This window comes from Salinisphaera orenii subsp. halophila YIM 95161 (genome assembly GCF_003732545.1).
Classification (GTDB): domain Bacteria; phylum Pseudomonadota; class Gammaproteobacteria; order Nevskiales; family Salinisphaeraceae; genus Salinisphaera; species Salinisphaera orenii_A.
Genome location: NZ_AYKF01000066.1, coordinates 1 through 57,671 on the forward strand (window position 1 = coordinate 1; position 57,671 = coordinate 57,671).

General features: G+C 59.1%; 48 protein-coding genes and 2 pseudogenes (1 of these 50 running past the window's edge). 19 read left to right on the forward strand and 31 right to left on the reverse strand.

Annotated elements, in window-relative coordinates; genetic code table 11:
- From SAHL_RS04765 to SAHL_RS04790, 6 genes are all read left to right on the forward strand, one after another.
- Positions 1-1,070: GNAT family N-acetyltransferase (locus tag SAHL_RS04765; RefSeq protein ID WP_123590262.1), on the forward strand; the 1,070-nt coding region annotated here is incomplete at its 5' end.
- Positions 1,067-1,807: a leucyl/phenylalanyl-tRNA--protein transferase gene (gene aat / locus SAHL_RS04770; protein WP_123590263.1), complete on the forward strand. Its 741-nt coding sequence runs from the start codon at positions 1,067-1,069 to the stop codon at positions 1,805-1,807. The genes SAHL_RS04765 and aat, both read left to right, overlap by 4 nt.
- An 81-nt stretch (positions 1,808-1,888) precedes the next feature.
- Positions 1,889-2,107, forward strand: coding sequence for a translation initiation factor IF-1 (infA, locus tag SAHL_RS04775; RefSeq protein WP_123590264.1), 219 nt, complete (start codon positions 1,889-1,891; stop codon positions 2,105-2,107).
- A 180-nt stretch (positions 2,108-2,287) separates the two neighbouring features.
- Complete coding sequence (locus SAHL_RS18160) at positions 2,288-2,749, forward strand: pilin (protein WP_123590265.1); 462 nt, start codon at positions 2,288-2,290, stop codon at positions 2,747-2,749.
- Between the two features lie 73 nt (positions 2,750-2,822).
- On the forward strand, positions 2,823-4,739 hold the full coding sequence (locus SAHL_RS04785) for a sulfatase-like hydrolase/transferase (RefSeq protein ID WP_123590429.1): 1,917 nt from the start codon (positions 2,823-2,825) through the stop codon (positions 4,737-4,739).
- Positions 4,740-4,812: 73 nt separating this feature from the next.
- Positions 4,813-5,046, forward strand: coding sequence for a transposase (locus tag SAHL_RS04790; RefSeq protein ID WP_221177832.1), 234 nt, complete (start codon positions 4,813-4,815; stop codon positions 5,044-5,046).
- A gap of 127 nt (positions 5,047-5,173) precedes the next feature.
- Here the strand turns inward: SAHL_RS04790 and SAHL_RS04795 are convergent.
- Both SAHL_RS04795 and SAHL_RS04800 read right to left on the reverse strand, forming a co-directional pair.
- Positions 5,174-6,067: pseudogene (locus SAHL_RS04795) on the reverse strand (IS3 family transposase); the annotation flags it as partial.
- The gene (locus SAHL_RS04800; protein ID WP_123590267.1) at positions 6,037-6,360 is read right to left on the reverse strand and encodes a transposase; all 324 of its coding nucleotides are present in this window, start codon (positions 6,358-6,360) and stop codon (positions 6,037-6,039) included. The gene SAHL_RS04800 and the pseudogene SAHL_RS04795, both read right to left, overlap by 31 nt.
- Positions 6,361-6,648: 288 nt before the next feature.
- On the opposite strand from SAHL_RS04800, the pseudogene SAHL_RS04805 reads away from it, so the two are divergent.
- The 6 genes and pseudogenes from SAHL_RS04805 to SAHL_RS04825 all read left to right on the forward strand — a co-directional run.
- Positions 6,649-7,115 (forward strand): annotated as a pseudogene (locus tag SAHL_RS04805) (transposase); the annotation flags it as partial.
- A gap of 174 nt (positions 7,116-7,289) precedes the next feature.
- Complete coding sequence (locus tag SAHL_RS17485; protein ID WP_148045487.1) at positions 7,290-8,564, forward strand: glycosyltransferase family 39 protein; 1,275 nt, start codon at positions 7,290-7,292, stop codon at positions 8,562-8,564.
- Between the two features lie 428 nt (positions 8,565-8,992).
- Entirely contained in the window at positions 8,993-9,706 is a 714-nt protein-coding gene (locus SAHL_RS18165; protein ID WP_123590268.1) for a transposase, read from the forward strand.
- A 133-nt stretch (positions 9,707-9,839) separates the two neighbouring features.
- Positions 9,840-10,025, forward strand: a complete 186-nt coding sequence (locus SAHL_RS18170) for a type II toxin-antitoxin system RelE/ParE family toxin (protein WP_245968386.1) — start codon at positions 9,840-9,842, stop codon at positions 10,023-10,025.
- A gap of 24 nt (positions 10,026-10,049) precedes the next feature.
- On the forward strand, positions 10,050-10,442 hold the full coding sequence (locus SAHL_RS04820) for an addiction module antidote protein (protein ID WP_245968401.1): 393 nt from the start codon (positions 10,050-10,052) through the stop codon (positions 10,440-10,442).
- A gap of 506 nt (positions 10,443-10,948) precedes the next feature.
- Positions 10,949-11,719 (forward strand): hypothetical protein, encoded by a 771-nt coding sequence (locus tag SAHL_RS04825; protein WP_148045488.1) that lies wholly within the window; start codon positions 10,949-10,951, stop codon positions 11,717-11,719.
- A gap of 694 nt (positions 11,720-12,413) precedes the next feature.
- On the opposite strand, the gene SAHL_RS04830 is transcribed toward SAHL_RS04825, so the two are convergent.
- On the reverse strand, positions 12,414-13,487 hold the full coding sequence (locus SAHL_RS04830) for an MraY family glycosyltransferase (protein WP_123590270.1): 1,074 nt from the start codon (positions 13,485-13,487) through the stop codon (positions 12,414-12,416).
- 272 nt (positions 13,488-13,759) lie between these two features.
- Between SAHL_RS04830 and rfbB the strand changes: the two genes are divergently transcribed.
- Together rfbB and SAHL_RS04840 are read left to right on the forward strand one after the other, a co-directional pair.
- Positions 13,760-14,803 (forward strand): dTDP-glucose 4,6-dehydratase, encoded by a 1,044-nt coding sequence (gene rfbB, locus SAHL_RS04835; protein WP_123590271.1) that lies wholly within the window; start codon positions 13,760-13,762, stop codon positions 14,801-14,803.
- Positions 14,804-15,240: 437 nt separating this feature from the next.
- The gene (locus tag SAHL_RS04840) at positions 15,241-16,407 is read left to right on the forward strand and encodes a glycosyltransferase family 4 protein (RefSeq protein ID WP_221177834.1); all 1,167 of its coding nucleotides are present in this window, start codon (positions 15,241-15,243) and stop codon (positions 16,405-16,407) included.
- Between the two features lie 388 nt (positions 16,408-16,795).
- Here the strand turns inward: SAHL_RS04840 and SAHL_RS04845 are convergent, their stop codons facing one another.
- The 9 genes from SAHL_RS04845 to SAHL_RS04885 all read right to left on the reverse strand — a co-directional run bounded on the left by SAHL_RS04845 (position 16,796) and on the right by SAHL_RS04885 (position 28,058).
- Positions 16,796-17,803, reverse strand: a complete 1,008-nt coding sequence (locus SAHL_RS04845; RefSeq protein WP_123590273.1) for an NAD-dependent epimerase — start codon at positions 17,801-17,803, stop codon at positions 16,796-16,798.
- A gap of 114 nt (positions 17,804-17,917) precedes the next feature.
- Complete coding sequence (locus SAHL_RS04850; protein ID WP_123590274.1) at positions 17,918-19,192, reverse strand: nucleotide sugar dehydrogenase; 1,275 nt, start codon at positions 19,190-19,192, stop codon at positions 17,918-17,920.
- 156 nt (positions 19,193-19,348) lie between these two features.
- Positions 19,349-21,334, reverse strand: coding sequence for an asparagine synthase (glutamine-hydrolyzing) (gene asnB, locus SAHL_RS04855; protein ID WP_123590275.1), 1,986 nt, complete (start codon positions 21,332-21,334; stop codon positions 19,349-19,351).
- A gap of 3 nt (positions 21,335-21,337) precedes the next feature.
- Positions 21,338-22,462, reverse strand: a complete 1,125-nt coding sequence (locus SAHL_RS04860; RefSeq protein WP_123590276.1) for a glycosyltransferase — start codon at positions 22,460-22,462, stop codon at positions 21,338-21,340.
- A complete protein-coding gene (locus SAHL_RS04865; RefSeq protein WP_123590277.1) occupies positions 22,459-23,721 on the reverse strand; it encodes an O-antigen ligase family protein in 1,263 nt (420 codons plus the stop codon). The genes SAHL_RS04860 and SAHL_RS04865 overlap by 4 nt, the downstream gene beginning before the upstream one ends.
- On the reverse strand, positions 23,718-24,869 hold the full coding sequence (locus SAHL_RS04870; protein WP_221177835.1) for a glycosyltransferase: 1,152 nt from the start codon (positions 24,867-24,869) through the stop codon (positions 23,718-23,720). The genes SAHL_RS04865 and SAHL_RS04870 overlap by 4 nt, the downstream gene beginning before the upstream one ends.
- Before the next feature lie 91 nt (positions 24,870-24,960).
- Positions 24,961-25,815, reverse strand: a complete 855-nt coding sequence (locus tag SAHL_RS04875) for a hypothetical protein (protein ID WP_123590279.1) — start codon at positions 25,813-25,815, stop codon at positions 24,961-24,963.
- A 62-nt stretch (positions 25,816-25,877) separates the two neighbouring features.
- Positions 25,878-26,597: an O-methyltransferase gene (locus SAHL_RS04880; protein ID WP_184947383.1), complete on the reverse strand. Its 720-nt coding sequence runs from the start codon at positions 26,595-26,597 to the stop codon at positions 25,878-25,880.
- Between the two features lie 288 nt (positions 26,598-26,885).
- Positions 26,886-28,058 carry a glycosyltransferase family 4 protein gene (locus SAHL_RS04885; protein WP_123590281.1) on the reverse strand — a complete coding sequence of 391 codons (1,173 nt, stop codon included), beginning with the start codon at positions 28,056-28,058 and terminating at the stop codon, positions 26,886-26,888.
- Positions 28,059-28,385: 327 nt separating this feature from the next.
- On the opposite strand from SAHL_RS04885, the gene SAHL_RS04890 reads away from it, so the two are divergent.
- The 3 genes from SAHL_RS04890 to SAHL_RS04900 all read left to right on the forward strand — a co-directional run bounded on the left by SAHL_RS04890 (position 28,386) and on the right by SAHL_RS04900 (position 31,607).
- A complete protein-coding gene (locus SAHL_RS04890) occupies positions 28,386-29,252 on the forward strand; it encodes a hypothetical protein (protein ID WP_123590282.1) in 867 nt (288 codons plus the stop codon).
- A 60-nt stretch (positions 29,253-29,312) separates the two neighbouring features.
- A complete protein-coding gene (locus SAHL_RS04895) occupies positions 29,313-30,512 on the forward strand; it encodes a glycosyltransferase (protein WP_148045490.1) in 1,200 nt (399 codons plus the stop codon).
- Positions 30,513-30,587: 75 nt separating this feature from the next.
- Entirely contained in the window at positions 30,588-31,607 is a 1,020-nt protein-coding gene (locus tag SAHL_RS04900; protein ID WP_123590284.1) for a glycosyltransferase family 2 protein, read from the forward strand.
- Between the two features lie 38 nt (positions 31,608-31,645).
- On the opposite strand, the gene SAHL_RS04905 is transcribed toward SAHL_RS04900, so the two are convergent.
- From SAHL_RS04905 to SAHL_RS17490, 3 genes are all read right to left on the reverse strand, one after another.
- A complete protein-coding gene (locus SAHL_RS04905; RefSeq protein ID WP_123590285.1) occupies positions 31,646-32,854 on the reverse strand; it encodes a PLP-dependent transferase in 1,209 nt (402 codons plus the stop codon).
- Entirely contained in the window at positions 32,841-34,358 is a 1,518-nt protein-coding gene (locus tag SAHL_RS04910) for an asparagine synthase-related protein (protein WP_184947385.1), read from the reverse strand. The genes SAHL_RS04905 and SAHL_RS04910 overlap by 14 nt, the downstream gene beginning before the upstream one ends.
- A 584-nt stretch (positions 34,359-34,942) precedes the next feature.
- Positions 34,943-35,716 carry a sulfotransferase gene (locus tag SAHL_RS17490; protein ID WP_148045491.1) on the reverse strand — a complete coding sequence of 258 codons (774 nt, stop codon included), beginning with the start codon at positions 35,714-35,716 and terminating at the stop codon, positions 34,943-34,945.
- An 87-nt stretch (positions 35,717-35,803) separates the two neighbouring features.
- Here SAHL_RS17490 and SAHL_RS04915 point away from each other — a divergent pair, with 87 nt between their 5' ends.
- Complete coding sequence (locus tag SAHL_RS04915; protein ID WP_123590287.1) at positions 35,804-36,688, forward strand: sulfotransferase family 2 domain-containing protein; 885 nt, start codon at positions 35,804-35,806, stop codon at positions 36,686-36,688.
- 28 nt (positions 36,689-36,716) lie between these two features.
- On the opposite strand, the gene SAHL_RS04920 is transcribed toward SAHL_RS04915, so the two are convergent.
- From SAHL_RS04920 to SAHL_RS04955, 8 genes are all read right to left on the reverse strand, one after another.
- The gene (locus tag SAHL_RS04920) at positions 36,717-38,561 is read right to left on the reverse strand and encodes an ABC transporter ATP-binding protein (protein WP_123590288.1); all 1,845 of its coding nucleotides are present in this window, start codon (positions 38,559-38,561) and stop codon (positions 36,717-36,719) included.
- Positions 38,562-38,730: 169 nt separating this feature from the next.
- Complete coding sequence (locus SAHL_RS04925; RefSeq protein ID WP_123590289.1) at positions 38,731-41,019, reverse strand: polysaccharide biosynthesis tyrosine autokinase; 2,289 nt, start codon at positions 41,017-41,019, stop codon at positions 38,731-38,733.
- 21 nt (positions 41,020-41,040) lie between these two features.
- Positions 41,041-42,468, reverse strand: coding sequence for a polysaccharide biosynthesis/export family protein (locus SAHL_RS04930; RefSeq protein WP_184947387.1), 1,428 nt, complete (start codon positions 42,466-42,468; stop codon positions 41,041-41,043).
- 355 nt (positions 42,469-42,823) lie between these two features.
- Positions 42,824-44,092 (reverse strand): polysaccharide biosynthesis/export family protein, encoded by a 1,269-nt coding sequence (locus SAHL_RS04935; protein WP_148045492.1) that lies wholly within the window; start codon positions 44,090-44,092, stop codon positions 42,824-42,826.
- 130 nt (positions 44,093-44,222) lie between these two features.
- The gene (locus tag SAHL_RS04940) at positions 44,223-44,663 is read right to left on the reverse strand and encodes a low molecular weight protein-tyrosine-phosphatase (RefSeq protein ID WP_123590292.1); all 441 of its coding nucleotides are present in this window, start codon (positions 44,661-44,663) and stop codon (positions 44,223-44,225) included.
- A gap of 109 nt (positions 44,664-44,772) precedes the next feature.
- Positions 44,773-45,249 (reverse strand): protease complex subunit PrcB family protein, encoded by a 477-nt coding sequence (locus SAHL_RS04945; RefSeq protein WP_184947389.1) that lies wholly within the window; start codon positions 45,247-45,249, stop codon positions 44,773-44,775.
- A gap of 119 nt (positions 45,250-45,368) precedes the next feature.
- Complete coding sequence (gene cysC / locus SAHL_RS04950) at positions 45,369-46,007, reverse strand: adenylyl-sulfate kinase (RefSeq protein ID WP_123590294.1); 639 nt, start codon at positions 46,005-46,007, stop codon at positions 45,369-45,371.
- A 58-nt stretch (positions 46,008-46,065) separates the two neighbouring features.
- Positions 46,066-46,914 (reverse strand): SIR2 family NAD-dependent protein deacylase, encoded by an 849-nt coding sequence (locus SAHL_RS04955; RefSeq protein ID WP_245968387.1) that lies wholly within the window; start codon positions 46,912-46,914, stop codon positions 46,066-46,068.
- Between the two features lie 158 nt (positions 46,915-47,072).
- Between SAHL_RS04955 and SAHL_RS04960 the strand changes: the two genes are divergently transcribed.
- The gene (locus SAHL_RS04960) at positions 47,073-48,641 is read left to right on the forward strand and encodes a cryptochrome/photolyase family protein (RefSeq protein ID WP_123590296.1); all 1,569 of its coding nucleotides are present in this window, start codon (positions 47,073-47,075) and stop codon (positions 48,639-48,641) included.
- A gap of 450 nt (positions 48,642-49,091) precedes the next feature.
- Here SAHL_RS04960 and SAHL_RS04965 read toward each other — a convergent pair whose 3' ends face one another.
- The 8 genes from SAHL_RS04965 to SAHL_RS05005 form a co-directional block, all read right to left on the reverse strand.
- On the reverse strand, positions 49,092-51,044 hold the full coding sequence (locus SAHL_RS04965; protein ID WP_148045493.1) for a polysaccharide biosynthesis protein: 1,953 nt from the start codon (positions 51,042-51,044) through the stop codon (positions 49,092-49,094).
- 213 nt (positions 51,045-51,257) lie between these two features.
- On the reverse strand, positions 51,258-52,433 hold the full coding sequence (locus SAHL_RS04970; RefSeq protein WP_123590298.1) for a DegT/DnrJ/EryC1/StrS family aminotransferase: 1,176 nt from the start codon (positions 52,431-52,433) through the stop codon (positions 51,258-51,260).
- A 250-nt stretch (positions 52,434-52,683) separates the two neighbouring features.
- On the reverse strand, positions 52,684-53,106 hold the full coding sequence (locus SAHL_RS04975) for a type II toxin-antitoxin system VapC family toxin (RefSeq protein ID WP_123590299.1): 423 nt from the start codon (positions 53,104-53,106) through the stop codon (positions 52,684-52,686).
- Entirely contained in the window at positions 53,106-53,357 is a 252-nt protein-coding gene (locus SAHL_RS04980) for a type II toxin-antitoxin system Phd/YefM family antitoxin (protein ID WP_221177837.1), read from the reverse strand. The genes SAHL_RS04975 and SAHL_RS04980 overlap by 1 nt, the downstream gene beginning before the upstream one ends.
- Positions 53,358-53,669: 312 nt before the next feature.
- Positions 53,670-54,299: a sugar transferase gene (locus SAHL_RS04985; RefSeq protein WP_123590431.1), complete on the reverse strand. Its 630-nt coding sequence runs from the start codon at positions 54,297-54,299 to the stop codon at positions 53,670-53,672.
- A 323-nt stretch (positions 54,300-54,622) separates the two neighbouring features.
- The gene (locus SAHL_RS04995; RefSeq protein WP_221177838.1) at positions 54,623-55,252 is read right to left on the reverse strand and encodes a GNAT family N-acetyltransferase; all 630 of its coding nucleotides are present in this window, start codon (positions 55,250-55,252) and stop codon (positions 54,623-54,625) included.
- 250 nt (positions 55,253-55,502) lie between these two features.
- Positions 55,503-56,627, reverse strand: a complete 1,125-nt coding sequence (locus SAHL_RS05000) for a glycosyltransferase family 4 protein (RefSeq protein ID WP_123590301.1) — start codon at positions 56,625-56,627, stop codon at positions 55,503-55,505.
- Between the two features lie 330 nt (positions 56,628-56,957).
- Positions 56,958-57,671 carry the 3' portion of a glycosyltransferase family 4 protein gene (locus tag SAHL_RS05005; RefSeq protein ID WP_148045494.1) on the reverse strand. 468 nt of this gene lie beyond the right edge of the window, so only the last 714 of its 1,182 coding nucleotides appear in the window; its start codon lies beyond the right edge, outside the window — the gene reads right to left on this strand; the stop codon is at positions 56,958-56,960.

The window sequence follows — 57,671 nt, forward strand, 5'->3', positions numbered from 1 at the left end:
CGCAGCCGTTCGTCCGCCACGGCTTTCTCGCCGCGCTCGAGGCCAGCGGCAGCGTCGGCCCGGACAACGGCTGGCAGCCCGCGCATCTGCTGCTCGAGGCCGACGACGGCCGCCTGATCGGCGCCGCCCCGCTCTACGAGAAGGACCACTCCTACGGCGAATTCGTCTTCGACTTCGCCTGGGCGAACGCCTACAACCAGCTCGGGCTCGACTACTATCCCAAGTACGTCTGCGCGGTGCCGTTTACGCCGGTGGTGGGCCCGCGCCTGCTCGCGGCCAGCCACGCCGACCGCCGGGCGCTGGCGCATGCGCTCGCCGCACTGCCGGGGGAGACCGGGCGCTCCTCGCTGCACCTGCTGTTCGGCGACGACACCAGCACCGCCGGGATGGCCGAAGCAGGGGCCTCGACGCGACGCGGCTGCCAGTACCGCTGGTACAACCGCGGCTACGCCGACTTCGAGGATTTTCTCTCGCACCTGTCGTCCAAGCGCCGCAAGGAGATCCGCCGCGAGCGCCGGCGGATGCGCGAGGCCGGCGTCACCGTCACCGCCCTCGCCCCGGACGAGATCGACGAGGAGCTCTGGCAGCTGCTCTACGCCTTCTACGGCCGTACCTACGCCATCCGCGGCCAGGCGCCCTACCTCACGCCGGAATTCTTCGCGGAGCTGAGCGCGCGTCTGGGCGACCGGGTGCGCTTCTTCGTCGCCTGGCACCAGGGCACGCCGGTGGGCATGGCCTTCATGATGCTCGGCGGCGACACGCTCTACGGCCGCCACTGGGGCTGTGCGACCGACTATCACAGCCTGCACTTCGAGACCTGCTACTACGCCGGCATGGAATACTGCATCGAGCAAGGCCTGGCCTGCTTCGATGCCGGCGCGCAGGGCGAGCACAAGATCCGGCGCGGCTTCGAACCCGCGCCCACCTGGTCGAGCCACGTCATCGCCGACCCGCGTCTGGCCGGCGCGGTCGAGGACTTCGTCAACCGCGAGGCCGAGATGATGGCCGCCTACGAGCACCAGCAACGCACCCGCAGCAACTTCGCGGACGACACCGCGCCCGCCTCGTGAGCGGCCTGCGCGTGTACTGGCTGGACCCGAACACGCCGGACGGCGCCTTTCCCGATCCCGAGCTCGCGCTCGACCAGCCCAACGGCCTGCTCGCCATGGGCGGCGACCTCTCGCCGCAGCGCCTGCGCCGAGCCTACGCCCAGGGCATCTTTCCCTGGTACAACCCGGAGGAATCCATCCTCTGGTGGTGCCCGCACCCGCGCACCGTGTTCCAGACCGACCATATTCACGTCTCGCGCCGGCTCAAGCGCACACTCGCCCGGGCCGATTACGCGGTGACCCTGGACCGCGATTTCAATAACGTCGTTCTGGGCTGCGCGGGCACGCGCGACGGCAACCCGGGCACCTGGCTGGGGCCCGAGATGCGCGCCGCCTACGCCAAGCTGCACGCCCTGGGCGACGCCCACTCCATCGAGGTCTGGCGCGACGGCCGGCTCATCGGCGGGCTCTACGGCGTCGCGCTCGGGCGCATGTTCTTCGGCGAGTCCATGTTCTCCCGCGAGCGCGACGCCAGCAAGATCGCGCTCGTCTGGCTGGGCCGGCAACTGCAGGCCTGGGGCTTTCCGCTCATCGACGGCCAGGTCGGCTCCGCGCACCTCTACCGGATGGGCGCGGTGGACCTGCCCCGCAGCAAGTTCCTCAAGCTCGTGCGCACCGAGCGCGCCAGGCCCGGGCCGGCCTCGCCCTGGCGCTTCACCATCGACGCGCCGCAGTCGCGCGACCATACTGGCGCCTGACGTGCGCCCGGGCGCATTGATCCGCGCCGCCCGATCGCCGATAATTGGTCAGTTAATCGTTTGTCAAGAGTTCAGGAGTCCATGGCAAAAGAAGAGCATATCGAGATGGAAGGCACCGTCGTGGAGACGCTGCCGAACACCACCTTCCGCGTGAAACTCGAAAACGGCCACATCGTGACCGCCCACATCTCCGGCAAGATGCGCAAGCACTACATCCGCATCCTGCGCGGCGACAGCGTCACCGTCCAGATCACCCCCTACGACCTCAGCAAGGGCCGCATCACCTACCGCGGGCGCTAACCGCGGACGCAAATGTGACGCGCCACGTCACAATGTGACGTGACGCTGCGCGACACCTCGCGCAGGGCTTGCGCCTAACCCGCTGTTTTGAATAGAGTCAGCGCGCTGGCACGCTCAATGCGAGTTGCCCGAGTGCGCCTCAAGGCGCCCGCTCACCGCACATCTTTTCAGGGGAAACCCATGCAGAAACAACAAGGCTTCACGCTCATCGAACTGATGATCGTGGTCGCGATCATCGGCATTCTGGCGGCGATTGCTATTCCGCAGTATCAGAACTATACCGTACGCGCCAAATTGACTGAGGCAATTTCGTATGCCGGTTCCGCGAAAACCGCGGTATCCGAGTACTACACAACACAAGGAAAAATGCCCAGTGACTCGGACCAAGCGGGCATCGACTTGTCGGACACCGATTTGGAGGACGCGGAGCACGTGCAAAGCGTCGCTTACACTCGAAACGGTGACGATGAGGCAGAGATCTCTGTTGGCGTCGGCGACCTAGGTGGCGACATTGAGGAAGGGGATAATCTCGTATTCACCGGCACCGGTAGCGCTTCAGGAGTTTCTTGGTCTTGCGGTTCAAGCGATATTGACAGCAGCTACTTGCCCTCGAATTGCCGCGGTGGCGGAGGCGGCTCCTAAAGCGTCGCAGTAAGTACTTTCGATTAAATGGGGGCCTACCGGCCCCCATTTTTTTAGCTGCCTTGATAATAAAATGCGAAAAAATAGTATTTTTTACATTTTACTCGGATTAATTCTATTTGTATCTCAAATTACATATGGCCTGATAACTGTCGAATTCTTAACGGCGACTCATGGCTCTTCAATAATAAAAACTGCACTCGCTAATGCACTACGTGACCCTATTTTTGTACTTTACGGTGCGTGGTATTTAATTGTAGGCACGTTAATCCATACCGCGCTTTTAGCCTTTCCCAGCTTTGCCGTGAGAAAAGCTTCTCAGCTTCACACAAAAAAACAAAATATAATTTTTTGGAAAGTAATTATTTCGATATCTTTTTTATTGATTTTATCGCTACTTAACGAAGCTATATTTCCCAATTCAAACGCCACCCCACTTCAAAACAAAGCGATATCTAATACAACAATTATCGTGTCGTCTTCATTTTTTTTCGCTTTATTTCTATTTTTTTGTGCAAAAATACAACGCGAATCATTGAAGTACTTTTTTATATCAATTTTTATTGCCCTTCTGTTATTTTTTTCGACTCTTCCCTACTCTTATTCAAACGAAGCCCAAAAACCGATACAAAAAAATATAATACTAATTGGCATCGATTCGTTACGCCCTGACCATCTGCACCTTTTAAACGATAGCGCCGCACCACCAACAAATGCGCTAATGCCAAAACTTGAAAATTGGCTAAGCGATTCTATCGTATTTCGTGATGCCGTCACACCGATGGCACGAACATTCCCGGCACTAATGAGCTTGCTCACCGCAAAATATCCACTTAACAACGGGATCCGCGGAAATTTATTTCCAAAGGAAAACATGCGCTTTAATTGGACTTTGGGAACCCACCTTCAGAAGCTCGGCTACACAACAGCTTTTTCGACAGATGACACTAGATTTGCAAATATAGAATCTGAGTATGGCTTTGATGTTATCTCAACTCCACCACAAGGCCTGATAGACTTCTTTTACGGTAATTTGCTCGACACAGTTGGAACGAACCTACTAGGTTTATTCCCGGCCAGCCGGTGGCTATTACCAGCGACCTACGGAAACCGGGCGGCTTCAGGCTCATATCATCCATCTCAATTTACCTCTAAGCTTGATGGTTTAATTGATCGATTACCTTCTACCTCAACATTTTTAATGACTCATTTTTGTGTTGCACACTGGCCTTACATAAATGAAGGTATTCTTAGCTCGTCAAAGCGATATAATTCTTTTGATAGTTATTTACCTTATGAACGCGCTCTTCGAGCTGCTGATAGACAGTTTAGCTTTTTGATTGAAAAGCTAGAAAATAGCGGAATGCTGACTGATGCGATTGTCGTAGTCTATTCCGATCACGGCGAGGAGCTTGGAATTGAAAAAGACCTGAAGTTTCGACATCATAAAAAGCTACCACGCACTCGGCGAGGTCACGGGACATCAATTTTTTCGCCAAGTCAAAATAGAATTTTGCTTGCATTTAAGGTATTTGAAGGTGGAAAAGAAATTCAAGAAAAAAAAGTCAGTTATGTGCCAGCTCTATTGACTGACGTAGCGCCCACCGTGATAGAAAGAATCGGATCAAATCTGCCGAACGATCTCGATGGTATCGATCTGTTTTCTCCCCCAAGTAATATTGAGAACCGAGTCCGATTTTTAGAAGGTGCGTACACACTTCCGGCTATTAATAGTGACGGAGAAGTAGATTCTGCCGAAACACTGAAACGCTTTGGCAATCGATTCCATGTAACAGATGACTTAAAAATAAGATTTAAAGCATCAAACGCCGCTCCTATGATGAAGCAGTGGGGTTTTATTAAACGCAATAAAGTCACTGGCTTCAAACGCCGTGGCATCAGGAAATCTTCATTATCGAGCAAACGTAAAGGATGGCGCTCAGTCGAATGGCCTAGCCCGAAGAAAAACAGGGGGCAGACACATTTCTGATAGCCTGCTGGCTCTGACGCTCCCAGGTTGAGCATGAGCCACACCCCGCCTCCCACGCTTCAATCCCGTCGGCGTGCCCCAGCACATCATTCAGCGGGACAATAATCGCCAGGCCTGTTTCTTCGACGAGGAAGACTATCTGTTCTACCTCGAGTGCCTGCGCGATGCCGCGGCCCGCGCCGGCTGCGAGATCCATGCCTATGTGCTGATGACCAACCATGTGCATCTGCTGGCCACACCGCAGCAGGCGGACGCTGCTTCGCGCATAAAAAGAAGAAAGGGGTCAGAGACATTTTTGCTAGCCTGACAGGCTGTAGGCTCCCTTGGTTGAGCACAGCCATGCCCCGTCTCCCCCGCTTCAATCTGGTGGAAAAAGGGGAAAAAGCGGAAAAAGGGGTTAGAGTGAGCTAGCCCGGCTCCCACGGACAGGTAAATCAAGCCACAGCTTGATACGTTTCTTCCACTTCTAGCGGTGTTCGATAGCCGAGCGTTTGGTGTATCCGCTGACGGTTATAGAACACCTCGATGTACTCGAAGATTGCCGTTCGAGCTGCTTGGCGGCTGGCGAAGACGCGGCGATCGACCAGTTCGAACTTCAGCGTTGCAAAGAAGCTTTCGGCAACGGCGTTGTCCCAACAGTCGCCTTTTCTGGACATGCTCGAGACCATCCCGAGTTCGGCCAGTCGACGCCGGTACGTCGCTGCCGCGTACGTCTGGCCTTGATCACTGTGATGAACCAGTCCCGGCTTAGGCTGGCGCTGATCGACCGCCATTTCCAGCGCTTCTTTAACGAGTGCGGTGTTGTTGCGTGTCGACATGGACCAGCCGACCACCGATCGCGCATAGAGATCGATCAATACCGCCAGATAAAGCCAGCCCTCGCGCGTCGCGATGAAGGTGACATCGCCCACCCAGACCTGATCCGGAGAGGCCGTACGAAACCGCCGACGCAAGATGTTTGGTGCATGGCCCAGGTCGGGCCGTGAATGCGTGGTGGCAATGAAACGGCGTCGACGACGCGCCAAAATGCTGTGGTCTCGGCGCAGCCGAGCCACGCGATGCTTGCCGCAGGATACGCCGGCCTTGTTCAACGCACGCCAAGTCTTGAGATAGCCATAGGCTTGGCGGTTCTGCTCGTGCGCCTGGCGTATATGTGTCAACAACGCGCGATCGTGTCGCTCACGGGCGGTCGGCGGCCGAGCTTTCCACGCGTAGTAGCCGGAACGACTCGCCTGTAGCACCCGACACATCAGGCTGATCGAATGCTGGCGTTGCTGCGAAGCAATAAAGGCGTACTTCACGGCAGCTCCCTGGCGAAGTACGCCGCCGCTTTTTTTAGGATGGCGTTCTCTTCTTCGAGCTGCGCCAGCCGCTTCTTCAGGTCGGCGACCTCGGAGCGCTGGTCCAGTGCGGCGTTTCGGCCGGGCCCACGGAACGCCTTGTCTTCGCCTTTGTCTCGCAACTCGTGTTGCCACTTGTAGAGCTGGTTACGCATCACGCCCAGCTCGCGCGCGACCTCGGCTGCGGGTTTATCAGACTGCTCGAGCAGCTCGACCGCTTGCAGCTTGAACTGCTTGGAATAACGTTTTCTCGTTGCCATCGGACATCTCCTCGGGACCATTGTCCCCTCTGGTTGATGTCCGTGGAAGCTGGGCCGCTCCAGAGACGAATGGCACTTACTTAAGGCCTAACGCGCTGATATAAGCCATAAAAAAGCGAGGCAAAAAGGGGTCCGCGGGGCAAAAAGGGGTGGCAAAAGGGGTCAGAGACGAATCGCCCGCTCCAGTTGCACTGACCGTCTGAATCCAAGTGCGTTAAAAATGGGGGGATTACCGAGCCGTATGCGCTGAAAGGCGCACGTGCGGCTCGGAGAGGAGAAGCAGGGAAATAGTGCGACTGCGCCCTGCTTCTTACTCTACTGCCGATGGCGCGTGGCTTTGTATACCTCGTTGCCGTCATGGACTGGCGCTCGCGCAAGGTGCTGGCCTGGCAGGTCTCGAATACGCTGGACGAGGCGTTTGTGTGGACGCGCTACAGTGTGCGATCGCACGCTATGGGCCGCCGGAGATCTTCAACACGGATCAGGGCAGCCAGTTCACAGGCACCGCCTTCACCGGCATGCTCGAAGATCACGGAATCACAATCAGCATGGACGGCCGCGGGCGCTGGATGGATAACGTCTTTATCGAACGCTTGTGGCGCAGCGTGAAGTACGAGGAGGTCTACTTGAAAGCCTACGACAGCGGGCGCGACGTCCAAGTTGGCCTGGCGGATTACTTCGCGTTCTACAACAGCAGGCGCCACCATCAGGGTCTTGATCGGGCCACGTCCGATCAGGTCTACTTCAACGAACAGCCGCCACCGCAGGCGGCCTGACCTGGCAGGTCATCACTTAGAAATCTCTGCGGACTGTCCAACCGATGGGGTCCAATTCAGTAGAAACCCCATGACTAAAGCGCATGCGCCTTAGGCCAAGCCGAGGCGACTCCGAAGGAAGCAGATCTTTAGTTGTCAAGGATTTTTAAAATTATTTAAGCAATAAGTCATTATATGTCAAAACTTATACGCCCTTTTCTGCTTTTTTTGCTTGTGACTTTATTATGGCTTTCTGTCTACCATGCCTACGGTTTCGCTAATAGACCAGCACATGGAGATGAGCTCGCTTATATAGCGCGAGGCGTCGACCTAGTAGAAGAAGGCATCACAGCCTTAGCGGACGGCTACAGGCCTCCCCTGTTCCCATTTATTGTTGCCCTGCTTGCACTTTTATTTGATAACAAAGACTTATTAATTAACGCAAGATTATTGAACATCATTGCCATGTCCTTGGTGCCTGCAATTTGGTTTTACGCCGGATCCAAAGCGGGAGAGAAAAAACGAATTTCGTATTATTCGATGAGTTTTTTTACGGCACTTTGGCCACCCTTTTATTTGTACTCATTTTCAGCACACGCCGAATCTTTATCTTTTCTTTTTTTAAATTGTTTAGTTTATTATCTAGCGACACGTAACTTCAACTTTTTCAGAATCGAAAACAGAATAAGAACACTAACTGCAATCCCATTATTACTGGCTCTATTGTTTTACTTAAAAGCCAACAATATCTTAATTTCTATACCAGCAGCACTATTTTTAATTTTTTCTCCGTCCACTAAGAGCATTACAGCCCGAACGAGCTATGTCTTTATAATCGCATTGATATGTTTTGCGCTTATTTCACCTTGGCTTGTCTTTTTAAAATCCACAACCGGCCAGTGGAATTTCACCACTACGGGCGGCTATAACTTCTTAGTAGGGACAGGCTACTACAATTTCGGAATGGATGCTGACGGCCGCTCAGTGCATGAGCAGTATATGCAAAAACTCCACGGAGATTATCCTCGCTTACCCCAAGATAAAACAAAAGAACTACAAAACTCAAACCTAAGTGCTGCCGAACTAGACTCATTATCGAAATCGATCGCGCTTCAATTATGGCGCGACAATACAATTCAACAAATAATATTCGGCCAAAAAAAGATTTTCCACTCACTGGGATTTTCCATGCGCGGCATGACTGACTATGTTACCGCTATTTTTTTTATTTCTACATGCATTATAAGTTTACTTATTATATTTTCTCGCATCGACAAAAGTATCGTTTTTCTGCACTGGGGCTTTGCGCTCTGCGGAGTTTTGATTGCTTTCTTTTGGCTTCCGAATATACGATTCAAAACATTTTATTTCGATACCACCGCTTTTCTCGTAATCTCACATTTTTTTCAAGCGATCATCTCACGCCGTAATTTTTATTGGTCTAATGGCACCAGACTGACCTCTCCCTGAAAAGCGCAGCGATCAGAACTAGAGAATTCGGGCCATTTCGATCACGCTGAGAGGCGGAGGAAATGGGCATGAAGAAGTCGAAATACACGGACGAGCAGATCGCGTTCGAGGTCAAGCAGACGGAGACCGGGTAATCCTCCCAAGAATTAATGCGGGTCAGAAGTGGAATTTTCTCGTACCCTGAACCGAGGAGGTTCCCGTGAAGAAATCCCGCTATACCGACAGCCAGATCCTGGCGATCCTGAAACAAGCCGAGGCCGGCAAGAATAAAGGGGTCAGGTACATTTCTAACCCCTTTCCAAGAGCGGCGTCCCATGGCCGCCGCTCTTTCTTTGAGGTTCTTCGCGGATCAGGGGTCGAGAAAAGGGGTCAGAGACATTTTTTTGCTAGCCTGCTGGCCTCGACGCTCCCCTGGTTGAGCAGAAGCCATGCCCCGCCTGCCCCGCTTCAATCTCGTCGACGTGCCCCAGCACATCATTCAGCGCGGCAATAATCGCCAGGCCTGTTTCTTCGACGAGGACGACTATCTGTTCTACCTCGAGTGCCTGCGCGATGCCGCGGCCCGTGCCGGCTGCGACATCCATGCCTATGTGCTGATGACCAACCATGTGCATCTCCTGGCCACACCGCAGCAGACGGACGCTGCTTCGCGCATGATGCAGTCGGTCGGGCGCCGGTACGTGCAGCATGTGAATCGGCGCCACCAGCGCACCGGCACGCTCTGGGAGGGCCGCTATCGTGCGAGCCTCGTCGAAGCCGAACGCTATCTGTTGACGTGCTATCGCTATATCGAGCTCAACCCGGTCCGGGCGCGCGACATGGCGAATCGGCCCGACGGCTATCGATGGTCGAGTTATAGCGCCAATGCCCACGGCATGGGGGACGCCTGGCTGACACCGCATCCGCTCTATCAACGGCTCGGCCGGACCGGCGCCGAGCGACGGGCGGCGTATCGGGAACTCGTAGCGGAAGGACTCGACTCGGAGGCACTACAGGAGATTCGCAGCTGCACGCGCCAGGGCGTCGTCCTCGGCAGCGAGGCGTTCCGGGAGCAGATCGAAACGACGTTGAAACAACGTGCCCGCCCCGGCCATCGCGGTCGCCCGAAAAAGCGGAATCAGACATCGGGTGCCGCCGGATAGACGCCCCATCCCCAACGGCTTGATGCGCTGTACGCGTATCTAACCTCTTCTTCCTTTTCCCTACCCTTTACGCCCACCCGATAGATCAAACGAGACAGGTGCGCGACCGTCTTCCACAGGATACAATGCGTCCATGCTGATCAAGGATACCGCCGAGTTCACGAAATGGCTTGACGGCCTCAAGGACACCAAGGGTCGCGCCCGAATTCGCGCCCGTATCGAACGGCTGGCCATGGGCAACCCCGGCCAGCATCGGAAGCTGAAAGGCGACGTCAATGAACTGAAGCTCACCGTCGGCCCCGGTTATCGAGTTTATTAGACGTATCGCGGCAACGAATTGATCGTGCTGCTTTGCGGCGACGACAAATCTTCGCAGGGCCAGGACATACAACGCGCGCAGCAACTTGCTGCCGAACTCCAGGAGGCGGTCATGACTGTTGAACTTGTCGACTACGACGTGGCGGATTACATCAGCGCGCCCGAGGATGCGGCGGCGTACCTCGACGCCTGTATCGAGGAAGCCGACGGCGACGTGGGCTTTATCGCCAAGGCGCTGGGTGACATTGCCCGCGCGCGCGGCATGGGGGCCATCGCCGACAAGACCGGGCTGGGACGTACGAGCCTGTACAAGACACTTTCCGCTGACGGCAAGCCGACGCTCGAAACCACGCTCAGGGTCTGCGAAGCGTTGGGCATTCGGTTGCGCGCAGAAGTCCGTACGGACGACGCCGCGTAGCGGAGCCAGCGCCGCCACGCGGGATAAAACGGCGACGGCAACAGCGATCGGGAGGCATTTTCTGCTAGGCGCTGAAGATCTTTCCTCACATAGGCGGCCCGAGCAGCGTACACGCCATGGCCAACCATGGCCTCTTAATACGCCTTCAGCCTGTCGAAGCGACACGCGATCGCCCCAGACTGTTCTTGATTCAGTAGGCCGTTGTAATGTCTCGGCCAACCCGATTGGCTCCGTCCCCTTTTCGGAAGCACCGTTTCAGAAGCGCGCTCTCCGTCTTGGGTAACGGTAGCGCACACAATCATAGCCCGCTCGCGTCGCATTCATTGGGGCCCTGGCCCCGACCTCGGTCGGCGATCGAGCACCAGCGGCAGCACGCCCGCAGGTGACCACCGCTGACGTTGCACGTCACTTCGCCCGCATTACATAAACTGTCGCGGCAACGTTCCTGAATAACCGCCGGATTTCCGCGCCGACCCATTGCGCCCGCGCGGCTGTGGCGCGATGATATGAGCCGTTGGGGCACCGGATTTCACGATCTGCGTCTTTCGCAGGATGACGTCATGGCTAGGCGAGTGGCTTACATTGCGACGGCGGCCGCGATTGCGGGCGTATCCGCGGGCGCGGCCGGTGCGTTCATCTGGCACGATCGCCCGGCGTCCTCGGCCCATGCGACCAATGCCAACCTGGCCGCCTATCCCGACAGCCCGGCACCCGCACCCGCTCCGTCACAGCACGCAGCGGCATCCGATACCGGGACGACCAAAACGCACTCGGCATCCGCCGCGCCTCTCCGGCTGGACACGTCGCTGGGCCCGGCGGACGAGGCGGGCTCGGAGCCGCCCGCGCCGGCACGCTCGACACGCGATTTAGCCGCGGATATGGCCGCACAGTCGCTGCGGGTACCCGAACGGGGCGCAGACGGTCAGTTCATCCTGCCGGAGGAACTGAACCTGCGTGTGCCGGACGATGTCTCCACTGCGGAGCTGGTCACGCAGGGCTTTCGCCAGGACGCGGCGAACGCCTCCGAGGCGGATCTGTCGTCCGATCCGGAGGTCGCGTTCGACCTGGCCGCCCCCGACCGCCCCACGCCGCAGGTTGAGTCCTACAATCTGTTCAATCCCGAATACGGGCTGCGCGGTTTCATGAAACAGGGGTGGATCAGCCAGAACGTGGGGGTCCAGGGCGGACTCGGCCTGAACGACGATCGCCGCGTCGAGACGGAGGAAGGCTTTCGCGACGACATTGCCGTCGGCATGGGTGTGATTCTGGCGTTCTAGGCGAAACCCCGGGATGTGGCACGACCACACAGCTGGGGCGAGCGTGACGCCGATCGAGGTGGCAGCCTGACCGGCGGGATGGCGCGATCAGTATCCGAGTTCTCGACCGCCGATGCCTCGGTACTCGTCAGCCGGCGACTCCGCGTCACCGCACTTCGATGCGCGAGTAGCTATCCTCGGTTCGAAATCTCGCACGGCGATCTATTCACGCGCGGCTCGATCGCGCCAATCGACCGTTCATGGGGATATCGAAACCGGTTACCCCGAAATGCACGGAGTCCCGCTTGCCCGGGGCCGTGCCTAGGCAACGCACGCGCCTCCCGATGGGTTTCTGTGTTGCCGGCCGGCGGGCTCCCACCGGGCCGAGTCCCGTCAAAAGTTCCGGGGCTCGACATGCCGCAAGTTCGCGACCGCGACTCTGCACGGCGCCAATCATCGGCCCAGGCACTGCGCGACATTCAGCGGGGCATGACCACTCGGCCAACCGAGGTGGCGTACAACAAACTCGCACATCCGCAATGAGGCGGGTGCGAGGAAGCGCATTCACACGTCCCGTCGCGAATATGCGCGCTAGAGGCAGGCGCCGCGTGAAACGACGCCCGGGTTCCGGACGCTCTCAATAGCGCCTCAAAAGGCCATGTACCCGCGATTCACTTTGCCGATATCAGCCGCGCACCCGAGCGTGAGAAACCGCTCACGACCCGGGCGTCTTGAGCCAGCGCCGCAGGCGCGAACGGCGTGCACTGCGACGCCGCCACAGGATGTTCATGGTCAGACAATAGGCAGCAAAGGTCACCACGAAGCCGATGCAGAACATCACATCCGGCGCACCCAGCCACTGCAGGCACACGCCCGCGGCCATGAATCCACCGGCCACGATCAGCCATATATAGAGCGCCCAGCCGGGCGTGAATCCCGAGCGCTGTAATAGATGGTGGAAGTGGTAGCGATCCGCTGCGAGCGGGCTCTTGCCGCGGAGCACGCGGGAGCCCATCAGGTAACAGGTGTCCATCAGCGGCAGCCCGAACAGCCAGACGGCGGTGATCGGACGAATGATGGATGTTGCCTCCTGCGAGGCCTCGATGGCGAACCAGACGAGGATGTAGCCCAGCACAAGGCTGCCCGCGTCCCCCAGAAAGATCCGGGCCTGGCGATGCCAGGGCGTGCGCAGATTGAACGCGAGAAAACCGAAGATGCTGCCGATGGTCAGACAGAGCATGACGATGCTGACCGCGGCCGTACCGGAGGCCAGCGCGAGAATCACCGAAATCAGCAGTGCGGAGAAGCCGCCGGCAAGGCCGTCCATGCCGTCGATCATGTTGACGGCGTTGATGATGCCGACCGCGGCGAAGACCGTGAACAGCAGCGAAAAACCGCCCAGCCGCACGTTGTCCCCGCCCGTGATCGCGCCGAGATCCTCGAGACGGACGTCACCGAGCCAGTACATGCCGACGGTCACGGCGATCGTCTGCAACGCGAGCCGCAGCGAAGCCGGCACGTGCTTGCGATCGTCCATGCCGCCCAACAGCAGCAGGACGATCAGCCCGACCGCGAACCCCGAGAAGTGCCGGTTCGGCACGATGCCCCACCCCAGCGCGAGGATGCTCAGGCTGATCGCCAGACCGCCGCTGAGCGGGGTGGCCAGGTCGTGGCGCTTGCGCCCCCCGGGATGATCCACGTGCCCGAAGTAGAAACAGACCGGTCGCAGCACCAGGACTGCGGCCACGCTGACACAGAAAGCCATCAGGGAAAGGCCTAGCGCGGTCATGAGTCGATCTGTCCCCCGGAACTTCAAGAATCAGGGCCGGCGAAACGGCGACAAACCGCCGCACACGGCCACAGCAAACCGTTGCTTATTGAGGCATACGATATATATTCCGCAGCAAAACGCAATTCACCGGCCTGAATCAATGGCATGGCACACGTTCGCGATCACTCTCGACGTATGAGTGCGCCCTATTGCACAGCGCTTGACCCATTCGCGGGCGAGCCACGAGCGCTGCGTGCGCTCGCGGAAACACACGCAGCGCGGGGGCGCGCATGAAACTGCTCGTCACCGGCGGCGCGGGGTTCATCGGCTCCGCACTGATCCTTCATCTGCTCGAGGCGACTCCGCACGAGGTCGTCAATATCGACTGCCTCACGTACGCCGCCTGCCCCTCGTCGCTGCAAGCGGCCGTCGGCCATCCACGTTATGCCTTCGAGGCAATCGACATCCGCGAACCTAAGGCGGTGGCTCGAGCCCTGCGCCGGCACCGGCCGGACGCCATACTGCATCTCGCCGCGGAATCGCATGTGGACCGCTCGATCGCGGATTCCGATGCGTTCATCCAGACGAACGTCGTCGGGACACACCGGCTTCTAGAGGCCGCCCGGACGTATTACGCAACCCTCGATGCTACAGCGCGGGGCGTGTTCCGGTTCCATCACGTCTCCACCGACGAGGTGCACGGCTCGGCCGAACCGGACGATCTCTTCACGGAGCAGAGCCAACTTTCGCCGAACTCTCCCTACGCCGCCTCCAAGGCCGCAGCGGACGATCTCGTGCGCGTCTGGCACGACACTTACGGACTTCCCACGCTGATCACCGCCAGCACGAACAACTACGGCCCGCGCCAGCATCCGGAAAAGCTGATACCGCGGATCATCATCGACGCCCTGGCGCATCGGCCCATCGCACTGTACGGCGACGGGCGCCACGTGCGCGACTGGATGCATGTCGAGGATCACGTACGAGCGCTACGCCGTGCGACGGAACACGGCCGGGTCGGCGAACGCTACAACATCGGCGCATTGGCGCCGAAAACGAATCTGGAGATCGCAACGCTCGTCTGCGATGCGCTGGACACCCTCGTCCCGAATCGGGGGCTGGGCTCCTACGCTCGGCTGATCACGTTCGTCGCGGATCGCAAGAACCATGATCGTCGGTACGCGCTCGACCCGAGTCGGATCATGCACGAGCTCGATTGGCAGCCCGAGCGCGGGCTTGAAGATGGCATCCGCGATACCGTGCGGTGGTATCTGAATAACCCGCAGTGGATTAACGATGCGCTGGGCGTGCGCGGGGCCAACCGGTCTGTCTGACACTGAAGCCACGGTCGCCGGGTAGCGTCTGCCGCTCATCTCGCACCCCTTACGGCGGCAGCATGGAACAGAAGCGCACACACAGCGACTTACGCTCGCACGCTTCGCTATAATATCGCTCGTACCAACGACTTGGCGTGAGCGAAGACCTATACGACGGACACGCCTCCGAACCATAGACCAGTACTGATTGAAGGAATGCGATTTCGAGCAATGGCCTGACCATTCATCACGCCAAACGGCGCTTGCCCGCGATCGCAGCGACCAGCCGAATGCGGCAGCCGAAGACCGGAAGCCCGAGCTCGCGTTCAGCAACGTTTCAGTCCATGCCAGTTAATTTGGTGCGACCAAAAACGGGCGTCTCGACCGGCCCATACGGCTCCGGCTCAAAGAGACGTACCAACGCCTTTTTCAGATACAGACGCTGTGCCAACATCTTGACTCACCCCACACGAATTCTCATCGCTGCCAACACCGCCTGGTATCTGGCGAATTTTCGGCTGCGACTCGCGTGCGCTCTTCAGGATGCGGGCTACGAGGTCATTGCCGCAGCGCCTTATGACGACAACGCAAAACGGCTCGAGGCGGCCGGCCTGCGATTCGTTTCGCTGCCCATGGACAATGCGGGCACCAACCCGTTTCGCGACGCGCTGCTTACGGCGCGACTCTTTAGTTTACTCATTCGGGAGCGGATCGATGTCTACCTGGGTTACACCGTCAAGCCCAATGTCTATGGCGGCATCGCCTGTCGCCTGACGCGGGTGCCATCGGTACACAATGTGGCGGGGCTCGGCACTGTATTCATGTGCGACAACCTGCTGACCCGCATCGTGCGGGGTCTCTACCGACTCGGCATGAAACGCGCGGCGATGGTCTTCTTCCAGAATGCCGATGACTACGCACTCTTCGAAAGAGCCGGCCTCGTCGACACCGAACGGGCGATCTGCCTGCCCGGCTCGGGCGTGGACACCGCCCGCTTCGCGCCGCAAGAGCGCGAACAGGAATCTACCACCGATCGCGGCCCGTTCCGTTTCGTGCTCAGCGCGCGACTGTTATGGGACAAGGGCATCGGCGAGTTCATCGAAGCAACCCGGCGCCTGAAAGGCGATGGCGCCGATATCGAATGCGAGCTCCTCGGCTTTCTCGACGCGGAGAACAGAACAGCCATACCGCGGGCGCAGATCCGGTCCTGGGAGCGCGAAGGCCTCGTTCGCTATCGCGGCGCCGTGGAGGACGTTCGACACACGATCGCCCAGGCCGACTGCATCGTGCTACCGAGTTATTATCGCGAAGGCACGCCACGCTCCCTGCTGGAAGCCGCCAGTATGGGCAAGCCCATCATCACGACCGACGCCATCGGCTGTCGCAACACCGTCGAGCACGGTGTGACGGGGTACCTGTGCAAGCCGCGCGACGCCGCTGACCTTGCCGACCGCATGCGCGATGTCATGGCGCTCACCGAGGATCAACGGATGGCGATGGGCGAACAGGGTCGGAAGAAGATGCAGACCGAATTCGAGGAAAGCATCGTCATCGACCGCTATCTGATGGTCATACGTCAAATCGTGTCGGCCGATAGCGGCCCCGCTACTCGGCGGGCGTAGAGACAAATCACCTGAGGGTGCCGCGTCGTACGAGCTTCGGCACTCATCACAGTGCAGACATTCGCCCGCCAAGCCCATCCGAAGCGCATATCCGGTAACTGCCTTAACACTCGGTGTGGTAGCGACAATGCCCAGTTACGGCCCACGGCGTCGTTATGAGCCAGCGAAGTCAGCCGAGAACATATCGACTGACATACACACCGTCATAAAGCGCTGATAGAGCGGTTGCAAACCTGGTGCCCGGTGGGGAACAGTCCAGATTTGAAACTAGACTTCATCGTTACACGAAACACTGACCGGCCAGGCTCACTATGCCCGTAGATAACTGGGCTATAACCGATGCGGTTGAGAAGCACCAGTCGGGCCGTACATCGTCTAGAGGGGGCGTTCAAACCTCGTAATAACTGCGATACCAGTCGACGAAGTTCCGCACACCTTCCTCGACCGACACTTCGGGACGGTAGCCAACGGCTTCGAACAAACTGTCGACATCGGCGTGCGTGGCCTCGATATCCCCAGCCTGCATCGGCAGGTATTCCTTCTCCGCCCGGACTCCGAGACACTCCTCGAGACGCTCGATGTAACGCATTAGCGGCACCGGCTGACCGTTGCCGATGTTGTAGATCCGCCACGGCGCGCTGCTGGTGCCCCGCGTCGGTGTGTCACTGGACCATGTCGGATCGGGGGTGGCGACCACGTCGACCGTTCTGACGACGCCTTCGGCGATATCGTCGACATAAGTAAAATCCCGGCGATGCTTGCCGTGGTTGAACACCGGGATCGATTCGCCGGCCAGCATCTTCTGCGTGAACAGAAACAGCGCCATGTCAGGCCGGCCCCAGGGTCCGTACACGGTGAAGAACCGCAGGCCGGTGGTGGGCAGTTCGTAAAGATGCGAGTAGGAATGCGCCATGAGTTCCGTGGCCCGCTTGGATGCCGCGTAGATTGCGGCCGGATGGTCGGCATCTCCCTGCGGCGAGAACGGCATGTCCGTGGACAGCCCGTATGCAGAACTCGTCGACGCATAGACGAGGTGCTCGACAGCGTTATAGCGACATCCCTCGAGCACGTTCAACGTTCCCGTGACATTACTGTCGATGTAGTCATGCGGGTGCGTGATGGAATGACGGACCCCGGCCTGGGCCGCGAGATGCACCACCCGATCGAATTTCTCGCGCGCGAAGAGTGTTTCCATCTCCTGCCGGTCGGCGATATTCAGGTGGACGAACGTGAACCGCTCGTCCGGCGCGAGACGATCGAGCCGTGCCTGCTTCAGGGACGGGTCGTAGTACGGGTCCATGTTATCGACTCCGACCACCACATCGCCGCGATCGAGCAGGCGTTGTGCGACATGGTAGCCGATGAATCCCGCGGCCCCCGTCACCAGTATCTTCATGCGTTGAAACCTTGTGTTTTAAGCCGTGGCGATGCGTTCACGTCACCGGTATTTTCTGCGGTGTGACATGGCCAGCAGCGGGAAAACAGTCGTCACCCGGACTCGCCCGGGCCGCTATAGTCGCCCGTCGGTCACCTCGGCGGGGAATGTGTACTTGACGTCGTAGATCACATGCGTCGGCTTGCAATAACCGCGGATCGCGTCGATGCCCATGGCCTGGAACTCGCGATGACCGACGGCGATCAACGCAGCGTCGTAGGCGCCCGTTTCCGGTGTTTCCACCAGCGTCATGCCGTACTCGTGCTCAAGCTTGGCCGAATCCGCCCAGGGGTCGTAGATGTCGACGTGCACATCCATGGCCTGCAACTCGCGAACGATATCCACCACACGCGTATTGCGGATGTCCGGGCAGTTCTCCTTGAACGTCACGCCCATCAGCAGCACGCGCGAGCCGTTGACCTGGATTTTGCGGCGCAGCATCACGCGGATGAGCTCGTGGGTGATGTATCGGCCCATACCGTCATTGATGCGCCGACCGGCGAGAATCATTTCCGGATGATAGCCGACCGCCTGCGCGCGGAAGGTCATGTAGTACGGATCCACACCGATGCAGTGACCGCCCACCAGACCCGGACGAAACGGTAGAAAATTCCATTTCGTACCCGCCGCCTCGAGCACCTCCTGCGTATCGATGCCCAGACGCGAGAATATCTTCGACAGCTCGTTGACCAGCGCCACGTTGATGTCGCGCTGGATATTCTCTATGACCTTGGCCGCTTCGCCGACCGCAATGCTCGATGCACGATGGATACCCGCCGGAACGATCGGGCTGTAAAGTTCGACCAGCCGATCCGCCACCGCATCGGTGGAGCCCGCGACCACTTTCATGATGTTGGCCAACCCGTGCGCGGCATCGCCCGGATTCGCCCGTTCCGGACTGTAACCCACGAAGAAGCCCTCGTTGTAGGTCAGCCCCGATATCGAAGCGAGAATGGGCACGCAGCGCTCTTCCGTGGCGCCGGGGTAGACGGTCGACTCGTACACCACGATGTCGCCGTCGTTGAGATAGGGGGCGATCGACCGTGACGCCGCCTCAAGCGGCCCGAAATCCGGGACTTTCGCATCAGTCACCGGCGTGGGCACGGTCACGACATAAACATTCGCCGCCGCCAGATCGTCCGCGACGGACGAGAACCGAAGCGAACTCGCCGCCGCCAGTTCCGCGGATGCCACTTCGCGCGTGAAATCGTAGCCCTCGGACAACTGGGCGATCCGGGTGGCATCGATATCGAAACCCAGGGTTTCGTGGCGTTTTCCGAACGCGACCGCCAGCGGCAAGCCGACGTAGCCCAGACCGATCACCGCAATGCGGGTCTCACCCTTGGTCATTATTAATTCTCTGCAAGGAAGAAAACGATCACGGTAAAGCGACGCATGCAATGCCGCGGCGAGACGCGGATTATGAGGCTGTCATGCGGCTTTCGCAAACTATCCGCAGCCTATCCAGCGGAGGCGATATCTCATGTCCGTCCGATTCGCTCAGTCTTAGACCCGAGCGCGCTCCAGCCATGCTTCGAACATCAGAATCGACCAGATCTCGCGTTTGCCCGCAACGCCCCTGCCATCCAGAAATCCGGCCCACATGCGGCGGACACGGTCCACATCCAGGAACCCTTCGGCCGCCAGTCGCTCCGGTGACAGCAGCGATTCCGCCCATTCCCGCAGCGGACCATGCAGCCAGTGCTCCAGCGGCACGTCGAAGCCCTGCTTGGGGCGTTCCACGAGACGACGCGGCACATGGCGATAGAGCACCTCGCGTAGCGGCCACTTGCCTTCCGGATGACGCATTTTCAGTTCCAACGGCAACGATGCGGCGAACTCGACGACGCGATGGTCCAGCAGCGGCACGCGCGCCTCGAGCCCAACCGCCATGCTGGCGCGGTCCACCTTGGTGAGGATGTCACCCGGTAGATAGCCGACAAGGTCGAGATACATCATGCGTTCGACGAAACTGTCCAGATCCGGCAACCGCGACCGGTCCGCCACGAACCCCTGCGGTTCGCGACCGCCAATGACCAACGCTTCCGGGTCCGGCCAATACGAGATCAGCTTCAGATACAGCTCTTCAGGGGCGTTCATGCCCATGATGTCAGCGAGCAGCGCGATTTTGTCCGCCGGATCCCGCATGCGAAAGCGTGCGGGCATGACTTCGAGCATCGCGCCAAGCGCGCGGCCCCAGAGTCGAGGTGACGCGCGCAGTACACGTTCGAGCGAGCGGCGCGCCATCGAGGGCATTCCGCCGACACGCCCCCACACCCGCTGACTCCAGAAATAGCGGCTGTAGCCACAGAACAGCTCGTCGCCGCCGTCACCGGACAGACTGACGACGACATCGCGACGGGCCAGCCGCGAGACGAGGTAGGTGGGTATCTGGGAGAAATCCGCGAACGGCTCGTCGTACATCTCCGGCAGATGCGGGATGACCTGCTGGGCCTCGGCAGGGCTGACATACAACTCGGAATGCCGCGTGCCGAGATATTCCGCTACCGCCTTGGCGTGCGGGGCTTCCTCGTAGTGCCCCTCCTCGAACCCGATCGAGAACGTCCGTACCGGCTGCTCCGACTGCGCTTGCATGAGCGCGACGACCGTGGACGAATCCACTCCGCCCGAGAGGAAGGCGCCCAGCGGCACGTCGGCGACCATACGGCTGCCCACCGCATCGCGGAGCAGCGCTTCGAGTTCGTCCACGGCCTCGTCCGGGGTACCGGCAAAGCGATTCGCCGCACCGCGTTCGACCACATCGCGGGCGGACCAGAAGCGCCGGACCAGGTCCTGCTGATGATCGACGCCGGCGCCCGGCGCCTGCCCCGCCTGTGTCTGATCCAGCGTGAGAATGGCGCCGGGCGGCAGCTTGTACACGTTCTCGTGAATCGAATACGGCGCGGGAATGTGGTTATGGCGCAGGTAGAGCGTGAGGGCGTCGCGATTCACTGCCGCATCGAAACCGGGGGCGGCCCGCAACGCCTTGAGCTCGGAGCCGAACAGGAACAGTCCACCCGACCAGCCGTAATAGAGCGGTTTGATGCCCACCCGATCGCGCGCCAGGGAGAGCTGGCGGGTCTCGCGGTCCCAGAGACCGAGCGCAAACATGCCGTTCGCCCGTTGGAGCGCCGCATCGAGCCCCCAGTGATCGATCGCGGCGAGCAGCACTTCCGTATCCGAGTGACCGCGAAACTGCCACCCGGCCCCGACCAGCACGTCACGGATATCACGAAAATTGTAGATCTCGCCGTTGTAGACGAGCACATAGCGCCCGCTCTGCGAAACCATGGGCTGATGGCCCTCGGGCGAAAGATCCAGGATCGACAGACGACGGTGCCCGAGCGCCAGCCCCACCTGTGCCTCCTGGTGCGCCCCCTCGTCGTCCGGGCCACGACAGGCGAGGGTCGGCGTCATGTCGCCTATGGCCGCGAGCGCGCGTTCGGGGCCGAGTCGATGGCGCGCGTCCCAAAGGCCGGTCAATCCACACATTGTTCAGTAACTTCCTAGTTGGCGATAAAGTTCGATGTAGCGCTGCGTACTTCGCTGCAGCGCATAGCGCTGCGCGACGCGCTCTCTCGCACGCGCCCCGAGAGCCGCTCGCCCTGCCGATCCGAGTTCCGCTAGCTGTGCCCAGCCGCGCACCAGCGCGCCTGGCTCGCGCGGTGGTACGACGATGCCCGTGTCGCCGACAATTGCGGGTGCATCCCCAACCTCGGTGGTGACGCAGGGCACTCCGCAGGCCATTGCCTCCGCGAGAACATTAGGGAACGCGTCCCCCCAGGCGGACGACATGCAGGCGACGTCCAGCGCGCAGTTGAACGCGACCGTATCCTCAAGGCGTCCGCATCGGACCACCGCCTCGTCCAGGCCGTACTCAGCGATACCTCGATCGATGATCTCGTCGTCATCCGTACCCTCGCCGGCAAGTAGAAAAAGAGCGTTCGGGTGGTCGGCGAGGAACGACGCAGCGGCGCGCAGAAAATTGTCGTGATCCTTCATCGGATGGACGCGAGCTGCCAGCCCGATCACGAACGCGTCGTCGTTGATGCCCAGGTCGCGTCGGAACCGTTGCCGGAGGCCCGTGTCCGGGCGGAATGTTTCAAGATCGTAGCCGTTCGGGATGATGACGGCCTGGCTGCTGTCGAAACCGAATGCGGCATGCTGATCGGCGCTCAGGCGCGAGTTGTAGACAATACGCGACACACGTGGTGACAGCGTGGCCCCCAGACGAATAATCAGGCGGGTGCCTTTCTTCTCTTCGGAAAGGCCGTACAAGGTCTGACGTACGCCCCATACAACCGGCGCGCGCAGGCCAACCGCTGTCACGGAGGCGACCAAATTACCGTGATACATCCAGCCCTGAATCACGTCCGGTCGAAGACGATGCAGACGACGGCGGAGCGCAAACAGGCCCCATGGCGAAGGGCGGCGCGGATTCATCCCCGCGTGCCAGACGCCGTCTGCCGAGGCGCACGCACGCTCTGACAAAGGGCCCGGCTGACCCAGCACAAGCACGTGCTGAGCGCTCACTTCGGGCCGTCCGCTTTCCAGCAGCCGGCACAGCGCGTTCTCGGCACCACCGGCCGCCAGGCCGGTAATGACGTGAACGACCTTCATGCAGCCACGGGTACGGATGCGTCTGACGATGAATCCAGACTGCGGTTCAGACGAACCACGGCACCATGCGCGAAGACAAAAGAGAAGAAAATCATGCTCGCTGGCTCAGTGAATTGCGTATGCGCGAACACACCGCCCAGAAACAGCTGTAGCGCGACCACGCGACCGATGCCCTGACTCGAGAGCCACAGCAATGCCAGAAGCGTTAGAAAGAACGCAAGCCCGAGTACACCGCCTTCCACGAGGAAGAGAAGATACATGTTGTGCGGCTGCGCGCCGTACTCCCATTTACGGGTATGAGCCAGGCCGTGGCCGATCCAGGGGGCCTTTTCCGCACTCTCGAGCGAATTGCGTATCAACCGCTCACGCTCAGAGGCGGACGAGCCGGCGATCACACGAGAACCTATACCGAGCCGCATCTTCGTGTCTGGCGTCAAATATGGCGATATGGCTGAATTCTGGATCAGCGGGCCAACCGCACCCGTAAACAGCAGTATCGTGCCGCCCCCGCCGACCAGGATAATGCCGACCGATACGGCCAGGCGCGTACGCGGACTACCGAAGTAGCCGTACCAGGCCAGTGCGACGGCACTCAGCCCCCACAGGATGTAGGCGCTTCTGCTGAACGTCGTCAGCACGCCCAGTCCGCAGAATGCAATGAAGAAAAGCCTCAGCCGTCTCGGCACCGCCGCGAGCCCCGCAACCATGGCCAAGGCGATGAAAGTCCCCGCAAGGTTGGGGTTTTCGTAGAAGCCAGCGCCCCGACCCACCACTTTGGTGAACGTCGGCCGTACGAAATCGTAGGCGCAGATGATTGAAGCGAAAATAGCGAGTATCGCTATCGCGCCACAAGCCATACGCAGGCGCCGCGGCGTAGCCATCAGTATGGCGAACGCGCCCAGTAGCGCAATGGATTCACTATAGACAATCAAATAGTCTACGACGACACTGTCTTGAACAGACAGAAGAAATGTCAGAACCAGATAGACGAAATACGCACAGAGCCACAGCAGGAAAGCCCGGAAACGCACGTCCCCGCTACCTGAAACACCCAGCCCCGAGCCGGCGCGCCGCAGGATATAGAACAGAACGAAGCCGATCAGCAGAAAATACGAATACAGCGGCTTGAACGGCACGTGATAGAACACGTATCCATAGGCGTAACTGCCGAACCAGAGCAGAAATGCGACAAGCATCAAATCCGAAAACGAACTCGGTAGTATCCGTCGCTTGCTGCTTGCCATGGCAATGTCATTCATGATGTCTGGCTACTGTTCAAGCGGCTACTGTTCAAGCGCGCCAGTGCATCGCAGCTACGCTGCACAAGCGCTGAGACGCTGTAATCTCGCACCACGCGCTCGCGCACCTCCGAGCGTGGTCCGCAGCCGTGTTGCCGCACATATTCGCCGGCCAAGCCAATCGCCCTGGCCAGCGCCGCCGCGTCACGCGGCGGCGTCACGATGCCGTGATCGCCAACGACTGAGGCCATGTCACCCACGTCGGTAACCACACAGGTACGCCCACAGGCCATTGCTTCGCCGATGGCATTCGAGAATCCTTCTCCGAACGCGGATGGCAGAACCACGATATCGAGTGCGCTATAGACGGCGGCCATATTGTTGCGCGCTCCCGCCCACAGCACGCGGCCCTCGAGTCCGAGGCTACATGCGTATTCTTCAAGGTGGCGCGTCCAGTGATCGGCGCCATCGCCCACACAGACAAACCGCAATCCGGCACCCTGCTCGGAGTCACACAGCTGCCGGACCGCGTCCAGAAAGGTGACATGATCCTTCATGGGATCGAGTCGCGCAACGACTCCGACGACCACTTCATCCTCGCCCAGGCTCCACTCGCGCCGCAGCCTCGTGCGCCCCTCGGCATCATAGCGAAATCGCTCCGTATCGATGCCGTTGGGTATCGTGATCACTCGGCTCTCCGGGAACCCGTGGGCAATGCGGTGACGCGCCCCGGCCTGCGAATTGGATATGATCAGATCGGCGTATCTGGCCAACACGCATTCCGCCCGGAAGCTCCACGCACTCAGCCAGTCATAGCTCTCGAACTGCATGTTCGAGGCTCTGATGCCCCACACGACAGCCGGTCGGGCTGCAGCCAAGGAGACGCCCAAGGCGAGCATGTTCGGAACAGGCATGTAGCCATGAATGATATCCGGACGAACAGAACGCACGACGTGGCGCAGGCGCAGCAGAAAATGCGCCATGTCCCACCGGCCGCGTTTGCCCAGATCGTGAAAAGACACGCCCTCGCTCTGGATTTCCTCCTGGAACGCCGCACCACCATAGAAACAGGCGATCGAAACCTTCCAGCCGAGATCCCTTAGCCCCAGAAGGAGCGAAATCAACTGTCGTTCGGCGCCGCCCCGATCCAGAGACCGCGCGAGAAACATGATGTGCGGCCGCTCAGTGCTCGACAAGAACCCACCTCGGATACATGGCGTTCGGGCACGATGCATTTCTCGAATACAAAGCCATCCCCCGTCAGAAGCTCGAAAATGCGGTGCCCGTGCGAGCCACGAGGCTTTCTGCTGTCGACAGCCGGTGTCGACTGGGTCTTATCTCGCCGCTGAAATCACGCAACTTCGCATTCCCAACGAAGTGCAGGTTCGATTTGTTTGCCGCCAATTCGTCAACAAGAGCACCGCGCTCGCCAACGAATTCGAAAATACCATCGAGCACCGTTTGTGTTTCGTTCGCAAGATCATCGTAAGAAACCCTGATGTAAGGGGCTTCTCGCTCGAGACGCGCGGCGAGGAGATGATACGCCCGCCAACTCGCGATACTTTGCACGAATTGGATTTTCCCCGGCTGCTTCTTGGATCTCGACTTCGCGAAATCGCCCGCGTCCCCGGCGAGATGAATGATGCCGCCCACGAGTTCGGGGGCGAAAGCGAGAAACGCCTTGACCCGCGCTATGTTCTTGACGCCATCCACGAAAACACGTGACTCGTCTTGCTGGCCGCTTTCCACGCCACGCAGGAACTCCCTGTATTGAGAAACGAAACGGCGCTGATCCGCGGCTGCGATGCGGCGCCGCAGCGATTGCGGCGACTGCAATAAGTAAGACAGGCGCCCGACCGTGTCGCTCCCGCCGGGCGGCTGGACCCAGCCACGATAGAACGCGTCAGGCTCCACGCGTGTGGTTACTTCACGGTCCACGCGCTGCCAGAACGGGCAGTCACGCACCTGTTTTCCGCAGCCACAGTTTTCCGGCAGATGCTGCTTAGGATACGTATCACCGAGCGCCGTGATCGCAGGATGGGCTCCCAGCAGACGCGCCAGCAGTGTCGCGCCGTGGAAACTGGGACAAAGCACAAAAATCACTTTCTTGAACATGCACTAAGCGACCGGGTCTTATTTGGAAATAGAGTGAAGTACGGGCAAGGCGGCAGCGGCGATCATTCTCGCTTTAGCGTGCCGACAAGCCCAATGTATTTGTCGTTGAACTCGAAAACATACCAATCCTCACGTCCTTCCCTACCCACGAAGTCCATGAAGAATGAATTATCCTGAATATCGTCGAAAAGCACGACAGCATTCGACGCCAGCCTGGCCCGTACTTGGTCCCAGGCCTGCTCGCGCCCGGAATACGACTTGTCCGAGTCGTAGTGAAACAGGTCGATCGCCGGAACTTCATCCACGATCGCTCTCAGGTTGTTTTCATCACCCTCGACGTAGAGATGCCATCGATGCTTCACCGAGTCATCCACGACGATACCGATATAGCGCTCCGGATCGGGGATCCTGAAATACGGGAAGTCGCTACTGTAGAGCTCGCCGTGGGCGTTGGCTTCAAGTGCCTCCAGGAATGCAGCGGAAGAATAGCCAGCCGCGACTCCGGTTTCGACCACGACAGTCGGTCGCATCAGCCGAGTGATGAAATAGAGCAGCGGATAGACGCCGCCACCGCCGAGATCGTATTCGACTTCGCGGAGCCTGGCATCCGCCGCTTCCGTTATGCGACGAGCCACTGTCTCGCTTTCACGCCAGAGAGCTTGGTCGATGGATTCCGCAAATGCCGAAAACGACCGCCGATTCTCTCGCAGCCACTTGTAGTTCTCGGTAGCCGAGCGTTCACCTCTCGTATCATTGATGCGCTTGTACAGCTTCTTGAGCATCACGCGGGACCGGGACGGTCTGATCGCTTGTCTTAGTATGTTGGAAATTTTCATTGAAACAATTAATTATATTGAAACCGAGTGACCAATTCGCTGTACCACCGCCGGCCGCGAAGGGAAACCGATGGCGGGACACGAACGACCTGCGCTTTCAGGACGCCCGGCCAAAAGCCAGTGCTCACGGGATTGACGGACACTCCGTAGCGTCCGCCCGCATCCGTGGCTCCAGCACCGGCCGGTATCTGCACTGCACGAGCCGAACTCATCCCGTGGTTTCGGCCTATGCAGTCAGAGCCCGGGGGGCGGAGCACGTCGAACATTATCGAAAACCGTTTCCCATTGATCGAGCACCCCGTGCAGATCCCATTGCACCGATCCCGCCTTGGCGCGGTCGCCCAGCCGTTTCCGATATGACTGATCATGCATGAGAGCCTCGAGAGCTTCTGAAAACCCCGACACATCCTCAGCGGGCACCAGCACACCGGTCTGGCCATGGCTGATCAGCTCGGCCGGCCCTGTCGGACAGTCGTAACTGATTACGGGCAGGCCGCAGCGCATCGCCTCGAGCACGACGTTCGGCATGCCTTCGAAACGAGACGATAAAGCGAAAATGTCCGCACTGCGCATCAACGCATGTGGCGTCGACGAAAAACCGGGCAGCAGCACACTGTCGTTGCAATCGCGCGCTTCCACGACGTGTTCAAGGTGGCTACGCTCTTCGCCTTCGCCGAGAATGACCAGACACCAGCTTCGTTCTCGATCCGGCCGCAAACGAGAAAATGCCTCTATCAGAAGGTCGAATCCTTTCTGACGCACCAGCCGACCCGCAGCGAGGACGATGCGACGGCCATCCGCCCACGCCAACACGTTACGAGTGGCGGCGTCCGGAGACGTATCGGCATCGACCTGCACGGGATTCGGCACGACCGCGACATCCACGCCGGGTATGTGTTCACGCCACCAGTCGGCGATGCGATCCGTCTGCACCACGACCAACTCCGATCGCGACACGACGTGTCGCCGAAGCATTCGCCAGGCTCGGCCGAGCGACTGGTGCTCGGGTTCGTTGCGCTCGGAGGCGATCAGCGGTTTGCTCAACCCAAGTGTCGCCAGTCGCGCCAACACATTGGTGCTCGTCATGAAACTCACGACAACCTCGGCGCGCGTCCGGGCGAGCGCTTTTCGAAGGACTCGGATGCGGGTGACGTTGTTGATTACAGCGGCTGGCATCGAATGCGCGGGCCGCAGCAGATCGAGGCCGACTCGATTGACAGCCGACGACAGCGGATAGACATCGTTCTCCGAGCGATCCAGCGTCAGCAGCCACACTTGGTGGCCGCGTTCAGCGAGGCCACTCGCCAGAACGCTCAACACCCGCTCCGCCCCGCCCCCGGCAAGCGACGAAATCACGAGTGCGACCTTCACCGATGACCACGATACGACGGCGGACACGCCCGCCATGCCCGGCGGCGCCGATTCGTGTTAATGCATCCCAAGATCCTTCGCACCGTATGGGCAGGTTAACCAGTTAATGGTACGCTATTAAACATGAAGTGAAAATCGGCGTCACGACTGCGATCGACTATAGTCAAAGCCGCCATTATCACGCGATTGCCTGTCCCACAGCAGGGGCTTGTGTCATCGGTTGAGGGCGGTGATTCAGCCGATGATTTGCTGTCAGCAGCAATACAGACGCATCAGAACGACGAACATAATGACTGAACGTTCGCCCTGCCTGGATCGGCCGGCATCGACGGCTCTGACAAGAGATAGCGCTCAGCTATCGTTATGCCGATGACGCTGCGGGCCTCGGCGAAACGACGCCGCGCTATCGGTTACCTCGCGGGCAGCATCGGTACCGTACTGATTGCCTTATCGCTGCTCGGGGACTTCACCCCCCTCGGGCAGTATTCGAACGACGCACCCAGAAGCTGGGAGTCCTTCGATCCGGAGAAGGTCACGCGTGAGCGCAGCCTTGCGGCTCTCAGGCACGATGCTCGTACACGGCTCGATGATTTCGAATCGGCCACCTCGGAGGCGCAAATGCTAGCGCTCTTCGAGACGACGACCACGCGATTCAGTCACAGCGACGGCGCCCGCTACACCATCTTCAGCAACTGGATTCTGGCCGCAGCCGGCCTGCTGAACAGAAATTTCTCGGTCATACGCGACCCGGAACGCATGGTGGCCGGCGGGCATTCGCTGATCTGCAGCCAATCGTCGTACCTGCTCCTGACACTGGCTCGGCAGGAAGGAATCAAGGTCCGGCATGTCGGGCTCGACGGGCATGTCGTCATGGAAGCATGGTACGACGGCGCCTGGCACATGTTCGATCCCGACCAGGAAGTGATCGCACGAACGGAAGACGGCAGTATCGCCAGCGTCGACGATCTGGCTGAAAGGTCGGACCTGCTGGAAAGCGCCTACGCGCAGCCGAATCAACGCAACCTGATCCCGATCATCGCTTCGCAGGCGAACAACTCGTTCGTGTCCTACCCCGAAGGTGCGCGCTTCGTCTGGACGGCAGATGTTCTCGCTCATGTCGAGCGCTCGACGGCCGTGCTGAAATACGTGCTTCCGCTACTACTCGTTCTGGTAGGGTTTGCGCTCCTGAAGGGCGCAGCGTGGCCGGTCTCTCGCCAACACCATCGCTGATTGACGTCCTCGTCTGCGCTTTCGCACGAGCCCTCACGACATGACTCAATACGGCAGTACGTGGCCAACGCATTCCTCCAGCATGATTTGTCATCGACCGTCATGAGCACGGCCGCCGCATTCACCGCAAAAAGAATACTGATGCCGCTACCCGGTAACGGCATCGGTGGCGCCCAAATGTCGGCCATGCTATTGGCGCAGGGCCTCGCGAACGAATTCGCCTGGCACGCGGGCATCGCACTGGATCGAAGCACGATGAGCCGCAAGCTCTTCGAAGATTCCGGCCTAGAAGTGCTCACGGCGTCGAATCTCGGCACACCAGACGTCAGACTCAGCAAGTTCAGACTCGGGCGAGCGGCGCACGCCGCACGAGCCGCCGGTAGCGCCCTCCGAGTCATCCGCCAGTTCCGACCGGATGTCGTCACACTCAACACCAAGAGTGGACTCATTCCGTGGGCTCTGGCCGCGCGAACAGCTCAGGTTCCTGTGGTCTGGTATGTTCGCGGCTGCCGGCGTACCCGCTATGACAGCGTACGCACAAGGCTTTCGTCTCGAATCGTATTCGCCGCCAACGCAGTCGCGTCGTCTTATGCCGACCTACCCTTGCCGCCACACACGACCATACGTAACGGCGTGCGCGCCACGTTCTTCGATACCGATGATTGTCGCGAGGATCGGCTTCGCCGGGAGATAGAAGCCGCTGACGATGACGTGATCGTGTTGTTTGTAGGCAACCTGATACCGCGTAAGCGCCCGTTATGGGCCGCACGATGCCTCTCGGAAGTCATACGTCGAAGCGACGTGCCAGTGCGGTTCGTGATCGCGGGAGAAGACCGCGACAATGGACAGACGACACAAGCTTTGAACGAGATCTTCAGTGCCGCCGGTGTCGCCTCGAACCTGCATGTCCTAGGCCATCGCCAGGACATTCCTGAACTCATGCGCGATTCCGACATTTTGATCCTGACGTCCGAACCCGACGGCGAAGCGTTCCCGCGAGTGATAATCGAGGCCATGGCCTGCGGCTTGCCCGTGATCTCGACCGATGTGGCGGGAGTCGACGAGGCTGTGCAAGATGGACAAACCGGCATGCTCATTGGTCCACACGACGAACCCGGGTTCGTTAGCGCGGTATCCACCCTGGTGCACGACTCCCGAATGCGTCAGCAAATGTCGGGGCGTGCCGTCACGTGCGCGCGCGATAATTTTCAGCAATCTCACGTCGTCCACCAGTTCAACGACTTCCTTTCCGACCTATAAGGTCGGCGCGATGCCGTGCCAGGATGATATACAGGTACGCACCACCACTGACAGGATCACTGGGTAACTCGATCTATGCGCCCTAAAGTTTCAGTATGTTGCGCTTGGCATGAGCGCCCCGAAGCCGTTCGGATAACACTTGACGCCCTGCTATCCCAGAATTTCGAGGACTACGAGGTGATCGTTGTCAACGATGGCAGCACGTCTCCCGAGGTCGCCATGGAACTCGACCGCTACCGATCCGAGCGCGTAACCGTCGTCCATCAGACAAATACGGGCGCGCCGGGAGCACTGAATCACGCCATCAGCCTCGCCCGCGGCCCTTATATCGCGGTTCATGATGCCGGCGACGCATCGCGCCCGGACCGCTTGCAGGAGCAATCCCGCGCTCTCGACGCCGAACCTTCGCTCGTCGGCGTGGGGTGCTTTACCGAAGACCTGATGGTGCAGGACAACGGCGGCACCACGAGGGAAAAACTCAACGACGACAAGCCCGAGCGCCTCAACCACCGCGACTTCCTTGCCCCACGCAACTTTCTATCTGGCGGCGAAGTCATGTTCCGGAAAGAGATCCACCAGAAGGTCGGCGGGTATCGTTCCGCTTTTCGATACGCTCAGGACCGCGACCTGTGGCTTCGAATGAGCATGCTCGGCGATTTCGGCATCGTGCAGACGATGCTTTACGAGCGCCGGATATACGCGCAGGGCGTCAAAGCGTCGCTACGAAAATCGATAATGCAGAAACAACTGTCCCATTTCGCCCGCGAATGCGCACAAATGCGCATGCAGAAGGGCTATGACCTTGTCGATATTTTTAGTGACCAAGCACCAATGTATCGTGCAAGAACGAAAACTGCAGCCGACAATCTCGCCAGGTACGCGTTATGGTATTTGTACCACGACGATCATGAATCCGCGAATATTCTCGCAGATTTGGCAATTCGCGAACGGGTTACACTTCGGTCGGTCGGGATCAATGCTATCGCGAAAACCACAACGGTCTCCAATGGCCGACACGAAGCCATCAAATCCCTGCTGCGACGCAAGATAAGTAAATTCGATATGCAAAAGCCGGAAACACTGATCCGACGCTAAATATCCATCAGTGAGCTGGCGACCCGGCGCGCCTTGAGTTACTCGAGGAGAATTCTCAAATCATCGAGAATGTAACTAACCGGCTCGTTTCCGACCGACAAACGCACGGTACGGAAATCCAGGCCAAGCTCCTGTAACTCCTCAAGCGTCTTACCCCAGTGACTCATGTAGGCCGGTATTTCGATTAGGGTGTCCACTGAACCAAAACTAGGCGCCATTTTAGTCGAATTCAATCGATTGAATTTATCTTCAAGCTGAACGCTCTCTTCAACTCTGAAGGTAACTACGGAGCCACCGTGAAATTGCGTGCGCTCCAACAGCTCCGCCTGATCCCTATTCGCGTTACGCCCGGGGTAGTAAATATCGACCACGGCGCTGCTTTTTTCGAGAAAATTGATAACTTGCAAGCAGTTTTCCAGCCCTTTAGCGATACGTATATCGTATGTTCGCAGACTGCGAAAAAGCAGATAGGCACTCAAGTTGTCCAGAATGCCACCGAAACTGGACCTCGCCGACCAAATCTTTTGATAAATTTCACTATCGGCGCAACTGACGTAACCGGCAAGCAAATCGTTGTGACCGCCGATGTACTTGGTGCACGACCCGACAATGATATCCGCGAATTCAGCCTGGCCCTTATCATTCACTAACCCCTGAAAAGTATTGTCGTAGATGATTACGGCATTCGGGAATTGGCTGCGGATAGCCTCCAGGTCCATCAGTCTTAAAAAGGGGTTGGAGGGGCTTTCCACGAAAACGACCACACCTGACGCATCGGTCGCGTGACGCATCAGCTCCGACTGATTGCTGACGTTTTCTGTGTAAACGTCGAATCTTTCCGAAAAATCGGAAAGCAGAACAGCAGTCTTTCTATAGAACGACCCAATAGTATATATTTTTGAGTTTTTCTTTAGAACGGACCGAAACGCTGCATCAATTGCCGACATACCCGAGTTGAAGAGGACGACATCAGAACCGAGCAGTTTTTCAAAATAGCTTTCGAGCTGAAGAACAATCAGACTGGCGTCGCGAGCGTAGCGAACGGAATTGAACTTGTCTTCGTGATATGCACCCAAGCTATCGAGCGATTTGAATGCGTATGCCGAAGACAGGTTGAGTGACGGCACGAGAGGCTCACCCTGCAGCGAAATGCCGTCAGGCGCCCCCAACGAACTTCCTGCAGAGTAATGCGCGTCGTTGAGCAACCCAGTTACGGATCGAGGGCGCGACGATTCATGATCCGCCATCAACGGGCTCCGTTAAGCTGTTGAAAATAGTTCCAAGCTGAATGACATTGAGTTTCGTTCTGATATCGAAATCTTGCATCGATATATCAAGAGAGTTTTGTTCAAGAATACCGACTCGGTATGACGACGCCAACCATCTTCGCGAACTCTCCTTGCGCCATTTTTCCGTTTTTACCAGCTTGGACCAATCGGCCCAGACAATGTGCTTCGAGCGTACACGCTCTTCGCCGCGAACGCGACTTGCTACGGCCTGGAGCCGCGGGAGCAAAACGCGATTCACAACCAGCCCGTAGTACGGGTAAAAACCCTTGCCGTTAGGCACGCGCTTAGTTTTACCGAGATATGGCTTCATTGCAGCCAGAAAGATACGTCGATTGATCTTCCAGTCAAATGGGATTTCGGAGGCCAGCTTCACTATTCTTTTAGAGAAAAAAGGTTCGTGAATAGCCATCAATCGCCGATTCGACGTATAGTGCGACGAGCCCGACGCCATACTCGATGGCCACATTCGTGCCCATTCCTCGACACTGTCGGCCTGGCGAAACTGAGAAATTCTGCGGCGATGCGAATTTCGCCGCTCAATAATCGCACTTCGAATCTCCGGCTTAAGCACCTTCCATGCGGCCGAATCGATTCCGTGTAGCACCTGGTCGCTCTGTCTGTCATCGATAGACGTATCAGACTGAAACCAAGCAGGAAGTATCAACTCTCGCGTGGTCTTTCTGTGAGGCGAATGTATGCCCTTGAGCAATCTGTCAGCTCCGAACCCGCCCAATACTACAGGCGCTTGAGAAAGCTTATATTTCTCGGCCACCCCTAACGAGTGAGCCTGAAAGAACTGAGAATTCGAGCCAATCAACGAGCACGCGGCGTCGATGTTATCAATGTACTGCGTTGGTGAGCGCTTGGCCAGAGTGAAACGAGCACCATAGGCGGCACTGACCGTGGCGGCTATCTCGGTTTCACGGGTAACGTCATCAGCAAACACAACCGCGTCGCAATGCCCTCCTCCAGGCATTGCGCCAAGCACGGCACGCGAATCTTCACCAGCACTGACGAGTACAGTGGGTCTGTCACCATCCGAAAACGAGGCCCTCGCGGATTCCTTGAGTGCCAACCGTAACCATTTCGCGCATCTTCCGAAACTATACTTCGGGCTTGGGGTTTCTTCCGGGATCCAGTACGTAACCAGCGTGCGCTCTCCGGATCCCGGATATGTCGCGATCGCTGCCGGCGGCAGCTGCCTAACCTCTCGATAGCACGAGTAAGGGTACGTCACGACACCGCTTACAAGGAATTCCGCCATCGAGACATGATCCAGCTCACATGAGTTTGCAAGAGCCCCCACCGCATCAACGTGGGTACCGACCACGGAGCCTCGATTGTGACGTCCCTCGTAAACCGGAATAAAGGCCATCAAGTCGGTGACTACCGTGACTGTACGTTTTCGCTGATCGACGAATACAGCCGCGAAAGGGCCGTCCAGATCCTCATCCCACTGCATATGGCCCAGCCGCCAGCGCCGCAAAAGTCGTTGGGCGCGACAATTCTCACCGACGCCACACGCCTCGTTTCCAGAGCTCCAGCTGAACCGCGGCCTCCCGATCACGACAGCAATAAAATGCCCGTCGTCAACGAACTCGCTTGGCGACCACGAGGCTACATAAAAAGCAAGACACCCCCAATCACCCTGAAGGGCATGGACATCGCCCCGGTCGTCGGGATATATATTCCGCAACTTGTCGGAAAGGCACGTCGACTGACCGAGCTCTGGCGTATAGAGAAAGTCGAGCATTAAGTTCAATTTGCGTGACGTTAGAAATTAGGAATTGACGTCGATCAACCACAGTGCGACTGAACCGAACTTGCCTGTGCTACCAGTAACTCGAATTGCAGATGGCCGGGTTAGCTGGCGAAGCCATGATTACACTACATGCTAGGTCCACTCCATGGACCCATCATATCGACCGCAGCAGGAGTTCTTGCCGAGCCGACTTGCTATGTAATACCGGTCTTGCCCACTCACACTCGATTGGACAACGCGCTAGTCCAAGCACGGACGGACGCCTCGATGAGAGCGATTAACGATCAGTCGAAGCGATTTTTAACACGGCGTCGAAGCGACCTTAAAACGCGCTTTGGGAATGAGAAACGCCGACAGGGCTCGATCCCGGTATTGATCACCTCGTGATCCAAATAGCCAAGCGCTTTTTCATGATCCGCCGACTTGGTCGACGCATACCAAAGCGCATGAGGTAACTGGCCGCGTTTCGCTAGACGCCCTAATATACGCTCATCATCGACCTGACTCGAATCATTACTAGCCCGAAGCGGTGCTGCGTCGGGCCTGGAGTCGCGCGCTATTCCGACGGACGAAAACAGCTCGTCCCAGCCGTCGCCCTCCTCCCAGCATAGTTCGGAGAACCGTCCCGGCTTGTCGGCAAAAAAACGCCGCACGGCGTCATTGTGTCGCTCATAGAATTCCACGAATGGATCAGGCGTCGAATGGGGATCCCGCGCGCCGAATACGAGTTCCCAGGTTTCCGTCGGGCCGTATCGATCGTGATGTTTGCGCATGCTTTCCAGCCACACCTCAGTATTCGTGCGACGCGTGAGCACGAATCGAGCATTCGGGAACTCCTCGTGTAACTCCTGATAAACGAGCGGCCATGGATAGTCGTCAAATGATTGAAAATCACGCGCCAATTCAATCAATGCAGCGGGCATCCGACGCTTGGCAAGATAAGCACCTGATAGATACGGCCCTGTCAGATGCCGAAAACCCAGCTCCTGCATGCAGGCGCCAAATGTTGTAGTTCCGGTTTTGCCAAGGCCAACACAAAATATCTTTTGTTGTCGCAAAATTAATCCTATATTGACGTCAGGATCACGCAAACACTAAAATAGTGCACAATCCAAAAGCACACAAAAACAGGGAGAGCTGCGGGGATGTGGGTTGGATCGTTATTTCGGCATCATATATCACGGGCAAAACGAATAGCTCAGAACAAACCGCCTTATGACGGAAATTTTTGGGTTTCCGAAAAACATAAACTTATATACTTAAGCATACCCAAAAATGCCAATTCCTATTTCAAATCGCTTTTTCTATACAATCATCCCGTCGCGTTCGACTATGTTCCCGAGCTAGAGACAGCCAACGAATATCTATCTCGAACAGCTAAGAAAGGTGAGCTTACTGCCACTTCGGCGACAATCCTGCGTGACAAAGGATATACCAAGTTCGTCATCCTAAGAGATCCGCTTGCACGTCTCGTAAGCGCATATCTGGACAAGGTGGTGAACAGCGCTCGGATGTCTCGGCATGATGAAAGAAGGGGAAAAGCCTATCATTCCGACGGTTTTTTTAATGAAATAAGCCAAACACTCGGCGTAAAAGTCGATCGCGACACCTTGAGTTTTAGTCAGCTATTGCGCTATCTGGAAAAGACATCTCCTTTTCTAGTGGACAAGCATTATAGGGCACAATGGATTTTTCTGAATCGAATACCATTCGACTACTACGGGACTATGGAAAATATTCCAGATGTTCTCGATTTTTTGAAATCACGCGGACTCAGAACACATTCGTTTACCGCACGCAGCCCTAAACGGACGCCTTATACAAAACCTCTGCCGTCCGGAAGCAACCGAAATATCGCAGATATGCCTGCCTCCGACTTGCGCCTTTGCGACCGTTACCCGCCTGCTCAAGAGTTCTTCAAACAGCCAGCAACACTTGAACGTGCAGCCAAACTTTACAAATCGGATATTTCAATTTTTCTAAAAGTTCAAGCGCTCGATAAAGAAGCTTACTTTAAGCGTTACCGGTAAAAACAATAAAATCAGAAATTCTCGAGTATCAACTCGCCTCTCCGGAGGCCAGCCTGCTAAAAGAATTGTCCGCTTGCACCAGATCGGAATAAGATCCGCAGGCCGCAATCCGGCCGTCTTGAAGCATAAATACGCGATTACACTTTTCGACCGTCGTAAGGCGATGCGCGATCACAATAAGTGTTCGGCCACCGCGCATGGCATCCAATTCGTTCACAATGGCCTTTTCAGTTGTATTATCGAGGGCCGACGTCGCCTCGTCCAAAACAATGACTTTCGGGTCATGATACAACGCTCGCGCAATGCCGATTCTCTGCCGCTGGCCGCCCGACATACGGACACCCCGTTCGCCGACCACAGTCTCATAGCCGTGAGGCAATCGGTCGACTATGAACTCATGGATATTGGCAATACGGGCGGCACGTTCGACGGCGGCCAGGTTAATCTGAGCGGCGGCCAGGCCGTATGCAATATTGCTAGCAATGGAACTGTCGGTCAGGTAGATGTCCTGAGGCACGTAACCTAGATTTGCCTGCCATGCCGAACGGTTCCGCGAGTCGATCGGCACGTCATCAACCAGGAGTTGTCCTCCTGTCGGTTCGAGCAAACCGAGAATTATGTCCGCCAGCGTGGTTTTGCCGGCGCCCGTAGTGCCCGTCAAAGCCACGAAGCTGTTTCGAGGTATAGTCATGTCGATGCCAGCCAGCGACGCTCGATCTGCGCCGGGATAACTGTACGTGAGAGACGCCAGTCGCACTTCTCTTTCAAACGGCATTTTGGCGCGCGCATCCACGGACGCACTGTCGGACGATGGGCGATTTGCCGACCGCGACGCATCGGCGTTCCCGCTATTCGCGATGCTATCTGAAACATCCGCGACCAGCGTGTTCAACACCGGTTGATTGAACCGCCACTTCGCAACACCCTGATACACCTGCTGCAAAGCTGGCAAAAGGCGGTACGCCGCGACTACAAATGCACTCACAGTCGGCAGAACTGCCTGCATGTCATAGCCTGAACTAAGCAGGTAGAGCAGAACCAGCATCACCGTGCCGAATGCAATGCTCTCGATGATGAACTTTGGTATCTGACTGAAAACCTGATTCTTTGCATTTGCTCGCGCAAACGATTCTGCGGCGGGCTCGTAGCGTCTCAAAAACGCCTCCTCCCGACCACAGACCTTGACTTCTTTTATGCTTCCAAAGGCTTCGCTGACCGCCTTGAAGCGCTGACTGTTGGCTCGCATACGCTGATCGCCGATCCGCAGCAACGATCTGCGGATGGTGAGATAGACCATGCAATAGGCAAAGGCAAAAATTACAGCGACAGCGATCGCCATTACAGGATTCAGCCAGACCAGGAACCCAACGATAAAAACGACCGTGATGCCGAACGCAGTGGCTTGAAGCAAAGGCATCAGGACGCCATTTGCGAACTGCTGCGATTCCTGAAGAATATTCTTCCCGATATCCGCGGAATTGCGGTTGAGAAATTTTTCGTACGGCTGACGCAAGTAGGCGGCTAGAAGTCGACCCGATATGCGGTGCTGCACCCCCCAGGCAAAATGCGTCATCAACCAAATCGTGAACGCTGTAAACAGATTGCTACCGACCAGCACGATCAGCAACAGCGCACCGACAAACATTACGAACATGGATCTCGACTCGAAGCCGAGAATCTCGTAAACCCATCGCAGCAGCGTATTGTCGGGCAGACCAGTGGACTGTGACAGCAGGGATACAAAAGGAAGAATCACGCCAACGCCGACGACCTGCAACACGCCCATCATGAGCATGGCAAACATAACCCATGTGAATCGACGCCTCTCAGCAGTCGAGAACAACGCCAGGATCTCTGCGAAGGATTTGAGCATATAACCTGCGCTATTCGAAACGCGCGACTGTTGAATTCAGGAAGAGCGCTACAAAACAATGCGCCGGGCAAACATGCGCGCCGCACGCGAGTTCCGACGGATCGTCGCAACTCAATAATGTCGTGCGGCGCGGCAGCTGCGATGGATCGGTCATCCGCCTAAGAGGGCATCATTTGCCGCTCTGACTTTTGTATTCGTACTGATAGTGCCGATCACCTCCGCCGTAGTCAGCGTGGACTTGCCGGTAACCATTGAATACCACACCGGCAACCTTGCGTTCCGATCGACTCATGCGCCGCATGGCTTCTTCGATCTCCGAAATCGGGTGCATGCCGGCGCGCGTGATCATGAACGTGATGATTCCCTCCTTGGCGCCTGCGATGACGGCAGCATCCGTGACGGCGAGAATCGGCGGCGCATCGATAAGCACCAGGTCGAATCTGCGATCGAGCTCCTCGAGCAACTGCGAGAACTCGGCGCGCATCAACAGCTCCGAAGGGTTCGGAGGTATCTGACCGCTCGTCAACATGGTCACGCCCGTGTCGCCCAGCGGACGCAAGGCGTCATCCAAGGGCACCTGACCGGTTATCACCTGCGAGAGGCCCGGCTCGCGCTCGTTATCCAGGAACTCGTGAAGGCGGCCACGACGCATGTCCGCATCCACCACCACCACGCTCTTGCCGGTATCGGCGACAAGATACGCGAGGTTGCTGCTGATGAACGATTTGCCTACGCCAGGCGCCGGCCCGGTAATGAGTATGGTGCTGCTGTTCGCGTCCATCTGCGCGAAGTAAAGGCTAGTCCGCAGACTGCGCAGAGCTTCCACCGAGACGTCCATCCCGTGATCCCGCGCGAGGATCGGCACCGGTTGACGGCGGCGCTGGGCTCGGGCTGTCTGCCGCGCCAGCCATCCACTGAACGGTACGACAGCATAAACCGGCACGCCGATGCGGTTCTCGATTTCCTGGGGATCACTGACGCCACGGCGCATGGCGATTCGGAGTAACACATAGCCGCAGCCCAGCACCAGACCCAGCACTACAGACAGCATCATCACCAGCGACACTTTCGGACTGATCGGGCTGACGGGACGTTCGGCTTGGTCAATGATGCGGACGTTACCGACCGTGCCGGCCTTCACAACCCGCAGCTCCTGCAAGCGATTGAGTAGCCCGGTATAGAGCTGGGTGTTGACTTCGACATCGCGCTGCAATCGCAGCGTGTCCTTCTGCTCTTCCGGAAGCTGGTTAACCCGCCCTTCGAGATCCTGGCGCGCCTGATTCAGTTGCTGCAGCTGCTCGCGCGCGGCCTGCATCGTCGGATGGTCGGCTGTATATTGCTGACGCAACTCGGCCATCCGCATTTCCAGCTGCGCACGCCGATCCTCGATTGACGATGCCCGATCCAGCAATGCCTGCCCTTCGGACGTCAGATCGACTGCCTGGTTATTCGTTTTATACGAGGCCAACCTGGCCTCAGCAGCATCCAATTCGGATTTGACCTCGGGAAGCTTCTTCTCGAGAAACTGAATACTCTGTTCAGCTTCCTGGGACTTCGCTTCGACGTTTTGTCGAACATAATGCTGTAGCACAGCATTCACTTTCTCGGTGATGCTGCTCGGATTGCTGCCCGTCATTGCGATCTCGACAATGCCGGTTCGCTCACCCTGTTCGGCGACCTGCAGGCTTCCCGCCAGCGAGTCCGCGACCGAGAGCCAGTGGTTGCGTTTGACCGAGAATTCGGTGGGCGGACTCGAGACCATCAGGTCACGCACGAAAAGCTCGATGTCGCCGCCCTCCGACGTGCGGCCCGTCGCCTGTTCGCCGGTCTGACCCTCGAGCAGGCGCTCGCCCTCGGGGCCGAACAGCACGAACTTGCCGCCGCCGAGCGCCCGCAGCGTGAAATTTTTTCCCTTCAGCGAATCGGGCACTTCAAAGCGGGAAACCGAGATACTGACCGGCGACCAGGCAAAATTGGAGAACCAAGATCCCGCGTCCTCATCGACTGCCGTCCCCGCCGCCGGCTGCGGTTCACGGCTACCTGCGATCATCCCGCCGATATAGGGGAAGTGGTTGGCAGATGTGCTGATGATCAGCCCGAGATCATTCACGGCCTTCCCGACCACGGACCGTGACCGCATGATACTGATCTGGGCCTGGGCCGGGCTCTTGCTTCCACCGCCAGTGAGCTGCGATAGATCGCCGGTTAAACTATCCAGCGGCGACGTGCTTTCCGGCTGTATCTCAACCAGCGCGTCCGTACGGTAGATCGACGGCGTCGTCAGCAAGTAAAAGACACCCAGCAGTACCGCCGCCAGCACGAACGCCGCGATTGTCCAGCGTCCGCTGCGCAGAAATCCCCATAGGCGCGGCAGACTGACTTCGGATTCGTAGCCGTCGCTGGAGGCGGAAGTGTTCTGCGAAGGCAGGTTCGCAGTGCCGGTATGTGTGTCTTGCATACGTTCAGTAGTCTCTGGAAGTCAGTCGTCGTTCGTCAGTATCAGAAGGTTATCCAGCAGGTCGTCCAATTCGGGCACCAACTCGTCGATCGCCCGGTTGAACGGCATGAGCGGCGCCGAGGCCGCGAAAACGACATCACGCGGATTGAGTCGGAAGTGCGTCGCCAGAATGAATCCCTGAGGCGAATCCAGATCGACCGCGTAGACCTTCGGGCGAACAATGATCGAAGAGTCGTCACCTTCACCGTGATCGGCGACGCGATCGTGCACGAAGTCCCGCAACACATAGACGGTCTGCGCTTCGCCGCTTTCCGGCACCACACCGCCCGCGTCGGCGATCGCGTCGATCAGGGAGATGCCGCCGCTGGAATACGGCACCGCGCGCTGAATACGGAATTCGCCGACCATGAAAACCTGATCGTTATGGTCGTCGATGCGCAGACGATCCCCGGGTTGCAACGAGACCGTCTCGCCTTTCGCATACAACTTGTTGAGATTAAGGCGCTGCATTCTGCCATCGCGGAACAGCAAGACGCTATCCACGCCCACCGTGCGGATCCGGCGCTGGTCCTCGGGCGAGACGCCGGTCCTGTCCTCGTCCTGTCGGGCGTAGCGCTGGATATCCGCGCTCTGCCCGGCCAGCAACGCCAGCGTGTCACACCGAGTCAGGGCGTCGAGCGCCGTGAGCTCGACGTCGGTCACGGGCACCGCGCAGGGCGGCGCCTCCTCGACCGAGACATAGACATATTTGCTCCGGTACTGGAGCATCTGGATATCCACGGCGGGCTGGGTGATAACACCCGACAGGCGTCGACTCACCGCTTGCCGCAGTTCGCTCAGCGTTCGACCGCGCGCCTCCACTGGACCCACATGCGGCACGTAGATCGTGCCGTCCGCGGAAACCGGTTGGCCCTGCACGAAGCCGCCCTTCGGCGCTCTGGCGCCATCGCTGTCGATGAGCGGGCTCGGCGCAAGCGCGGCGCCGCCTGCCGTATCCTGCTCCACCAACCAGGCGAGCATGGGCGCCGCGCCGGCGGAGGATTGCCCGGTGCCGCCGCCACCGCGCTGTCCGGCCGCGCCCCCGCTACGAGCGCTCGTGCCACCACGCACGCCCGGGCCCGAGGAAAAGCCCGGGTTGTTGAGTTCGGGATAACCGTAAACGACGACCTTGACGATGTCGCCGGTCCCCAGCCGATAGCTTTGGTGCTCTCCCGCGTCCGGATTGTCGGTCGGCGGACGACGCAATTCGGCCGCACTGACCTTCATATCATGGTGCAGCAATTCGGGCGTGACCGAGACCAGACGCGGCTCGTAAATGACGTTCTGCTGAGATGCCAGATATTCATCGTAGGTCACGACCGACGAACCGGACATTCCCAGCACGCCGCGTCGCTCGTTCACGCGCCCTTCGTACCCGGGCAGCGTGCCACAGCCGGTGACGGCAGCCATGAGCGCACCAATCATCACGATCCGCGCCCATCGAGAGCATGACCGAGCGTCCATGGGCGCCGCCATCATTGACCGATGCGACGCTTGATGAAGAACGGCGACGGCCGGCGGCAGACCAGGCCTGGCGCACTGGCGGTGCTCGCATCAAGGCGCAGATCACACCCAGACGTGGACGCACCGACACCATAGGGCCGGGCAGCCGCCGAAACACGTGCAGCTGCTGCAACCGATGGAGTTGTATTGCTATATCGCCTGTCTCGCACGTTCAGCGTTTCCGTATCCGCAAGCACCGCTCATACCGAGCCGGCACCGCAGCGTGCGCGAAGCCGGCTCGTTCGACCATCACGCGAACCGATCAGTCATTCTGGGAGCGGTCGTACAGAAGGTAACTGCGGAAAAGCACGTCCAGCGACGGCGTGATCAGCGCAAGCGCGCGGTTGAAGTTCACGAGGCTGGCCGGCGCCGCAAAGACCACGTCCCGAGGCTCCAGCGTAAACCGATTCGCCAGCAGGAAGCCGCCGACCGAACTCGCGTCGAGCTTAAAGACCGTCGGCCGCACCTTGGTCTGGACGCCGCCGTCAGCGCCCTCCTCTTCGCTCACGAAACCGCGAATGACGTAGATCGAGCTCGTATCCGCGGTCTCGAGGTTCACGCCGCCGGCATCCGCAATCGCGTCGCTCAGCGACATGCCACCGGTGGAATACGGCAGCGCCATCTGCTCGGTGAATTCGCCGACCATGAATACGCGATTGGCACTGTCGTCCACCAGCAACCGGTCGCCCGGGCGCAGCGGGATCGGCTTGCCGGATGAATAGATCTCGTTGAGATCCAGCGGCGTGGATTCGCCGTTGCGAATCAACACGACGTTCTGAACGCCGACACCACCGCCTTCTTTACTCGCCAGGGTGTCGCACTGGTCCAGCGCCTGCAGGACGGTGAGCGTGACGTCGGTTATCGGCACCGTACAGGGCTTGACGATATCGCCGGAAATAAACACCCGCTGACTGCGGTACTGCACCACCCGCACGTCGACCTGCGGCTCGCGGATATAGCCCGCCAAGCGCTGCGACAGCTCGCGGCGCAATTCCTGAATGGTCATGCCTCCGGCGTCGACTTCGCCAGCGTAGGGAAAATAGATCGTACCGTCGGCGCTGACCAGCTGCCCCTGCATGCCATCGCTGGAGCCACTACTGCCCGTGGGATTGGTCAGGTCGGGCTGTCCGAACACGATCACCTTAAGGACATCGCCCGGGCCGATCGTATAGTTCTCGATCGTAGACGGCGCCGCCGTGATCTGTTGCTGTTCGGCGGTCAGCGTATTGTTATCGCGTTCACGCGCCTGGCGCTTCAGCAGGCTGGGCGTAATCGACACGACGCGCGGATCATAGTCGATTTCCTCTTCGGGCACCTCGGGGTACGAGCGCTCTTCATCCGAGCCGAACTCGTACCAGTGGCCCGTATCCGAAATATCGGAACGGTAACCCGGCAGCGCACAGGCGGTCAGGCCCGCGGTCGCCAGAGTGGTCACCAGGATGCCCCGAAACAGCCGGCTCGCCCGAGACTGGGCCGCCGGCCCCCCATGAATGCCGTTTTGCATGCGTAACTCTTTCTTGCTTGAGATCACGATCTTCGACCATCGCTGCCGTGCCGCTCGAGACACGAAAGAAACCGGGCCGGGTCGACGGCACCGGTTCGCTTGAGCATCGACGCCGCCGCTGGGCGACGGTCTCGGGCCCCGTGGCCGACGAAACCCATCATCCCGGCACCAGACGGTGAACCCAGTCCGCCACACAGGGCTCGAGCTCGGCGTAGATGTGCTCGAAGAACTCCTCCGAACGCTGATACGGATCGGCGATGTCCTCACCGCCACGCCAGTGGCTCAGCAGAAACACCCGCCCCCGGCTCTGCGGGAACCGCGTCGTCAGCCATTGACGCTGACCCTCTTCCATTACCACAACGAGATCATGGTCGCGAATGATCTGCTCGTCGACCTGTCGGCCGCGATGCGTTTCCAGAGCCAGGCCTTCGCGTTCGGCTATCCGGGCGGCGGGATCGGGCATTGTCCCACCGACCACGGCGCCAATACCGGCAGAAGAGACGTTCAACCGCGGCGCATCGCGGCGAAACAGACCTTCCGCGAGCGGGCTACGGCATATGTTGCCGGTGCAGATTACGAGGATGCTCTGGAATTGCATAAACCGGTCAGTCTTCCATTCGATTCAGAATACACGCACGCCGCCGGGTTCGAGTCACACCACAGCCGGCGAGCGCGCGTCTTGTCCGGACCTCAAGGCCTGGACACGATCAATCAATTGCCGCAGCACCCCGCACATCGCCCAGCTGATCGACGACCCGCACGTCGGTGTAATCCCCCCGGGGCAGGCGCAACACCACGCAGGGCGCCACCAGAGCCTGACTGACCGCCGCGTCGAGCCGCGGCGCCGACCACGTCATGCCGACGGTGAGCGTGCCGTCCTCGATAGATGTCTTGTCGCGGTCCAGATCTATACCGTAGCCGCCGGTCGGGCGCTGCCCCATCTCCACCACGAGTACACCGCGATCCGCAGCCAGATCGGCATCGAATTCCTCGATGCTGCGATAGGCAATCCAGTCGCCGAATCGTGCGGAGTCGCCAAAGAACACGGCGTCCGAGTCCTGGGACGGCGTACCACAGTAGCGGCTCTCTTCGAGAACGCGCAGGCTGTCACCACGCTGAAACGGATTCAGGCTACAGGCCGCGAGCAGCGTGAGCGCCACGCCACAAAGCAACATTCGCGTCATTACGGAGCTTCCTGGGGATTCGGACATTGCTGGGGACAGCGGCGTAGCCTATCACGCTGATCGTATTTCGCGCCGCCGGGCCGAATCGCAAGGCCGCCACACCGAAAACCGACCCCGACTCAGCCGTTGCCGGCCGTTTCGACCAGACCGCTCTCGATATAGTCGTTGGCCAATAGATACGCCACGATCTGCTCCACACACTCGTCGACACTCGACTCGCCCGTGCGGATATGGATCTCAGCCTCCTCGGGCGGCTCGTACGGCGCACTGATGCCCGTGAAATTCGGGATGCTGCCGGCGCGGGCCCGCTTGTACAGCCCCTTCGGATCGCGCTGCTCGCAGACATCCAGCGGCGCATCGACATACACCTCGACGAAGTCGTTGTCGCTGCTCAGCGCACGGGCCATTTCCCGATCGCGCCGGTAGGGCGAGATGAAGGCGGTGAGGTTGATGACGCCCGCGTCGCGAAACAGCTTGGCGACCTCGCCGATCCGGCGGATGTTCTCGATGCGATCCTCCGGCGAGAAGGCCAGATCGCGATTCAGGCCGCTGCGGACATTGTCGCCGTCGAGCCGATAGGTCCGGCAGCCCATGCCGTGCAGGCGCTCCTCAAGCGCGACGGACACCGTGGACTTGCCCGAGCCGGACAGCCCGGTGAACCAGATCGTGAAACCGCGGTGACGGTTCAGAATCTCACGCTGGGGGCGCTCGACGGTGCCCTGGTGCCAGACGATATTCGTGCTCTTGCTCTCGCTCATGCCCTACCTTTCACTGCGTGGCATACGACGGCGCGACAGGCCGTCTCGTGACGTGTGTTCAACCGATGCGTTCCGACAACCGCTCCAGCACCCTCGCCGCCGGCGCACGCATTATGGCATGACAGAAGCGTGAGATATCCGTCGGCTGCGGGTTGATCTCGATCGTGCCATAGCCACTCTGCCAGGCTTCGCGCACCGGCGCGGCGATGTAGGGGAACACGGCCGTGGTGCCGATGCTCATCACCACATCGAAGCCGTCGGACAGCGCCCGCTCGTAGCGCGTGACGGCACGGGCGGGCAGCATTTCGCCGAAGAGCACGACATCCGGCCGGAGCACACCCCCGCAGACCTCGCAGCGCGGCGGCAGCGCACCGAGCCCGGCATAGTCGTCGACGCGTGTCCGATGACGACAGGCCACGCACGACAAACCGTGGATGTTGCCGTGCATCTCGATGACGTCGTCGCTGCCGGCGATTCGGTGGAAGCCGTCGACGTTCTGCGTCAGCACACACAGCCGCTCGAAACGCGACGCCCACTCGGCGAGAACGGCATGCCCACGGTTGGGCGCGGCACCCCGGCAGGCGGATTCGATCTGGGCGATGTACTTCCACGTCAGCGCCGGATCGCGTTCGAACATGGCGCCCGACAGGGCGTCCTCGATCGCCACGCCGTCCTCCGTCCGGTCCGTGTCGTAGAGGCCGCCGATGCCGCGATATGTCGGCAGCCCGGAGTCCGCCGACATGCCTGCACCGGTGATGACGAGCACGCGGTTCGCGTCGCGCAGCATGTCGGCTGCCCGCTCGAGTTCGGTGTGATCGATCGACGCATCGGCCTGTCGCCGACGCAGCGCCTGGAACGGCATCGTCTTCGGCCCGTCCGGTGGAATGCTGCGCCGAGTGTGCCGCATGCGTTCGGTCGCGCCAACACGCGGCGCGGGCGATGGCCCGGTTCGGCCCTCTCCAGCCAGGCCATCGCTGACCGATGCCGCCATCCATTCACCCAGCGTCTGCGTACGATCGAGGCATCAGCCATCGACGGCCCGGCGCGGGCCTCAAGGAGCCTTCAATGTCCAGCGTCCGCAATCTCGTCATCGTGCTCGGCGACCAGCTCGACCCGACGCTGTCCGCGCTCGACGGCTTCAACACCGAACGCGACGTCGTCTGGATGGCGGAGAACGAGACCGAAGCGACCCACGTGTGGTGTCACAAGAAACGCCTGGTTATGTTCTTCGCCGCCATGCGCCATCACCGAGATGCGCTGCGCGATCGCGGTTTCGAGGTGGACTATCACGCGCTGAGCGCGGATCGCCGCCGCGACAGCGGACGCGGTTTCGCCGACATCCTCTCGGCGCGAATCCGCATCCACCAGCCGCAACGCCTGGTCATGACCGAGAGCGGCGACCACCGCGTGCAGAGCTTGCTGCAGGAGTGCGCGGACCAACACGATCGGGCCCTCCAGATCCGGCCGGACCGCCACTTCTACTGCGACCCAGCGGCGTTCGACACCTGGGCGGCCGACCGCCAGCGCATCGTGCTCGAGGACTTCTACCGCGGCCTGCGCCGCGAGCACGACATATTGATGGATGACGGCGAACCCGCCGGCGGCCAGTGGAACTTCGACAAGGCCAACCGCGAGACCTTCGGCCGTCAGGGCCCGGGCGCACTGCCGCATGTCCGCGCCTTCCGTCCGGATGCGTGCACCCGCGACGTCATCGAACTGATCGAGACGCGCTATCCCGATCACCCGGGCCATACCGACGGCTTCGACCTGCCGGTGACGCGTGACGAAGCGCGGACCGCCCTCGCCGATTTCATCGAACACCGCCTGCCCGTCTTCGGCCCCTACCAGGACGCGCTCTGGACCGGCGTGCGCTTTGCCTACCACTCGCGACTGTCGGCCGCATTGAACCTGCATTTATTGGATCCGCGTGAGTGCGTGGACGCCGCGGTTGCCGCCTACGAGGCCGGCGACGCACCCATTGCCTGCGTGGAAGGCTTCGTGCGACAGATCCTGGGCTGGCGCGAGTTCGTCCGCGGCGTCTACTGGCGCGAGATGCCCGGCTACGCCGACCGTAACGCGCTGTCCGCCGACCTGCCGGTCCCACGCGCCTATTGGGACGGCGATACCGACATGACCTGCGTGGCGGACGCCATGGCCAATGTGCTGGACAACGGCTACGCACACCACATCCAGCGCCTGATGGTGCTCGGCCTGTTCGCCCTGGTGGCCGGCGTGAATCCGCGCGCGTTCAACGACTGGCACCTGGCCATGTATCTGGACGCGATCGACTGGGCCAGCCTGCCGAACACGCTGGGCATGAGCCAGTTCGCGGACGGCGGCGTCATCGGCACCAAACCGTATTGCGCATCAGGCAATTACATAAACAAAATGAGCAATTACTGCAAGAACTGCCGGTTCGATCACCGCAAGGCCACCGGCGAGAATGCCTGCCCGATAACAACGCTTTACTGGGACTTTCTCGACCGCAACATGAACGTGTTCGAGCACAACCATCGCATGGTCTTTCAGGTGAAGAACCTGGAAAAGAAACGGGCCGACACCGACCTCATCACGGCGATACGCGAGCAGGCGCGCACGCTGCGCCAGCGGATTGCGAACGGCGAACGTATTTGATGCGCGCTCACGAGCGGGCGGCTATCAGCGCAACGCCTCGAGCCGTCCCCCTCCGGACAGGATGTCTGCCAGCCCGAGCCATCGAGCCGCGTTCACGCGGCGAGCCAAATCACCGCAGCCAACGAGGTCATCTTCGATACCGCGAGCGGGCGTGATCGGCCCATCTACTTCGGCGCCCCTACACCAGGCCAGGAATTCCGCCCCCAGCACGACTGGCCTCGAGCCCGACAGATGCCCGCGGCACCCTTTCGGGATATGCCGAAGCGAACCCGATCGCCCGTGCCCTGAATTACTTCACACATGTTCAATCGCAGCACTGCGGTTCGCGACCCTGCCGTAGGGCACCGCACACCGCCGGATACAGTTCGGCGTAGTGCATGCCCGCAGACCTATCGGTTGGTCGCGCTCGTTCCAACGGGCCGCTACAAGACAAGACGGACGAGAGACGTATCACTGGAATGAAACGGCGCCGTGTCGAAGCGGATGATCTGGCACCGACGATCCGACCTCCTGCGCGTCGCCGATCGCGTCGTGATCGTCCGTCGCCGGGGTATATTCGGACACGACACGTTGCAGCAACTGCTTGACCTGCCCCCGCCGCTGGCTTGTGACCGCAACCTCCACCTGCTCGAGCCACGGGAGCAGCTCCTCCCAGGGCAGATACGACTCCTGCGCGCAACCGATCATCGAGTGCTGGGTCGTGGCCGACGCCTCGCTGATCAGTAACTCTTCGTAGAGCTTCTCGCCCGGCCGCAGACCGCTGTAGACGATTTCAATATCGCCATTCGGGTTGCGCTCATCGCGATGTGTGAACCCGGCCAGATGAATCATCCGCTTGGCCAGATCGCGGATACGTACCGGCTCCCCCATATCCAGCAGGAACACTTCGCTCCCCTGGGCCATGGCTCCTGCCTGAATGACCAGCTGGGCGGCTTCAGGAATGGTCATGAAAAAACGCGTGATATCCGGATGGGTCACCGTAATCGGCCCGCCCTTGTTTATCTGTTCCCGAAAATACGGCACGACAGAACCGGATGAGCCCAGCACGTTGCCAAAGCGGACCATGGAAAAAATACAACCCTCGGACGAGGCCACCCGGGCGGCCATGGCCTGGACCACCAGCTCGGAAGCCCGCTTGGTCGCCCCCATGACGTTCGTCGGACGAACCGCCTTGTCCGTGGATACCAATATGAATCGCGTGACACCACCGCCCACCGCGGCTTCGGCGACATTACGGGTGCCCAGCACGTTATTGCACAGACCGGCCGCGACGTTCTGTTCGACGAGCGGCACATGCTTGTAAGCCGCTGCATGGTAAAGCGTCTGTATACGAAACCGGCGGATGACCGTGGCAACCAGCGACGCATCGAGCACGCTGCCGAGTATTGCCGTCACGCGCGTCGGGCGCTCAGGGTCCAGATGGCTGCGGATCTCGCGCTCGAGATTGAACAGCGATAGCTCGTTGACCTCGAACAACACCAGATGCTCGGGCGCCAATTGCACGATCTGGCGGCACAGCTCGCTGCCGATCGAGCCGCCGGCACCGGTGACCATCACACTACGCCCCCTGATTGTCGCCGACAGCAGGGCGTCGTCCGGCGCCACGGCATCACGCCCGAGCAGATCCTCGATCTCTATATCCCGTATATCGCTGATCCGCGACTTGCCGGAAAGAATCTCGCCGAGCGCCGGCACGGTCTTCACCGTGACCGGAAACGGCTCCAGCCAGTCGATGATGTCCTTCTTCCGGCGCCTGGATGCCGAGGGCACGGCGAGCAGGACACTGCTGATACGTTGGGATTCGATCAGCCCGGGCAGGTCATCGGCCTGATAGACCGGCACATCCGCGATCATCATGCCCGCCGTACCGTGCCTGTCGTCGACGAAGCATATGACGCGGCGCCGGCGATCGCTCGACAGGCTGTACGCCAGCTGTGCGCCGGCATCCCCCGCACCGAAGATGGCCAGCCGCTCGGCGTCGCGATCCGATGTCACCCCGAGAAAATGGCGTGCTGCGAGGCGTCCGGCCCCGAGTACGAATGCGAGCAGAAGGCCGAAGTTGATCACGACCCCGGCATGGAAGGCCGGCACATCGACAAGCAGACGCAGCGCCAACAGCACGGCGACAACCATGAACGCGACTTTCGCAATCCTGTAGGCCGTCGGTATCGCGATGTAGCGGATCACCGACTTGTAGAGCCCGGCGCGCAGCACGAACGCCTCGGCCAGCAGTACCATCAATGGAACCTGCCACCAGGGATCGACCACGGAACGCAGCGATGCATTCTGCGAAAAAATGGCGATTCCGGCAGCCGCGAACGCGCCCCCGGAATCCATCAGCCCCACCAGCAACCGTTTGGCCGGCCGCGGCAGTGCGATCAATTGCTCGCGAAATCTCTTCAATTGTCAGTCGGCGTGTTCCAGGCCTCCCCAGACCAGAACACACCTATCCCCGATTGCCCCTAGGAGGACGACACTCTAACGCCGTTACGGCGCTTTGGAAACTCGTCGAAAAGTGCCCGCAGGGAGTTGAAGGCTAACGAATAGACCAAAAAATTGCACAAAACTAAAACTCGATACCGAATACGACGGTACCTGTTTCGCCAAGCGACTCATCTACAAGGTCGCTTCACCCATGACCGCCTCGACTGCGTCGCATGTGGCACGCACATTTTCGGCGGTGAGCGTCGGGTGCACCAGAAACATGAGGCTCGTCTGCCCCAGCGCTTGCGCCGTCGGAAGTCGCCGGTCGGGTGCGAGCCCTCGCGCCGCAAATATCTTCTCGCGATAAACTTCCGCGCAGCTTCCCGAAAAACAGGGCACGCCACGCGCGTTGATCTCGGCGATCACGCGGTCGCGATCCCAACCGCGATCAAGCATTTCTGGGCGCACGAAGGCATACGCCTTGTACCAGGCATGCTCGATATGCGCCGGCACTTCCGGCACCCGCAAGCCCGGGCACGCCGCCGCCATTCGCATGATCTCGGCCGCATGTCCCGCGCGCTGCGCGTGCCAGTCCGGCATGCGCCCGAGCTGAATGCGGCCGATGGCAGCCTGCATTTCCGTCAGTCGCGCGTTGGTCCCGGCCGACTCGTGCAGCCAGCGAAAACCCGGCGGATGCTCGCGCTCGTACACCGCGTGCCAACTCTTGCCGTGATCCTTGCCCGACCAGGCGCGCGACCAGAGCGCCTCATCGTTGGTCGTGATCATCCCGCCTTCGCCCCCGGTGGTCATGATCTTGTCCTGACAGAACGACCAGGCCGCCACATCCCCCAGGCCGCCAACGGAGCGCCCCCGGTAGCGCGCGCCATGCGCCTGCGCGCAGTCCTCGACGAGATACAGGCCATGTGCATCCGCCAGCGAGCGCAGGCCATCCATTTCACAGGGCCAGCCGGCCAGGTGCACGCAAACAATCGCCCGCGTTTTCGGGCCGATCAGCGGCGCCACCGTATCCGGCGTGATGTTCTGAGACGCCGCGTCCACGTCCGCGAATACCGGCACCGCCCCCGCGTTGAGGACGGACGAGGCGGAGGCCACGAAAGTGCGCGGCGTCACGATCACCTCGTCACCGTCGCCAATACCCAGAGCCTCCAGCGCCACGTCCAGCGCCAAGGTGCCGTTCGCAACAGCCACGGCATAGCGCGTCTCCGCAAACTGCGCGAACTCGCGCTCGAACGCCCGGCATTCCTCGCCGGTCCAGTAATTCACGCGACCGGACAACAGCACGCGCTGGACCGCGTCAGCCTCCTCTTGGGTAAAGTTCGGCCAAGGGGCGAAAGGACCATCAAGCATGCATGCACTCGGCGAATATAGACCAGAATCGAAGCATCAAAGCTCTCTGCTGTTTCCAGATAATGCGCCAGCCGTTGGTTGGATCACCGAGCAACGCGTCATCCGAGGCTCAACCGGCAGGCGCCGGACGCCTCGTCTGCCGGCTTACGATGCCAGCACCCAAGCCGGCCACCACCGTTTACATCGACAGCCACTCGACCGCCCATGGCGCACAGGCATCCGGACATGATCAGCCGCGCGTTCAATGACATTACAAGGCTTCGACGCCCGCATTCTCGGCTGCCTGATGCAGGTCGGCATCCAACGTGGCGATCGGTACGCTTTCTCGCAGCGACAACTCCAGATACGCCGCGTCATAGGCAGACAAGGCGTAGCGGCGCGCGAGTTCAAGCGTGGTACCGAGCGCGTACTCGGCGGTATCACCGTCCACAGCAATCGCAAGCGCATCAAGCAACCGCAAGAACTCGGCACTACGCGCATTAACCAACACATTCCTGGCTTCGGCGCGAGAAATCACGTTAGCCACTTCCAGCGGCCAGATCGACGGGGCGATCGCCTGAACGTTCGGACCGCCGAGCACGTCCAGAACATGTTCAGCATAGGCTCGATCGGCGTCGCTCCCGTCCGCGAAAAGCCAACGCATGACGACCGAGTTGTCCACCACAAACCGCACTAATCACGGCCTTCGTCAATCAGCGCCTTGATGTCCAAACCGGTCGCGGTGGCCTGTTTGCGCATGAACGCCTGCATCCGGCGCGATGCCTCCGGCCTGGTATCCCGTCCGGCAGCGCCATACGGCACAAGCTCGGCGACCGGGCGCCCGCGCTGCGTGATCGTGAATCGCTCCCCGGCCTGCACTTTACGCAGATACGAGGCCAAGCGCGTCTTGGTCTCGTAAGCGCCAATATCGGTTGACTTGTGCATGATCGACCTGCTACTTCGTTTAGACTAGTCTACAAACTGGTCTCGTCGAAAACAAGCTACCAGGCAGCCAGTTCGGCGCTTTCGAAAGCGAGACGCGACCACCTCTAGCTCGATCTCGGCGAAAGCGGCAGCCGTGGCAACACGTTATCGGCGATCAGACCGCACGTCCGGCCAGCCCAACGCGCGCCCTCCGACGCCACACCGCAAGCCTCAGGGCGCGCCTGTGATATGACGACATAACGATCTTGACCCGACCGCGCAAGGCAAATCGTGGCTTCCATGAAAGCCCGCGCCACTGGGCAGCCCCCCCCTTCAATCAACAACGGTCTGCCATATGTAGCGAAGGTCGTCCCGGAAACGCCAGTTGCGGATGTAGTCGAGGTTGATCCGGACCTTGTCCGGGTAGATCACCTCGTCGTTGTATTGCTCCGGGCACGCCTGTTCGGCGAGGATCGCCTCCTCGTTTCGATACGTTAGCGTGGCGGGGCCCGTAATACCGGGGCGCACGCTCAGCAGAAGCCGCTCTTCGCCGACCAGCCGATCGGCATATCCCGGCACATCCGGGCGCGGGCCGACAAAGCTCATGTCGCCCTTGAGTACATTCCAGAGCTGGGGCAGTTCGTCCAGCTTGGTACGCCGCAGGACACGGCCGACGCGGGTAATGCGCGGATCGCCGGACCGGGTGATGCTTGTCCCCGGTTCCGGCGTCGCTCGCATCGTACGCAGCTTGACCACCGTGAACCGACGGCCGCAGCGCCCGACCCGCTGTTGCGTAAAGAAACCGCCGGCCCGGCTATCCAGAGTCGCAGCCAGCCAACCCAGGCCGATCAACCAGAACGACAGCGCCAGCCCCAGCGCTGCCAAAGCGAGGTCGAAGCCGCGTTTGCCGGCCGCCTGTGATCGAGAAAGACCACCACGAACCGCACCCGCCTTTTCCGTCATGGCGTCATGCATAGCCATAACGGCGCTGCGTATCGCCAACAAGTGCTTCGAGCCGGCCAATGGTCGCCTCGTCCAGAGCCGCGCGTCCCTTGCCGATGCTCGTACTTCGGACGTTCTCCACAACCGCGCGTTGGGCCCAATATGACCGCGCTACAACACATCCCCAGCGGGAACAAACTGCAAGCACACCGCTCCCGTAAGTCACATTAACTGTCCGCTTCAATCTCACAACCTTAAAATTTCTTGTCCCCTTTCCTCCTGCACTTACTGCGTCTAACTTCTTAGTCATAGGACACACCGCACACGATCGGCGCGATTGTATTTCAAGAAATTGATAATTCGGGAGGCTCAGCGGTCAGAGGACAGAATTCGACTAGCAAGTATTCATTTGGCAGTTCAGCGACAACGCGATAGTCAGCCACAGCGCGATGTGATGCGAGCGAAGCCGTATTATGGCGGCTAATAGTAGAACGAGCACGCAGGTTAGCTAACGAGGCCTGCCAGTAAAGATAGCGCGCAAGAAAACTGCCAAGACCCATGCCGGCATAATCTGGATGAATTACGCGCCCAATAAACGCCGTTCCGGTCGGATAAGTTTTGAGCAGCGCATAGCCAACCAATCGATTATCTACAAACAGCCCGTAGCTCAAGAATGCCTGTGAACGTAGCACCTCCTGTAAGGATGCGCGATCAAAACGATGGGGTTTGAAATACCGCAAATGTTCTTGTGGCAAACTCTCAATAAAAGCGCAAAGATGATTTATGTCCACAACATCAAGCGGGTGCATTACGGCGCATCTATCTCGCACCGCCCCATGTATCCCGGCGCGACTGCGGGCTCGACGAATTCGAGCTCCAAAACGCAGCGTCGTTACCACACGGGCGACCTTCTCAGCCGCCCGGAAGAGCACAGGGAAACGATACTTAATAGAGTAAGCCAACACTTCTATCATGTCGCCCTCAACGCAACCAACGCGCAATAAATTTGAGTCACGTTATTCACTGCTTACTAAAAGTGCTAACAAATGCACAAAGGTCTGAGCCCACTCATTATGGCCTAACCCCATAGGCTATCCCTTATTATGCTTACTCTGCTTCACACCGACGAAACCGAGCGCCCAACTAAAGCCACTGTCAGCACAAATAGATAGCGCCCTCACCTGACTTACGAGGCTTTCAGCAAAGCAAAACGCCGAGCCGCAGTTATACAAGACCCATATCTTTGAGCATTATTGCATTGACCTTGCGCACATCATATTTAGCTTCAGCGATCTCGCGGGACCGCCTGCCCATCCGTTCGACCAAGCCAGAATCCAGGACTAATTGCTCCATCGCCTGCGCCAGCGCGCCCGCGTCTCTCGGCGGCACCAAGAACCCATTGTGGTCACGCTCCACAGTCTCACGGCACCCCGGCGCATCTGTGGTAATGATCGCGCGCCCCATCGCCATTGCCTCGAGCACCGTGCGCGGCGTTCCTTCGCGGTAGCTTGGAAGAACATATACATGCGCTGCAGCCACTGCCGGACGAACATCGGCCAGCTTCCCATGCCAGATCACATCGCCGGCCGCGTGCCATGCACAAACTTCCGTTTCCGAAATACCGTTCGGGTTGGGATCCAAACCACCGACGAGATGGCACTCGACCTCCGGATACCGTAAACGTAGCGCGCGTGCCGCGACCGCATACTCGCGTATACCCTTGTCACCCAATAGGCGTGCAATGAGAAGAAAGCGCATAGGCTTTTCCGGTAAGGCGGCTTGCCGGAAGTAATCGATATCAACGCCCGAACCGTTCACTACACGCGATTGCACTTTCGCCGAAAGCAAGCGCCACTTCCGGAAATCACGCTGATCGTCCGGATTTTGAAAAAAGACCAACGTCGCACGCTGCAGCGCCAGGCGATAAAGAGCCTGCGCCGCGCTGCGCACAGGTGCTCGCTTATCGGCGTTAGCACCGGTAAATGCGTAGCCAAGCCCCGTGATCAAAGCGTAACGTCCAGGCACACGCGCCCAATGCGCGGCAAGCATCCCCCAAATCACAGGCTTAATGGTGTATGCCAGTACAACATCGGGTTTAATTTTCCGCATAAGGCGCACCAATTCGATAAGCGCCGTCAGATCCCGCCAGGGGTTGAGCCCAGATCGCTCCAGCGACAGGTCATGACCCGTTACGCCTGCTTCCTTTAAGGCCACCTTCGTCTCCGCATCAGCCGACAATCCCGGTGCCGCAGCGTCGACTCGATGCCCTTTTTGAATTATCGCCCCTAGCAGAGGGCCACGGAAATTCACCAAAGAGCGGGACACTCCCCCGACAACCAGAACATGCATAGAGACATTCTCTCGCCTTTATCGAAAAAGACCGATCATGGGTTGGCACACAATCTCTAGCCAAAAGGCCGCGTAGCGCCAAGAAGCTGTTTCAGCGTGTCGATAGTTCATTCGATTTTGCGCCGGGTTACACGGTGTTCCGCAACAAGGCATACCATGCGAGCAATGATCGCGAAGGCGAAGCATTTGAACTATTACGCTTTACGCTCAAAAATTTTCAACTAACTTTTAGAACGAATCGTCAGACTTTAAATGGCATTTATAACAAAAAAGATCAATCAATGGTTATCACCAAATTCTGTAATTATAACCAGCAAATAAGCATATTTTTCATCTATTTTCAACAATATTTCGCACCAACTTTGCATATTTTGCTCCCCAAGCGTCCATAGCAAAATGGGTCCTTGCGTAGGCAGCGGCCTCCAGCCCGACACGCCGGCACAGGCCAGGTATTTCGACGCATTTTCTAACTTGCGTAGCCCAGACTTTAGGATCATCCAAAGAAAGAACCCAGCCTGTCTTGTCATGCTCTATTATCTCCGGCATACCACCCGCCGGACTCACGATAGCGGGCACACCCAAATACATCGCTTCCTGCACCGCATTTGGCACTCCTTCATCCCTTGAAGGCATCACCATAAGATTGGACGAAGCAATCAGCTTGTGCACATCGCCCCGCCAACCCAAAAATTCAATTGAAATTCCCATACCTCGACTCTCGATCACAGAACGCATAGATTCCAAATATTTCTCATCAAAAACGCCGCCAATCAAGAGCAGCTTTATCGGTCGTTCCAAACCGTCCATCCGGAGCCGTGTAAGTGCATCGAGAGTAAACTGCTGATTCTTACGATCACAAATTGTTCCTACTTGCACAATAGTGAATGGTCGGTCGTCCACGCTACCAACATCAGCAGCTACAGATTTAATAACCGAATCCAACGACGAGAAATCGATACCTGGCAAGATAGCGTGAAACTTATGTCGGTACTTGTTAGCCAAAAACCGGCCGAAAATCGCATCTGGCGCTTCCGTATACTGAAA

Coding starts and splice junctions, on each gene's coding strand:
- infA (WP_123590264.1), top strand. CDS start 1,889: ATGGCAAAAGAAGAGCATATCGAGATGGAAGGCACCGTCGTGGAGACG.
- SAHL_RS18160 (WP_123590265.1), top strand. CDS start 2,288: ATGCAGAAACAACAAGGCTTCACGCTCATCGAACTGATGATCGTGGTC.
- SAHL_RS04785 (WP_123590429.1), top strand. CDS start 2,823: ATGCGAAAAAATAGTATTTTTTACATTTTACTCGGATTAATTCTATTT.
- SAHL_RS04800 (WP_123590267.1), bottom strand. CDS start 6,360: ATGGTCCCGAGGAGATGTCCGATGGCAACGAGAAAACGTTATTCCAAG.
- SAHL_RS17485 (WP_148045487.1), top strand. CDS start 7,290: ATGTCAAAACTTATACGCCCTTTTCTGCTTTTTTTGCTTGTGACTTTA.
- SAHL_RS18165 (WP_123590268.1), top strand. CDS start 8,993: ATGCCCCGCCTGCCCCGCTTCAATCTCGTCGACGTGCCCCAGCACATC.
- SAHL_RS18170 (WP_245968386.1), top strand. CDS start 9,840: ATGCTGATCAAGGATACCGCCGAGTTCACGAAATGGCTTGACGGCCTC.
- SAHL_RS04825 (WP_148045488.1), top strand. CDS start 10,949: ATGAGCCGTTGGGGCACCGGATTTCACGATCTGCGTCTTTCGCAGGAT.
- SAHL_RS04830 (WP_123590270.1), bottom strand. CDS start 13,487: ATGACCGCGCTAGGCCTTTCCCTGATGGCTTTCTGTGTCAGCGTGGCC.
- rfbB (WP_123590271.1), top strand. CDS start 13,760: ATGAAACTGCTCGTCACCGGCGGCGCGGGGTTCATCGGCTCCGCACTG.
- SAHL_RS04845 (WP_123590273.1), bottom strand. CDS start 17,803: ATGAAGATACTGGTGACGGGGGCCGCGGGATTCATCGGCTACCATGTC.
- SAHL_RS04850 (WP_123590274.1), bottom strand. CDS start 19,192: ATGACCAAGGGTGAGACCCGCATTGCGGTGATCGGTCTGGGCTACGTC.
- asnB (WP_123590275.1), bottom strand. CDS start 21,334: ATGTGTGGATTGACCGGCCTTTGGGACGCGCGCCATCGACTCGGCCCC.
- SAHL_RS04860 (WP_123590276.1), bottom strand. CDS start 22,462: ATGAAGGTCGTTCACGTCATTACCGGCCTGGCGGCCGGTGGTGCCGAG.
- SAHL_RS04865 (WP_123590277.1), bottom strand. CDS start 23,721: ATGAATGACATTGCCATGGCAAGCAGCAAGCGACGGATACTACCGAGT.
- SAHL_RS04870 (WP_221177835.1), bottom strand. CDS start 24,869: ATGTTTCTCGCGCGGTCTCTGGATCGGGGCGGCGCCGAACGACAGTTG.
- SAHL_RS04875 (WP_123590279.1), bottom strand. CDS start 25,815: ATGTTCAAGAAAGTGATTTTTGTGCTTTGTCCCAGTTTCCACGGCGCG.
- SAHL_RS04880 (WP_184947383.1), bottom strand. CDS start 26,597: ATGCTCAAGAAGCTGTACAAGCGCATCAATGATACGAGAGGTGAACGC.
- SAHL_RS04885 (WP_123590281.1), bottom strand. CDS start 28,058: ATGGCGGGCGTGTCCGCCGTCGTATCGTGGTCATCGGTGAAGGTCGCA.
- SAHL_RS04890 (WP_123590282.1), top strand. CDS start 28,386: ATGCCGATGACGCTGCGGGCCTCGGCGAAACGACGCCGCGCTATCGGT.
- SAHL_RS04900 (WP_123590284.1), top strand. CDS start 30,588: ATGCGCCCTAAAGTTTCAGTATGTTGCGCTTGGCATGAGCGCCCCGAA.
- SAHL_RS04905 (WP_123590285.1), bottom strand. CDS start 32,854: ATGGCGGATCATGAATCGTCGCGCCCTCGATCCGTAACTGGGTTGCTC.
- SAHL_RS04910 (WP_184947385.1), bottom strand. CDS start 34,358: ATGCAGTGGGATGAGGATCTGGACGGCCCTTTCGCGGCTGTATTCGTC.
- SAHL_RS04915 (WP_123590287.1), top strand. CDS start 35,804: ATGTGGGTTGGATCGTTATTTCGGCATCATATATCACGGGCAAAACGA.
- SAHL_RS04920 (WP_123590288.1), bottom strand. CDS start 38,561: ATGCTCAAATCCTTCGCAGAGATCCTGGCGTTGTTCTCGACTGCTGAG.
- SAHL_RS04925 (WP_123590289.1), bottom strand. CDS start 41,019: ATGCAAGACACACATACCGGCACTGCGAACCTGCCTTCGCAGAACACT.
- SAHL_RS04930 (WP_184947387.1), bottom strand. CDS start 42,468: ATGGCTGCCGTCACCGGCTGTGGCACGCTGCCCGGGTACGAAGGGCGC.
- SAHL_RS04940 (WP_123590292.1), bottom strand. CDS start 44,663: ATGCAATTCCAGAGCATCCTCGTAATCTGCACCGGCAACATATGCCGT.
- SAHL_RS04945 (WP_184947389.1), bottom strand. CDS start 45,249: ATGACGCGAATGTTGCTTTGTGGCGTGGCGCTCACGCTGCTCGCGGCC.
- cysC (WP_123590294.1), bottom strand. CDS start 46,007: ATGAGCGAGAGCAAGAGCACGAATATCGTCTGGCACCAGGGCACCGTC.
- SAHL_RS04955 (WP_245968387.1), bottom strand. CDS start 46,914: ATGCGGCACACTCGGCGCAGCATTCCACCGGACGGGCCGAAGACGATG.
- SAHL_RS04960 (WP_123590296.1), top strand. CDS start 47,073: ATGTCCAGCGTCCGCAATCTCGTCATCGTGCTCGGCGACCAGCTCGAC.
- SAHL_RS04970 (WP_123590298.1), bottom strand. CDS start 52,433: ATGCTTGATGGTCCTTTCGCCCCTTGGCCGAACTTTACCCAAGAGGAG.
- SAHL_RS04980 (WP_221177837.1), bottom strand. CDS start 53,357: ATGCACAAGTCAACCGATATTGGCGCTTACGAGACCAAGACGCGCTTG.
- SAHL_RS04985 (WP_123590431.1), bottom strand. CDS start 54,299: ATGACGGAAAAGGCGGGTGCGGTTCGTGGTGGTCTTTCTCGATCACAG.
- SAHL_RS04995 (WP_221177838.1), bottom strand. CDS start 55,252: ATGATAGAAGTGTTGGCTTACTCTATTAAGTATCGTTTCCCTGTGCTC.
- SAHL_RS05000 (WP_123590301.1), bottom strand. CDS start 56,627: ATGCATGTTCTGGTTGTCGGGGGAGTGTCCCGCTCTTTGGTGAATTTC.